At 57.2% G+C, this 57,671-nt stretch carries 46 protein-coding genes (2 of these 46 running past the window's edge); 27 read left to right on the top strand and 19 right to left on the bottom strand.

The genetic code is table 11. The features are described from left to right. From H6F46_RS08565 to H6F46_RS08545, 5 genes are all read left to right on the top strand, one after another. Window positions 1–1,097, top strand: the final stretch of a protein-coding gene (locus H6F46_RS08565) for a CHAT domain-containing protein (RefSeq protein ID WP_190354414.1). The gene continues 3,268 nt to the left of window position 1, outside the view; the window shows 1,097 of its 4,365 coding nt (coding positions 3,269–4,365); its start codon lies beyond the left edge, outside the window; it ends in the stop codon at window positions 1,095–1,097. Window positions 1,098–1,106: 9 nt separating this feature from the next. Next, window positions 1,107–1,292 carry a hypothetical protein gene (locus tag H6F46_RS08560; RefSeq protein WP_190354416.1) on the top strand — a complete coding sequence of 62 codons (186 nt, stop codon included), beginning with the start codon at window positions 1,107–1,109 and terminating at the stop codon, window positions 1,290–1,292. Between the two features lie 148 nt (window positions 1,293–1,440). Continuing rightward, a complete protein-coding gene (locus H6F46_RS08555; RefSeq protein WP_190354418.1) occupies window positions 1,441–2,235 on the top strand; it encodes a cyanoexosortase B system-associated protein in 795 nt (264 codons plus the stop codon). Window positions 2,236–2,360: 125 nt separating this feature from the next. Next, complete coding sequence (locus H6F46_RS08550) at window positions 2,361–3,809, top strand: polysaccharide biosynthesis/export family protein (protein WP_190354420.1); 1,449 nt, start codon at window positions 2,361–2,363, stop codon at window positions 3,807–3,809. A gap of 253 nt (window positions 3,810–4,062) precedes the next feature. Next, window positions 4,063–7,041, top strand: coding sequence for a C2 family cysteine protease (locus H6F46_RS08545; RefSeq protein WP_190354422.1), 2,979 nt, complete (start codon window positions 4,063–4,065; stop codon window positions 7,039–7,041). 178 nt (window positions 7,042–7,219) lie between these two features. On the opposite strand, the gene tpiA is transcribed toward H6F46_RS08545, so the two are convergent. Next, entirely contained in the window at window positions 7,220–7,945 is a 726-nt protein-coding gene (tpiA, locus tag H6F46_RS08540) for a triose-phosphate isomerase (protein WP_190354424.1), read from the bottom strand. Window positions 7,946–8,035: 90 nt separating this feature from the next. Beyond that, window positions 8,036–9,115 carry a M23 family metallopeptidase gene (locus H6F46_RS08535; protein WP_190354426.1) on the bottom strand — a complete coding sequence of 360 codons (1,080 nt, stop codon included), beginning with the start codon at window positions 9,113–9,115 and terminating at the stop codon, window positions 8,036–8,038. Between the two features lie 80 nt (window positions 9,116–9,195). Here H6F46_RS08535 and H6F46_RS08530 point away from each other — a divergent pair, with 80 nt between their 5' ends. Both H6F46_RS08530 and H6F46_RS08525 read left to right on the top strand, forming a co-directional pair. Beyond that, complete coding sequence (locus H6F46_RS08530) at window positions 9,196–10,032, top strand: hypothetical protein (protein WP_190354428.1); 837 nt, start codon at window positions 9,196–9,198, stop codon at window positions 10,030–10,032. Then, window positions 9,989–10,651 (top strand): alpha/beta hydrolase, encoded by a 663-nt coding sequence (locus H6F46_RS08525; RefSeq protein ID WP_190354430.1) that lies wholly within the window; start codon window positions 9,989–9,991, stop codon window positions 10,649–10,651. Before H6F46_RS08530 ends, H6F46_RS08525 begins: the two co-directional genes overlap by 44 nt. A 40-nt stretch (window positions 10,652–10,691) precedes the next feature. Here the strand turns inward: H6F46_RS08525 and H6F46_RS08520 are convergent, their stop codons facing one another. Continuing rightward, on the bottom strand, window positions 10,692–11,066 hold the full coding sequence (locus H6F46_RS08520; protein ID WP_199291464.1) for a hypothetical protein: 375 nt from the start codon (window positions 11,064–11,066) through the stop codon (window positions 10,692–10,694). 411 nt (window positions 11,067–11,477) lie between these two features. Continuing rightward, a complete protein-coding gene (locus tag H6F46_RS19810; RefSeq protein ID WP_190354434.1) occupies window positions 11,478–12,314 on the bottom strand; it encodes a (2Fe-2S) ferredoxin domain-containing protein in 837 nt (278 codons plus the stop codon). 280 nt (window positions 12,315–12,594) lie between these two features. Between H6F46_RS19810 and H6F46_RS08510 the strand changes: the two genes are divergently transcribed. After that, window positions 12,595–13,656 (top strand): dipeptide epimerase, encoded by a 1,062-nt coding sequence (locus H6F46_RS08510; RefSeq protein ID WP_190354435.1) that lies wholly within the window; start codon window positions 12,595–12,597, stop codon window positions 13,654–13,656. Window positions 13,657–13,708: 52 nt separating this feature from the next. On the opposite strand, the gene H6F46_RS08505 is transcribed toward H6F46_RS08510, so the two are convergent. Next, window positions 13,709–14,263, bottom strand: coding sequence for a DUF2854 domain-containing protein (locus tag H6F46_RS08505; RefSeq protein ID WP_099532297.1), 555 nt, complete (start codon window positions 14,261–14,263; stop codon window positions 13,709–13,711). Between the two features lie 171 nt (window positions 14,264–14,434). On the opposite strand from H6F46_RS08505, the gene H6F46_RS08500 reads away from it, so the two are divergent. After that, window positions 14,435–14,623 (top strand): hypothetical protein, encoded by a 189-nt coding sequence (locus H6F46_RS08500; protein WP_099532295.1) that lies wholly within the window; start codon window positions 14,435–14,437, stop codon window positions 14,621–14,623. A 236-nt stretch (window positions 14,624–14,859) separates the two neighbouring features. Here H6F46_RS08500 and H6F46_RS08495 read toward each other — a convergent pair whose 3' ends face one another. Next, window positions 14,860–15,948 (bottom strand): NAD(P)/FAD-dependent oxidoreductase, encoded by a 1,089-nt coding sequence (locus H6F46_RS08495; RefSeq protein WP_190354437.1) that lies wholly within the window; start codon window positions 15,946–15,948, stop codon window positions 14,860–14,862. Window positions 15,949–16,373: 425 nt separating this feature from the next. On the opposite strand from H6F46_RS08495, the gene H6F46_RS08490 reads away from it, so the two are divergent. Beyond that, on the top strand, window positions 16,374–17,222 hold the full coding sequence (locus H6F46_RS08490) for a hypothetical protein (RefSeq protein ID WP_190354439.1): 849 nt from the start codon (window positions 16,374–16,376) through the stop codon (window positions 17,220–17,222). 16 nt (window positions 17,223–17,238) lie between these two features. Continuing rightward, entirely contained in the window at window positions 17,239–18,561 is a 1,323-nt protein-coding gene (locus H6F46_RS08485; protein ID WP_190354441.1) for an O-antigen ligase, read from the top strand. A 79-nt stretch (window positions 18,562–18,640) separates the two neighbouring features. On the opposite strand, the gene H6F46_RS08480 is transcribed toward H6F46_RS08485, so the two are convergent. Both H6F46_RS08480 and H6F46_RS08475 read right to left on the bottom strand, forming a co-directional pair. Beyond that, the gene (locus H6F46_RS08480) at window positions 18,641–20,764 is read right to left on the bottom strand and encodes a TIGR00300 family protein (protein ID WP_190354443.1); all 2,124 of its coding nucleotides are present in this window, start codon (window positions 20,762–20,764) and stop codon (window positions 18,641–18,643) included. A gap of 214 nt (window positions 20,765–20,978) precedes the next feature. Continuing rightward, the gene (locus H6F46_RS08475; RefSeq protein WP_190354445.1) at window positions 20,979–22,073 is read right to left on the bottom strand and encodes a DUF3153 domain-containing protein; all 1,095 of its coding nucleotides are present in this window, start codon (window positions 22,071–22,073) and stop codon (window positions 20,979–20,981) included. Between the two features lie 426 nt (window positions 22,074–22,499). On the opposite strand from H6F46_RS08475, the gene H6F46_RS08470 reads away from it, so the two are divergent. Both H6F46_RS08470 and H6F46_RS08465 read left to right on the top strand, forming a co-directional pair. Then, complete coding sequence (locus tag H6F46_RS08470; RefSeq protein ID WP_099532289.1) at window positions 22,500–23,510, top strand: carbohydrate kinase; 1,011 nt, start codon at window positions 22,500–22,502, stop codon at window positions 23,508–23,510. Between the two features lie 168 nt (window positions 23,511–23,678). Continuing rightward, on the top strand, window positions 23,679–23,831 hold the full coding sequence (locus tag H6F46_RS08465) for a chlorophyll a/b-binding protein (RefSeq protein WP_099532288.1): 153 nt from the start codon (window positions 23,679–23,681) through the stop codon (window positions 23,829–23,831). A 240-nt stretch (window positions 23,832–24,071) separates the two neighbouring features. On the opposite strand, the gene H6F46_RS08460 is transcribed toward H6F46_RS08465, so the two are convergent. Together H6F46_RS08460 and H6F46_RS08455 are read right to left on the bottom strand one after the other, a co-directional pair. Further along, the gene (locus H6F46_RS08460) at window positions 24,072–25,613 is read right to left on the bottom strand and encodes a glycosyltransferase family 61 protein (RefSeq protein ID WP_190354446.1); all 1,542 of its coding nucleotides are present in this window, start codon (window positions 25,611–25,613) and stop codon (window positions 24,072–24,074) included. A gap of 221 nt (window positions 25,614–25,834) precedes the next feature. Continuing rightward, window positions 25,835–26,515, bottom strand: coding sequence for a CsgG/HfaB family protein (locus H6F46_RS08455; protein ID WP_158234356.1), 681 nt, complete (start codon window positions 26,513–26,515; stop codon window positions 25,835–25,837). A gap of 459 nt (window positions 26,516–26,974) precedes the next feature. On the opposite strand from H6F46_RS08455, the gene H6F46_RS08450 reads away from it, so the two are divergent. Then, on the top strand, window positions 26,975–28,939 hold the full coding sequence (locus tag H6F46_RS08450) for a diguanylate cyclase domain-containing protein (RefSeq protein ID WP_370567112.1): 1,965 nt from the start codon (window positions 26,975–26,977) through the stop codon (window positions 28,937–28,939). Window positions 28,940–28,943: 4 nt separating this feature from the next. Here H6F46_RS08450 and H6F46_RS08445 read toward each other — a convergent pair whose 3' ends face one another. The 3 genes from H6F46_RS08445 to leuC all read right to left on the bottom strand — a co-directional run bounded on the left by H6F46_RS08445 (window position 28,944) and on the right by leuC (window position 35,203). Further along, a complete protein-coding gene (locus tag H6F46_RS08445; RefSeq protein WP_190354449.1) occupies window positions 28,944–32,510 on the bottom strand; it encodes an exodeoxyribonuclease V subunit beta in 3,567 nt (1,188 codons plus the stop codon). Between the two features lie 352 nt (window positions 32,511–32,862). Next, a complete protein-coding gene (locus H6F46_RS08440) occupies window positions 32,863–33,666 on the bottom strand; it encodes a DUF561 domain-containing protein (protein WP_190354451.1) in 804 nt (267 codons plus the stop codon). Between the two features lie 127 nt (window positions 33,667–33,793). Then, window positions 33,794–35,203: a 3-isopropylmalate dehydratase large subunit gene (leuC, locus tag H6F46_RS08435; protein WP_190354453.1), complete on the bottom strand. Its 1,410-nt coding sequence runs from the start codon at window positions 35,201–35,203 to the stop codon at window positions 33,794–33,796. A 314-nt stretch (window positions 35,204–35,517) separates the two neighbouring features. On the opposite strand from leuC, the gene H6F46_RS08430 reads away from it, so the two are divergent. Both H6F46_RS08430 and H6F46_RS08425 read left to right on the top strand, forming a co-directional pair. Beyond that, entirely contained in the window at window positions 35,518–36,423 is a 906-nt protein-coding gene (locus H6F46_RS08430) for a DNA adenine methylase (protein ID WP_190354455.1), read from the top strand. A gap of 51 nt (window positions 36,424–36,474) precedes the next feature. After that, window positions 36,475–38,037 carry a GTP-binding protein gene (locus tag H6F46_RS08425; protein ID WP_242027853.1) on the top strand — a complete coding sequence of 521 codons (1,563 nt, stop codon included), beginning with the start codon at window positions 36,475–36,477 and terminating at the stop codon, window positions 38,035–38,037. A 47-nt stretch (window positions 38,038–38,084) separates the two neighbouring features. Here H6F46_RS08425 and H6F46_RS08420 read toward each other — a convergent pair whose 3' ends face one another. Then, the gene (locus H6F46_RS08420; RefSeq protein ID WP_347278297.1) at window positions 38,085–39,272 is read right to left on the bottom strand and encodes a 2Fe-2S iron-sulfur cluster-binding protein; all 1,188 of its coding nucleotides are present in this window, start codon (window positions 39,270–39,272) and stop codon (window positions 38,085–38,087) included. 139 nt (window positions 39,273–39,411) lie between these two features. On the opposite strand from H6F46_RS08420, the gene H6F46_RS08415 reads away from it, so the two are divergent. Together H6F46_RS08415 and H6F46_RS08410 are read left to right on the top strand one after the other, a co-directional pair. Beyond that, window positions 39,412–39,750: a hypothetical protein gene (locus H6F46_RS08415; RefSeq protein ID WP_190354457.1), complete on the top strand. Its 339-nt coding sequence runs from the start codon at window positions 39,412–39,414 to the stop codon at window positions 39,748–39,750. Between the two features lie 507 nt (window positions 39,751–40,257). Continuing rightward, window positions 40,258–40,650: an AbrB family transcriptional regulator gene (locus H6F46_RS08410; protein WP_099534465.1), complete on the top strand. Its 393-nt coding sequence runs from the start codon at window positions 40,258–40,260 to the stop codon at window positions 40,648–40,650. A 283-nt stretch (window positions 40,651–40,933) separates the two neighbouring features. Here H6F46_RS08410 and H6F46_RS08405 read toward each other — a convergent pair whose 3' ends face one another. Together H6F46_RS08405 and H6F46_RS08400 are read right to left on the bottom strand one after the other, a co-directional pair. Continuing rightward, on the bottom strand, window positions 40,934–41,923 hold the full coding sequence (locus H6F46_RS08405; protein ID WP_190354458.1) for a M48 family metallopeptidase: 990 nt from the start codon (window positions 41,921–41,923) through the stop codon (window positions 40,934–40,936). A gap of 77 nt (window positions 41,924–42,000) precedes the next feature. Beyond that, window positions 42,001–42,768 (bottom strand): ABC transporter permease, encoded by a 768-nt coding sequence (locus tag H6F46_RS08400; RefSeq protein WP_190354535.1) that lies wholly within the window; start codon window positions 42,766–42,768, stop codon window positions 42,001–42,003. A 355-nt stretch (window positions 42,769–43,123) separates the two neighbouring features. Between H6F46_RS08400 and H6F46_RS08395 the strand changes: the two genes are divergently transcribed. The 4 genes from H6F46_RS08395 (at window position 43,124) to H6F46_RS08380 (ending at window position 48,287) form a co-directional block, all read left to right on the top strand. Next, window positions 43,124–43,705, top strand: coding sequence for an ATP-binding protein (locus H6F46_RS08395; RefSeq protein WP_190354459.1), 582 nt, complete (start codon window positions 43,124–43,126; stop codon window positions 43,703–43,705). 432 nt (window positions 43,706–44,137) lie between these two features. Continuing rightward, window positions 44,138–44,479, top strand: coding sequence for an STAS domain-containing protein (locus H6F46_RS08390; RefSeq protein WP_099534461.1), 342 nt, complete (start codon window positions 44,138–44,140; stop codon window positions 44,477–44,479). Between the two features lie 342 nt (window positions 44,480–44,821). Further along, window positions 44,822–45,904, top strand: coding sequence for a diguanylate cyclase (locus H6F46_RS08385; protein WP_190354460.1), 1,083 nt, complete (start codon window positions 44,822–44,824; stop codon window positions 45,902–45,904). 331 nt (window positions 45,905–46,235) lie between these two features. Beyond that, the gene (locus H6F46_RS08380; protein ID WP_190354461.1) at window positions 46,236–48,287 is read left to right on the top strand and encodes a PP2C family protein-serine/threonine phosphatase; all 2,052 of its coding nucleotides are present in this window, start codon (window positions 46,236–46,238) and stop codon (window positions 48,285–48,287) included. 24 nt (window positions 48,288–48,311) lie between these two features. On the opposite strand, the gene H6F46_RS08375 is transcribed toward H6F46_RS08380, so the two are convergent. Beyond that, window positions 48,312–49,622, bottom strand: coding sequence for an NAD(P)/FAD-dependent oxidoreductase (locus H6F46_RS08375; protein WP_242027852.1), 1,311 nt, complete (start codon window positions 49,620–49,622; stop codon window positions 48,312–48,314). A 757-nt stretch (window positions 49,623–50,379) separates the two neighbouring features. On the opposite strand from H6F46_RS08375, the gene pyk reads away from it, so the two are divergent. The 3 genes from pyk to H6F46_RS08360 all read left to right on the top strand — a co-directional run bounded on the left by pyk (window position 50,380) and on the right by H6F46_RS08360 (window position 54,310). Further along, window positions 50,380–51,807: a pyruvate kinase gene (gene pyk / locus H6F46_RS08370; RefSeq protein WP_099534458.1), complete on the top strand. Its 1,428-nt coding sequence runs from the start codon at window positions 50,380–50,382 to the stop codon at window positions 51,805–51,807. Between the two features lie 280 nt (window positions 51,808–52,087). Then, window positions 52,088–53,824, top strand: coding sequence for a CTP synthase (locus H6F46_RS08365; protein WP_099534457.1), 1,737 nt, complete (start codon window positions 52,088–52,090; stop codon window positions 53,822–53,824). Between the two features lie 45 nt (window positions 53,825–53,869). Then, window positions 53,870–54,310: a hypothetical protein gene (locus H6F46_RS08360; RefSeq protein ID WP_099534456.1), complete on the top strand. Its 441-nt coding sequence runs from the start codon at window positions 53,870–53,872 to the stop codon at window positions 54,308–54,310. 136 nt (window positions 54,311–54,446) lie between these two features. On the opposite strand, the gene H6F46_RS08355 is transcribed toward H6F46_RS08360, so the two are convergent. Then, window positions 54,447–55,796: a CHAT domain-containing protein gene (locus H6F46_RS08355; protein ID WP_199291462.1), complete on the bottom strand. Its 1,350-nt coding sequence runs from the start codon at window positions 55,794–55,796 to the stop codon at window positions 54,447–54,449. 59 nt (window positions 55,797–55,855) lie between these two features. Further along, window positions 55,856–56,743, bottom strand: coding sequence for an ABC transporter permease (locus H6F46_RS08350; protein ID WP_099534455.1), 888 nt, complete (start codon window positions 56,741–56,743; stop codon window positions 55,856–55,858). Window positions 56,744–56,854: 111 nt separating this feature from the next. Here H6F46_RS08350 and H6F46_RS08345 point away from each other — a divergent pair, with 111 nt between their 5' ends. Together H6F46_RS08345 and H6F46_RS08340 are read left to right on the top strand one after the other, a co-directional pair. After that, the gene (locus tag H6F46_RS08345) at window positions 56,855–57,460 is read left to right on the top strand and encodes a shikimate kinase (protein ID WP_190354462.1); all 606 of its coding nucleotides are present in this window, start codon (window positions 56,855–56,857) and stop codon (window positions 57,458–57,460) included. A 96-nt stretch (window positions 57,461–57,556) separates the two neighbouring features. After that, window positions 57,557–57,671 carry the beginning of a metallophosphoesterase gene (locus H6F46_RS08340; protein WP_190354463.1) on the top strand. Its footprint extends 977 nt past the window's final position, so the window shows 115 of its 1,092 coding nt (coding positions 1–115); the start codon lies at window positions 57,557–57,559; its stop codon lies off the right edge, out of view.

Genomic DNA, 57,671 nt, shown 5'->3' with positions numbered 1-57,671 from the left:
TGCGCCGTTTAGAGTCAAAAACGGGACTGAAACCGGCGATTTTGTATACCTTCGCTCGCCCTGAGCAGTTGGATGTGATTTTGGTGATTCCCGACGCGCCACCGATCTATCGCGTGGTGCGCGAGGCCCCGCGCGATCGGGTTTTGAAGGCGGTGATTGATTTGCGAGCCGCCATCACCACCCCCGTTGCCCGCATCAGCAACACCTACCGCCCCCCGGCCGAACAGCTTTATCGCTGGATTGTGGGGCCCGTGGCTGAAGATTTGGTGCGCCATCAGGTGGACACGATCGCCTTTTCGATGGATCGCGGAATGCGATCGCTGCCCGTGTCCGTGTTGCACGATGGCCAGCAGTTTTTGATTGAGAAATACAGCGTTGGGTTAATTCCCAGCATCAACCTGACCGATACGCAGTTTGAACCTATTCGATCGGCCCCGGTGCTCAGTTTTGGGGCCTCGGAGTTCACGGATTTGCCGCCGTTGCCCGCCGTGCCGGTGGAACTGGCCACGATCCAACGGCTGATTCCCCGGGATAAAACCTTTCTGAATGAAGAGTTCAACTTAGAAAACCTGAAACGTCAGCGGCGATCGAACCCGTTCCCGATTTTGCATTTGGCCACCCACGCGGATTTTCGACCCGGCTCTCCCCAAGATTCCTTTGTGCGGTTATGGGATCGACGGTTAGCCGTCAGTGATTTGCGCTACTTGGGTTTGGGCAGTCCGCCCGTGGAATTGTTGGTGCTGAGCGCTTGTCGCACGGCGATCGGGGATGAGTCGGCGGAGTTGGGATTTGCGGGCTTTGCGGTGGATGCGGGGGTGAAATCCGTGGTGGCTAGCCTCTGGTATGTGAGTGATGAGGGAACCTTGGGGCTGATGGCGGGGTTCTATGATGCCCTGCGATCGGCTCCCATCAAAGCGGAAGCCCTGCGCCGGGCCCAAGTTGCCATGTTGCGGGGGCAAACCCGGGCCGAAGATGGGCGCTTGGTGTTTCCCGGTGGCGTTGTCGATTTGCCGCCGGAGTCGAGCAAGTTAGCGACTTTTTCCCTAGCTCACCCCTACTATTGGGCCAGCTTCACCACGATTGGCAGTCCTTGGTAATTTGCGGCCGTGTCATCGATTTCAAATCGATCCCGAATCGATCGACCCGTCTGGCGATCGATTCCCCGGGCGATCGCGTTGCCCTTGGCGGCCACCAGTCCCAGCCCGCTATCCTGGCGAGAGGATTGGCCTGCGGATCAGCTAATCATGGTGCATCTGTTGCCATTTTGGTTCCTGTTTTGGTTAGTGCTTTAGTTGGTGTTTTAATTTCTGATTTTGATTTGATCTTGATTTGGTCTTTTGATTTGATTCTGGCTTGGTTTTGATTGGGTCTTGATTTGATTCTGGTTTGGTTTTGATTTTTGCTCTTGAGCCTGTCCTTGCCCGCCGCTGCTGTTCTCCCATGACCGACTCTTCCACTTCGGACTCGCAACCCGCCCCCGCTCAAAATTTCTGGGGCCGCCACCGCTCAAAACTGCTGGCCCTGGGCCTGTTGGGGGCGATCGCCCTGGGATCCTTGCCGGGTTATGTGGCGGGTGGGGCCTGGCGCTGGCAACGAGCCGGCAACCCCAGCCAACTGAAAACCCTGCGGCAATTACCCAAACAGGGTTTAGCCATCCCCGGTTGGCAAACCCAACAGATCAGCCAGCGCAGTTTGGGCGGTGAACAGTGGCTTTGGCAGCCGATCGAGCGAGTGCGGCCCCCAGGCCCGGGCGCAACTCCCAACGCCGCAGCCCAACGCGATCGCGCCGTGTTGTTGCTGATGCCCATGAAGCGTGGGCGCGATCGGCCCCAAGTGGAATGGACCGCCCTCGACTCCGGCAACTGGCTGGGCGACGGCCTGCAAACAGACTCAGAACAGACCTTGACCCTGGCCCCGGCGGGCCTGCCGCCCTTTCGGGCCCGGCTGGTGCGGCTTTGGACCAGTCAGCACCAAACCTATTTCCTGCTGTCCTGGTATGCCTGGCCCCAAGGGGGTGACCCGGCCCCCAGCCAATGGTTTTGGCGTGATCAACTGGCCCAATGGCAACAGGGCCACACCCCTTGGGTAGCGGTCAGTTTGCTGTTGCCTACGGATAAGCCCTTGGATGAGTGGGATCAGAACTATCAAGCCCGCTTAACCGACCTGGCGCAACAGGTGCAGCAAGTTCTGCTGATGGGGCCGCTGAAACCCGTCCCCCCCAAGGTCGATCGCTAGCGCCGATCGCGAATTGCTGCATGGCTCAATCGGGATGGCATTGCTGCCCTTTGCCCCTGATTGAATTCTGCTGACTGGATACTTTGGATGCCGCTGATTCTGCCGTTGCTGCCCTTTTCTGTCCTATGGCCCGTTCCTCCCTGCCCGCCTTGACCTTGGCCCTCAGCCGTTGTTTACCGATCGTCCTGCTCAGTAGTCAGGCGATCGCCGTCTTGGCCCAAACGCCTCGCCAGGGAGCGAATGGCTCAGGTTTAGATCAACCCGTTAATCAGCCCGTTAATCAGCCCGATCGCGATTCCGATCCGTCCGCCGCCGCATCCACCGCTGAAGTCGTGTTTCCGGACATTCCCCGATCGGGCCCCGATCGCCCCCAACTCCAACCCATCCAAGCGGCCCCCCAGCCCAACCGGCCGCCAGCCACCCCAACAACCCCAGCCCAACCGGCCCCCGGCCCGGACCCGGCTCAACCCTCCGGCCCCAACGCCGCCCCAGTGCCACTTTTGCAACCGGGGCAACTGGGACAACCAGGACAACCCATTCCCGACTGGCCCGAATCCCTCACCGCACCACCCCCGGAATGGCGGGTCTATCGCCTCTCGTCCTATGACACGATCGCCATTCAGGTGCAAGGCTTCCCCGAACTCAACACCTCCACCATCGTTAATGTTCAGGGGCAAATTTCCGTCCCCCTACTGGGAATCGTCAATGCGGAAGGGCTAACCACCGCCGAACTGCAAAAGTTTCTACAGCAGGGTTACGAACGCTATCTCGTTAACCCGATCGTCACCGTCGGCGTGCTCACCCCCGTGAATCCTGACATTGTGGTCACTGGCGAAGTGGTCAAACCCGGGTTCTATCGAGTCAGCCCCTTTGATACGGTTGTGACCGCCCTAGTGGCCTCCGGCGGAGCCACCGACTGGGCTGATTTACGGGCTATCAAAGTTCGCCGCCAACTGCCCGACGGCTCCACGATCGAGAAAAACGTGAACCTACTCTCCCTGCTCGTGGAAGGGGCCCCGGAACCACGGATTTATCTGCAAGATGGCGATGCGATCGTGGTGCCTCGGCGCGAATCCGGCATTGATCCGGGCTATGACGCAGACCTGATGGCCCGCAGCAACGTAGCCCGCGCCGCCATTCGGATTCGGATGGTGAACTATGCCGGTCGCGGTGGCCTGGTCACCCTCACCCTGCCCAACGGCAGCACCTTCATTGATGCGCTCAATGGCGTGTCATTGGATACCGCCCGGCTCCGGCGAATTGCCCTCATTCGTTTTGATCCAGAACAGGGCAAACCGGTTACCCGAATTCTGGATGGCAAAGCTGCGTTTATGGGCGATCCAGCCAATAATCCTCCCCTGCGCGATAACGACGTGGTAGTTGTGAATCGCAACCTCATCGCTCGCGTTACCTATGCCTTGAACACCGTGACCCAGCCGTTCCGAGATGTCTTGGGTTTCCTGCTCTTTTTCCAACAATTGGATGAGGCGGCCACGTCCTTGTTTGGCCCCGGTGGCACGTTTGGAGGACCAGCAGAGACGCAAGAAGAAGGCAGCAGTAGCAATAATAATTAGCCAACAATTAGATGGAGATGAAGTGGCGGTGAGGCAATGGATACTTGAGAAAATAGGCAATTATTAGGCGTAACACTGCCGTAACACTCTTGTAACACTAAACCCATTCCAGATTATGGGCTGTTAGCATGAGCGGCTAAATCTGGCACGGAAAAGTTAGTGATGTTTTGCACGATCGACTGGAATGATCGTTGCAGCAGCTAAAGTCACTGACTTAATCTCTCCAGTACTCTTTTGGGACTTAGCGTAATTTATGAATAGCGATCTTTTTGGGTCGATCGATGCAACGCAACGATCGATCGAAACGCTTAGTGGAAATCAGGGTGCAATTGTTACCAATGGCACATTGGCAGATACCCTAACGTTCTTGGGTGTCAATCAGGTTGGGAGCTTTTTGGGCAGCATTTCTAGCGATCTGTTCGTGAACTCCACAACCTTGCCCTCGGAGGGAGGCAGTGCGACCCTTCCAGAGGGCGTAGATCCCCTGACAGGCGAAGCGAGCGATCGAATCAGGCGAGACAACAAGCGCTACGAAGAGCTGTTGGCGGCCGCCCTGGCTCGGTTCGGCTACAAGAGCATTCAACCGCAGCCGATCGTGGAGGTGCCCACCACCAGCCTTGACCCCTTGACGGGAACGCGCACCTTGTCCGGTCGCATTAGCGATGACCAACCGATCGTCAGCTATGAGCTGGGCATTCGTGAAACCTCAACCCTATCGGCCACGTTGAATGGCCTGAGTGCCGATTCAGATCTGTCCCTGTGGCAAGACTTAAACAAAAACCGCCTGTTTGAACCAGAAGAAGAATTGATCTTCTCGGAAAACGAAGGCACTGCGGCTGAATCCCTGACGCTGAATCTGTTTCCCGGTCAGTATTTCCTGGACGTGTATCAGTTTGAGGGGAACACAAACTTTAATTTGGCTCTCCAGCAAAAAGCGGTAGCAACTCCGGCTAGTGCGATCGGGCTATCCCTAGGCAGCGCCACCAACGCAGGAACTCTCAGTGGCACTGACACCCGCACAGGAACCCTGAGTCCTGGAAAGAGTGACTTGTACCGCTTCTCGCTGGATCGCAACCGCGACTTTGGCCTATTCCTTTACCAAAACAGTGCGCCAGCCACCCTAGAACTGTTCCGCGACCTGAACAATAACGGTCGTCTGGACGGGGGCGAAATGCTGGAATCGACGATCGCCACGCCTGGACAGACTGGTGAAATCTACTTCCCACAACAGTTTGCGGGCACTTACTTTGCTCGTGTCACCTCAGCAGCCAACACCACCTATAGCCTAGATTTGGAAGCCCTGGGCAGCGGTTCCACGGGGAATGAAACGATTGAAACGGTTGCGCCAGGCCAAACTATTAGTGGCGCTCTGACCAACACCAGCGCCTTGAACCCGACCAGAGCAGGCGGTGCGCGATCTCAAGACTTCTTCTTGACGGATGTGGTTGGCAATCAAAAAGTTGACATCACCGTTGCCGGTCGCAATGGTTTTGATCCGGCAGTCCAAATCATTGATGAAACGACCGGCCAGGTGGTTGCCGAAAATGACAACGGTAGCCCCACCACCAAGAATGCGGGTCTGAGTTTCACCGCCAAACCCGATACGGACTACACCCTACGGGTCACCAGCTTTGTCACGGGTGTCAGCGCCGTGGGTGATTTCAGCGTCAGCGTCACCGGCTCCAGCACCCTGGCTGGCAGTTTGGGTTTGGGGCAAAGTCTCAGCGGTTCCCTGTCCGGTAGTTCTCTGAAGGCCGAAGGGTTCTATCGGTCTGATTACAACCTGACCGGTGTGACAGCGGGGCAGGCGGTGCAACTGAACCTCTCCTCCACGGCTCTGGATCCTTACCTAGAGGTGGTGGATGCCGCTTCGGGATTAGTGGTTGCCGACAATGACGACATCAGTTTCCCGAATAATGTGAATTCCCAGCTTACGTTCACGCCGGAAGCGGGACGCAATTATCTGGTGCGCGTCAGCAGCTCGATCGAAGAACAAGTGGGAGCCTTCACGGTCACGGCCGCTCCCGGCAGCAACACGGTACAGCGGGCCCGCCCGAGCTTGAGCACGTATCTCGGGGCCCTCAAGAGTGACGGTGTGCGGACGGAAGTACAAACCCACGCCAATGACGAATTGCTCGATCGCGCTGACTATTTGGCGATTTACCAAGTGATGAGTGCCGATGGGCAAATTGATGCCAGTGAATCGGCTGACCTGGAAACCCTCTCTCGTTCCACAGATGCCTTCGATGTGCCCGCCCCGGTTCTTTACCTGGCCGGCAAAGTTGCAGGCGAAGTGGCCGCCGAGGGAATCAGCGCCAGTAGTTTCAACGACGATGTGGTGGGCAACTGGTTCTTAGGACAAGTGCGTCCAACACCAACTTGGTCAGATACGTTCTCATCAGCAACCAACCCTTCAACCACAAACTTCACCTATCAGCCTGTGCAAGGAACGCTCTACGGCACGAGGGGACAACCGATCATTGGCGATTTGGCCCAGGAGCCATTCGGCAATTGCTATTACATCGCTGCCTTGGGATCAACATTCCGTCGCCAACCTTTGGGCCCCTCGTCTGAAGAGAATCCCTTCCGGGGTTCCGGTACATCGCAGACCATTTTGGATGCGATTACCAATAATGGCGACCAAACCTATACGGTGCGATTCTTCAATTCGCAAACCGGACGGGCAGAGTATGTAACGGTTGACCAAACTTTCATCACCAATGAAGGCAAGATTGCGGGTTCAACCCGCACCCAAAACCCTGAGGATCCCAACAATATCCTCTGGCCCGTGGTGATGGAGCGTGCCTATGCCCAGTGGTTGGGTAGTTACGACAAGATGGGCAATGGTGGCTCAGAAGCCAAAGCCCAAGGCGAGGTGTTGGGTGGCAAACCAACGAGCTACACCAACAAGCCTGAGGAGAATGACAATCCCGGTTATACCTTTGAAATCATTCGGGACGCTCTGGCGGGTGGGCTAACCGTGACCGCTTCCACACCGAAGAAGGTGTCATTGCTCTATGGCAGCCATGCCTACACGGTGACTGATGCTTTTGAGGAAGGTGGGCAGCGCTACGTGGTGGTCTTCAATCCCCACGGACAGGATAACGGCGGAACTGCTGGGGTGAGTGGGGATGGTGATGGCAATAAGCTGACCCCACCCCGCAAGGATGGATTTATCCGCCTGACCTATGAGGAGTTCTTGAGCGAAGCGGAGGATGTGGCGACGCGCTAATAATCACGTGCTAGCAATCACGCGCTAGCAATCACGCGCTAAAAGTCATGCGCGAGAAATCATAACGAAGGCGGGCGATCGAGCTGGAATATCCGCTCGATCGCCCGCCTATTGGTTAGCAATGGTTGAGAAAAGCAAGGCAAAACAGTGGAACAGATCGTGGCAATAATGATGGCAATTATTGATAGTTCACAATCCGAGCAAAGCCGATCGGGTCAAGGCTAGCGCCACCAACCAACACACCGTTAATTTCCGGTTGGGCCATGATTTCATCAATCAACTCGGGCTTGACAGAACCGCCGTATTGAATCGGCAAGTCTTCACCATTGAGTTGATCGCGAATCCAGCCAATCACTCGGTTGGCTTCTTTGGATTCGCAGGTGTCCCCGGTACCGATCGCCCAAATGGGTTCGTAGGCAATCACCAGATTGCTGAGGTTCACGCCCACCAACCCCGCCTTCAATTGTTGGGCAATGTGGGTTTGGGTTTCGCCTGCGTCGCGCTGTTGTTTGGTTTCGCCCACACACAAAATCGGGGTTAAGCCGGCCGCTTGGGCCGCCTTCAATCGGCGGTTGACGGTTTCGTCGGTTTCACCAAAATATTGCCGCCGTTCGCTGTGGCCCACCACCACGTAGCGAACACCCAGTTCGGTCAGCATTTCAGCCGAAATTTCGCCGGTATAGGCTCCGTTGGCTTCCCAGTGGACGTTTTGCGCGCCGATGCGAATGCGGCTGCCGTGAAGAGCATTGGACAGCACGCTGAGATCCGTGAAGGGAACGCACAGCACAATTTCGCGATCGTCCGGGGTTTCGGCGATTTGCTCAACGAAGGGCTTCAAAAACTCCAGGGTTTCGGCCTGGGTTTTATACATTTTCCAGTTGCCTGCAATGACGGTCTTAGCCAAGGTTCGGGGTTGCCTATTGCGCTAGAAATTTCCTCCTAGAACCTTATCGGGTCGGGCGATCGCGGTCAATTCAGAAGCGAAGGCCAACCGTCATCGATTGCTGGAACCGTTACGGGGCGGACTGGGGCGCGGGCTGGGTCGGTTGCCAGTGGGGGCGGTGGGGCTGGGCGGGGTCGATCGCGCCGGTTCCATGCGTTGCAGGTAAGGGCCAGGATTTTGCGCCACCCAGCCCACGGAGGAGTTGTAGCGAACTTCAAACCACAGGCCACGGCTGCGACCGTTGGTGGGGCGGCTGGGAATCGTACCCAGGCGAGTGCCCGCGTTAACCCGTTGCCCGCGCTGGACGGAGGTGGCTCCCAGGTTGGCATAGCGGGTTTGGCGGCCGCCCTGGTGATTGATCACCACCAGTTGTCCTGGATAGCCAGAGTTGGGGCCCACAAAGGCAACGGTTCCGGGCCCAACGGCCAAGACAACGGCGCTGGGTCGGGCTTCAAGGGTGATGTAACTGTTAAAGACGGCGGCTCCGGCGGGCCCCACTTGCCAACCAAAGTCCGTCAGGGGGCGGCTAATTTCCGACAGGGGGTAGCGCAGCAGGTCGTTGTCGGGGTCACTGGCGCTGGGGGGCGCGCCGACTCCAGGGTCGATCGGGGACCAAAGCACGCCGGGCACAAAGACCGATCGCCCCGGTTGGGTCTGGCAACCATTGACCGTAAACAGAGAGTCGGCCCGAACGCGGTATTGCTGGGCGATCGACTGCCAATTGTCGCCCGGTTGGGTTTCCACCCGAATTCCGTTAATGGGAGCAATCAAAATTTCCGTGCCGGGTTTGGGCAGTTGGCCGCCCCGCAGGTTGGGATTCAGGGCCAGCAGGGTGCTGGGCAGCAGGTTATAGCGACTGGCGAGGCTTTCGACGGTTTCTCCGGCGGCCAACCGATGGCGAACCAGTCGATCAAGCACCGCCGGGCCACAGGGGTTGCTGTTTGGCTCGGGGGTGGGGGGTTCGGCGGCTTGGGCATTGGCATGGGTAACGGGCATCAGGACGGGCCCCAAGGCGATCGCCCCCCAAAGCAACCAGCGCCAAGGGCCCGATCGCTCACCCGTTTCCTGGTTCCGGGTCTGGCCCAGCCCACCACCGACCAACGCAAATATCTCAGATACAATGAGGCCCATCTCGCCACCCAATGCCCAAAGCGGATACATCTTCCACGGTACGCATTCCACCATACGCATTCCAACAGGCTTCAGCAGCAATGACGGTGCAATCCGGCCCTGATGCTTCCGGCTTTCCCTCGGCGGATGAAGCTCGTGAAGAAGGTTTTGATCATTACCGCGATGATTACGATGCCGATTCCCGCGACGTGCCATTGTGGCCCACGCGCCGGATGCCCCGTTCCCCCGCCAGCCGATCGCCCCAAGACTTCACATCGGTGCTGCGGGAAATAGACCCCAGCGCCGGACAACCCGACCTCGCACCACAGCCCGACCTAATCGATTGCGTTGAGTTTTTGCGGAGTTTGCACCGCCCGATCGATCCGGCCGTGGCCGCCTTACCCCCCCTAGACACCGCGCCTTCGGAGCGCCAGGCGATCGAGTGGGAATACAAAATTGTGCGCGCCAAGCGCCCCCTCTTTGCCAATCCTGTCACCTTTGCCCAACTTTGTCGCGAAGAAGCCCTGGCCGGTTGGATTTTGTTGGAAAAGTTTGATGATCGCCGGGTGCGATTTCGCCGGCCGCTGCACTTGCGCGACGAACTGGATCGATCGGCTCTGCCCTTTGACCCCTATCGCACCCAATACCAAGGGCCCGGCTTCCACAATTGGGGTTGGGGAATTGCCGCCCTGCTCGCGGCGGTCACCATTCCGGCCTATGCGGGCTATGCCTGGGTTTCGGTGCAACTGTTGGGACCTTGGCGCGATGATTTGCCCCGTCCGGCCCAGCGGGTGGCTCCGGCTCCACCCCTGAATCCTCCCGCCGAGTCGGTTCATGAATTGCCCGCGTTCCCCAACTCTTCCCGCGACCCTTCTTCATCCAACTCCAATTCCAGTGCCGACCTTTCTTTCCGATCGCCCCTGTCCCGATCGACCTGAGCAAGCCGCTCGCCTTGATTCCATTCATCACACCCTGCTACCCGATCGCGCCCTGGCCCGTTGGATGACCGGTTCGATCGCCGGCCTCGCGATCGCCTGGGGAGCCGGAACTGGCCCCGCGATCGCGGCGGAAACCATCACCCTTCGCTACGGCCCTTTGGGAGGAGCCTTGCCGGTCACCGATTTGGCGACTTGGGCCGATCGGGGAGAACTCTCGGATGATTTGGAAACCTATTTGATCCTGAGCCAGCAACGACCCGATCGAGTGCGCCAAATTTTGACCCAGCGGGTGACCATGCCCCCTGCGCTGCTCGATCGGGCCCTGGCCAGTTCCCAGGGAGCAATCCTGTTGGAGCAGTTGAGCCAAGTGTTGCAAGGGCCCAAGCGCACCGACAACAATCAAAATCTCCGCCGGGCCCTGATGGCCGCAGCGGAGAATGACGGTCAAATTTCCCTGTTGGAGCTACTGCAAAAGTACCCGACTCAGAATGTGGATCTGCGGGTCGATCGACTGGTGAACTTAGCGGAAACTTGGCAACAATGGCGCGATCGGGGTGGTCAGTGGCTGGAGCAGCTCAATCAATGGGGAGACCGACTGCGATCGCGCCTGTTGTTTTGAGAGGGTATCACCCTGGCGACCATGCCCAGGTCTTGCAACCCTAGCGATACAGCAGTCGATTCAGAATGCTGCGACCATTGGGCGAAAACACTTCCACCCGAATTGTGTCCGGATCCGACGGTTGCCAGCTCACCCGATAGCGATGACCGCTATTGTTCCAGGTGTAGGTGCGGCGGCTGGCATTGCCACCCACGGAAGCCCCGCTCAAAAACAATGAATCCCCGCTATTTTCATTGCGGCCGTAGTAGGTGAGCGCGTTGCCTTGGTAAGCAATGCGCACGGTCCATTCCCCATCGGAAAATGTGCCGGTGGGCAAGCTTTGGGCCAAAACCACCGACGGGGCGATCGCGCTTTCAATCACTGGAACTGCCAAACCGAGTCCAATGGCCAAGGAGATCGCCGGCAGAGACATCATCGACTGCTTCATAAGTTGGAAAACATTGGGAAACGGATCCAAAACGGCTGAGGAGCTGAGAAAAACAATCGGCAGAGATGTTACACACCCCCGCCGAGAAGATCCAACTCGATTTTTATCTACCGCTTCTGAACCCCAGAATATCGGTGGAATCCTGAGATGGAAAGGAGTTGTGACCGATCGCTCGCAATTTTTAACAGACTGTAGAACTTTGCATTGGTTAGTTACCAAAACGCGAGTTCTCTGGGCCATGCCTCCGTTTCTCCAGGCCGCGCGACGCAAACATCAGGGTTTCAGAAAGAAGACGACAGACCCTAGGGCCTGTCGTTTGTTCCTGGAATCCAGCGGAAATGGTTAATTTTCGATGCCCTAATCGTCGTCACAAGGGGCTGAGGGATTGGAGAACAAACCCTAAGACAGTTGCCCGAAGTGGGTTTCAATCAGCTCGGGGATCCGATCGGGCGAGATCCGGGTGTGACGGGTTTTGTCCGGAAGGGTCACCACCGCCGGGCCGCGACTACATTCCTTGAGACAGCCCGTGGTTTGTACCTTGACCCGATCGCTCAGTCCCCGATCGGCCAACGCCTGGTTAATGGCCCGGCAAACGCCATCGCTGCCCCGCTTCCGACAACTGGACTTTTGACAAATCAGGATTCTGCCGACGGGGCGGTTGGAAGGGCCCGTGGTGGCGCGATCGGTTGAGCGATCGCTTGCGTGATCGGTTGGGCGCGCCGATGACCGATCGGGTGAAGGGGACTGTGCAGGCGGCGTGAAGGGGGCCCGGTGGGGCATGGGAGCCGCAGCGGGGCGGGTGGGGGGCGCTGCCGGTTGCCGAGTCCAGGGCAAATTGCCCGAACGATTGAAGGGCGATCGCCCTGCCGGTTCCATGGGTTGCACCGAAGATCCCGTGAGGGCCTTGGCCTTAAACTTCACCCACCCTTTGTAGGGATGACATTTGGCCGTGCCCGCCAGGGAAACCCAACTGCCCACGTGCAAGGTGTGGCCCAGGCGCGATCGCAACGGCTTGGCCAACTTGATCTGTTCAATGCGTCCGTCGGTTTCGAGTTGAAGCGCCTTGCAGCGGCCGGCCTTATCGGTGTGGGTGGCACAAATGCGACCGCTCAGTTGGAAAAATTGTCGTTTTTTAAAGGGATAAAAGACCGATTGCAGCCCAAGCCGAGGGGGCGTGGCGGGGTTGAAAGGATTATGCGCGTTATGCAAGGGGCGATCGAACGAAAACGGCTTCACGAAGTCCTCCAACTATCCAGAAAGATTTGCAATAAGGGAGGCTAAACAAAGGGGGTACGTCGATCGCCACCCCCGCTTCAGCCCATCAGGCTTGATTTATTGAGAAAACTATTCAATTAGAGTTTAGTGGATCTTGGCACACTTGCATCAAGGCGATTGAAAGAGTTTGCAGGAGGTTGCCTGCGCACAGTTGGATGGGTTAACGGCGAATTAACGTTTGATTAATGGGGCGATCGGTTATGGATTGCCCTTTAGCCACTCATTCCCCTCCTCTCTCGCAATGCAAATTTGCGTCGAACGTTTCACGGTCACCAAGCGATCACCCCTCACCATCAGTCGCGGCATCAACCACGGCAACACTAATCTCTGGCTGCGGATCTTTGCAGAGGGCTACGAAGGGTGGGGCGAGGCTTCCCCGGTGGTGCATGGGGCCCACGCCCAAACCACTGAGGCCTTGGCCAAGGCTCTGGAGTCGATCGGGCCGCAACTGGCCGGCTGCCACCCGCTCGATCGCCAGCAAATTGCTGATCGGGTGCGCTCGTTGCCCTCGGCGGCGCGGGCGGCGATCGATCTAGCCCTGTGGGATTGGGCGGGCAAGCGATCGGGATTGCCCCTCTGGCAACTGTGGGGAGGCGATCGGGAACGGATTCCGCCCATTTCCGTAACAATCGGGATTGGCTCTCCGGCGGCGGCCCGGGAGCGGGTTCAACAGTGGCGATCGGTGATTGAAACCCCTTGGCTGAAGTTGAAGCTCGGTAGCCCCGAGGGGTTGGCGGCCGATCGGGCCCTGGTGGAAGCAGTGTTGGCAGAAGCCCCAACGGCCAAGATTTTGGTGGATGCCAATGGGGGTTGGGACTTGGCCGGGGCGATCGAGATGGCCCGCTGGTTAGCCGATCGGGGCGTGCTGTATCTGGAACAGCCCTTGCCCGTGGGCCAAGAAACCCAACTCGCGGAACTGAAGGCGCGATCACCCCTCCCGATTTTTGTGGATGAGAGCTGTTTTGATGAGCGAGATATTCCGCAGCTTGCGCCCCACATCCACGGCATCAACATCAAGCTGATGAAATCCGGCGGTCTGACGGCGGCCACAAGGCTGGTGGCCACGGCGCGGGCCTGTGGCTTGCAAGTGATGTTTGGCTGCTATTCCGACAGTGCCTTGGCCAACACCGCCGCCTTGCAGCTAGGCCCCTGGGCCGATTACTTGGACTTGGATAGTCATCTGAATTTGATGGACGATCCCTTTGTGGGCGCGGCGATTGCGCCCGGTGGTCGATTGTTGCCCCCGATCGAGCCAGGGCTAGGGGTGCAACGGCGCGATCAACCTGCCATTGAAGAGCCTTAGGCAGAGACAGCGCCCGATCGAAGCGGTTGATCGAAGCAGTCCTTTGGCAGATCTAGGCCGTCGGGGCTGGTGAAATCAACGACACAACCACGATCGAACCTTCGCCTTGGGCCACCTCCGCTCGCAAGTTGGGGCCAAAGAAGCGCTCAATCTTGTCCCGCTTGGTCTGCCAGGTTTCAAAGGGCATTTTTGGAGATTCAAACTCCAGGATCAGCCCATAGTCTCCCTGCAAGTCCACCTCTTCCACGCTGACCAGTTTGGGCCGTTCAGGATCCGTGGGAGCCAAGCCCAAACGCTCCAGCGCCAAGGAAAGATGGGCCTCTTCACCGTAGCGATAGCGGGTCACATCCTTGCGCACCTGGTTTTGGGTGGGGGTGGCCAGGCGATCGCGCAGGGCAACGACCTCCGAAGACGTGGGAGTTTTGTAGGGGGCTGGTTTCAACTCCGCAGCCTTCAGGGCCAAGCCCCCCAACAGCACCGGCACGCCGTAAAAAAAGGTGATCAGATTCAGGGTTGAGTTACCAATGACATAGGCCACTGCCGCGATCGCCGTTAAGGCTCCACCGGCATAGAGCAAAATTCGAGCAAGGGGAAGGCTGCCAAACACGATCGCGTTCCGGGTATTCATTAACTAATGTAAATTCTGAGATGGAATGGCCCATTCGTCTAGCGGACGGGACGATCCCCAACTCCGCACCGACAGGACTGGACAACCGACCCGAACCCTTTTGCCCCCAACCCTTTAGAACGCTTTCGTAAAGCTGAGGATGACTGTGCCATGGATGTGCAAGTGCTGAAAGATCAGGTGCGATCGATTGCGGCCAAACGAGATTATTTATTGTCGCTACTCGATCGAGCCGATTTGGGCCCGATTCGGATTGATGTGAACCAGGCCTTGGAAGAATTGGATGATTTGATTGCGGAATATGAGGAAGCTTTTCCCGGTGAGGCAATTCCCCAGGTCTAATTCCCCAAACCTGGGGGGCGCGATCAATCCCCAATCCCATCGGTAGCGGGGCCCTGCAGGAGGCCCGAAAAACGTAGTAGCGCGACAATACATTGGGTTAAAGTTGCGGAGCCAGTCGTGGTAACAAGGGGCTTAAGCCCCTTGCTGCTTAACGATCAGGTGACGGTAACAGCCATGTAATTTAATCCAGATGAATTAAGGCAGCTACTTTAGTAAGGTCTTAAAAGTAAGGGGCCTTAAAAACAGTGGGCCAGCAGTTCTTGGGCAGCAGATAGCCCCGATCGCATTGCCGCTTCTAGGGATTGTCCTGGCGGATGCGCTGCACACCAGTCCCCCGCCACCGCCAGGGCGCGATCGGGATCAATCCAACACCCCTCATCCAGTGGGTTTCGGGCGATCGCGTAGCGCCAACGGTGTACCTGGATCCATTCGGGCTGTTGCAAGTGCAAGCCCAGATCGGCCCCGGCGCGATCGAGCAGCGCTTGCCCCACGGCCTCCAGCGTTGGCACATCCCACAGCCGCTCGGCCACCGCAGCCGAACTTTGCAACAGCAACACCGGTTGCCCCATGGCCCAGATCCCGTCGGCCTTGCTGTCTTCGCGGGCTAACCAGCGCCAATCGGTGGGAATTTGGGCCCGAATTCCCTGCCAAGTTTCCCCATTGGGCAACTGCAATTCCCGATCGGGGCCATAGGCGGCCGTGACGCTGAAGCAGGGATCGAAGGTCACTTGGCGGGCCCGCTTGGCCCAGTCGGGAGCCACCGACTCCAGCAAGTCCGCCGCCTGGGGAGCCGGAATGGCCAGCACGATCGCCCCAGCAGTCCAAAATTCCTGCTGTTGCTCCGGTTCGATCGCCGCCGGAAAATCACACTGAATTGTCCAAGGTTCTCCCGGTTTTTCTGGAGCCGTCAGGGCAATGGCCCGGTGGCCACGGGCGATCGTTAGCCCCGCTGCCAGTTGTTTGGCCGCAACGCTCAAACCAGCGGGCATGGCCCAGCGTTGATCCCCCGGGATGGTTTGCAAGCCCTCGGCAGTCAGGTGATGGAGCGGTTGGGGCCAAGGTTGCAGGTCGCTGGTGTTTTGCAGTTCCTGAATCCAAGCTTCCGTTAAGGGCCCCTGAGGTTCCAGGTAGGGCAGGCCTCGATCGGCCCGACTGTCCAAATGGCGACGGGTATTTAGCCGCCCACCCAAGCCCCGGGACTTTTCCAGCACCACGACCGATCGCCCGGCCGCTTGCAGTTGGCGGGCTGCCGTGAGTCCCGCCAAACCTGCGCCAATCACCGCGACAGAATGAGAGGGAGTTAAAGTCGGGGGAAGCGTTGTCATAGGGACTTGATATCGGGGCGATCGGGCCAGGAATTTTACGGAGACTTTGCGTTATTTTTGGGGCAACCCAGCAGCACGGGCTAAACGGCCAAGCCCATGGTCAGGGTTACCGGAACTTCAGACACTAAGACGAAATGCAAAGAAAATCTAAAGATTGTAGCGAGATTTAGCGCGATCTTACGTCAAGGCCATGGGCGTTTTCCCATCCCTTTGTACAATGGGGCTGACCCCAGGGCAAAGCAAATTTAGGCGTTGAGTTGCCATTCCTGCGCCCTTGTGTGACACCTTTGGGAGCGATTGGCGCTAACTCTCACCCAAGCCATAGAAACCAAGCCATAAACAGGCTATTAGCGAGCCATTCATTGGCGATTCAAACGCTATTTAAACGCTGGCAATCACGCTGGAAATGATGCGGAGTTGGGGCTGTGGACGAACTGCGAGCAGCATTGGAATTAGCAACTAATGACGAGTTGCGCGAACTGACGGAGATGCTGTTCGCGCGGAAGTTTAACCCCTTGGACTACGTTGCTACGCCCGATCCCCTGTCGGTGCAGAGCCGCGATCGGGAAGCTTGGTTAGACGCGATCGACCGCCGATTTCGCTACTTGGCCGCCGATGGGCTAACGGTGTTGCGGGGGCGGTTCCATGAGGTGACCTACCGCGATGTGTTGGTCAGGGTTTGCCAACATTTGCGATTGCCCTACGGTGAAACCTGGACGGCAACGGAGTTGGAGGCGGAAATTTTTCTGCATTTGCTCGATCGAGCCTGGAAGCGATTGCCCAAGCGCCAACGGGCTGCCCTGACCAAGGACTTGCAACGGTCGATCGCCACGATTCCCGGTGTGGATGCCATTCCCGCAACCCTGCGGCGCGATCCGGTGCGGCTGCTGTTGGAAGGGGGCAGCGCGATCGCCCTGGATGCGGTGGTGCGGCCCCTGGTGTTGCGGCAAATTGCCCAGCAGTTTGTAACCCACATGGTGCGATATCAGTCGGCCCAGGTGGCGATCGCGGCTTCCGGCGGCGCGGCGGCGGCCCTGGAAACCCAAGTGGCGGCCAAGATGGCCCAACGGGGAATGATGATGACGGCCGCTCGCTATGGTGCTGCGCAAACGGTGTTGGCGGTGATGGGGCCCCTGATGTGGGGCTGGTTTTTTGCGGATTTGGGTTGGCGAACGATCGCCACCAACTACGGGCGGATTGTGCCAGCGGTGTTTGCCCTGGCCCAAATTCGGATGACACGCGGCGATGACGCGATCGCCTACGGATTTGCCTAGGGAGCGAGCCTAGGCCATGGGGAAGTTGGCCGCGCTGGGGCGGGTTTGGCTGTGGCCCACGCGCTCGATTGTGATTGACCCGGCCCTGTTGGGGCCTTGGGCGGGGCTTTGGTGGGGGCTGTTGGTTTTGCCCCTGAGTCCGGCCTTGGGAGCGGTGGCGATCGGGCTGGGGATCATTGCCACCTATTGGCAACGCTGGAATGCAATTCGGCGCGATCGGCTGGTTTGGGCCTGGGGGGCGATCGGCCTGGTGATGTTGTTGTCCTTGCCCGGTTCGCCCAACTTGGAGCGGGCGGCGTTGGGGCTGGCGAATTTCTTACCGTTTTTTTGGGCCTTTGGGGCCTTCAGCCAACTGATCACCCATCGATCGCACCTGCGGCCCTTAGCTCAGGCGATCGTGTGGGGTTGCCTGCCCGCCGTGGGGTTGGGGTTGGGGCAACTGTTTGGGGGATGGCGCGGCCCGGTGCGCATCGTGCCGGTGATTGACTGGATTTTGGCCGCGGGCGGCAATCCGCCAGGGCGACTGTCTTCGGCGTTTGAATATGCCAACGTGACCGCCAGCTACTTTGGGGTAGCGCTGGTGCTGGCCTTGGGGTTGTTGGTGATGGATCGGGAACGGCAGCGACAAGCGCAAACCCACCGATCGACCCATGCCGCCCTCGGTTGGGGGGTGACCCTGGGCAATGGATTATCAGTGCTGTTGCTGCTGGGGGCGATCGGGCTGACGGACTCTCGCAGTGGTTGGGCCCTGGCCGCGATCGACCTGTTGGCTACGGGACTATACGTTGGTTGGTTTTGGTTGTTGGCCCTGGCGGGCGGGGCGATCGCCTTGGCGCTGGGGGCGGCCTTTGGCCCGGAACCGGCCGCCGGGCCCCTGAGGGCGATCGTCCCGAAGGCCATTTGGGGCCGGCTGAATGATGCCCTTTATCCCGATCGCCCCGAAGCGACCCTGCGCCGGAGTCAGTGGGACTTTGCTTGGAATTTGGCAGCCCAACGGCCCTGGACGGGTTGGGGGCTGGGAAACTTCACAGGACTGTATCAACAGGCCACGGGCGATTGGCTGGGCCATCCCCACAACTTGGCCCTGATGTTGGCCATGGAAACGGGCTGGCCAGCGGCTTTGGGGCTGATTTGCCTCTGTGGCTGGATCATGGCCCAGTTCACCCGGGCGATCGGTCGTTGGGGCGATCGGGACTCCCAAACCCGTTTGGCCGCTTGGGGCTTGGGATTCGCCAATCTCGCCGCTTACCATCTCTTGGATGTCACCCTGTTTGATTTGCGGGTGAATCTATTGGGCTGGGTGTTGTTAGCGGGAATGCGCGGCTTGCTCAAGGCCTAGGCCTTGAGCAAGCCGTGGACTGACAGGGGCTGGGATCGGTTGCCAAAGCGGATGGCCCGAAGCCCAGCTCGCCTAACGCCTAAACTGCCAGTTCGTAGGGGCTTTCCAGCTTATCCAACTGCCGCATCAGCAGGCTCAGGAACAGACCCACATCGGTCACCACGCCCACGGACTCCAGGGAGCCGCGATCGGCCAGTTTCGTCACCACCGCCGGGTTGATGTCCACGCAAACCAGCTTCACACCTGCTGGGGTCATGTTGCCCACCCCGATCGAGTGGAGCATGGAAGACAGCATGATGATGGTGTCTGCCCCTTCCAGCAGTTGGGCGTAGGCCTGCTGGGCTTCCACCATGTCCGTCACCGTATCCGGCAAGGGGCCATCATCGCGGATTGATCCCGCCAGCACAAAGGGCACATCCTGTTTGACGCACTCATACATGATCCCGTTGGTCAACACGCCCTGTTCCACGGCCTTGGCAATGTTGCCGCAACGGCGAATGGTGTTGATCGTCTTCAGGTGGTGGCGGTGGCCGCCGCGCACGGCGATTCCTTGCTTCATGTCCACCCCCAAGGAAGTGCCCATCAAGGCCTGTTCCATGTCGTGAACGGCGATCGCGTTGCCGCCCAACAAGGCATGGACATAGCCTTCGCGAATCAACCGCGAAAGGTGCTCACCGCCGCCCGTGTGGATTACTACCGGCCCCGCAACCACAACGGTTTTGCCGCGCCGCTCCCGCACCTGGCGCAGTTCCCAAGCAATTTGTTCCACCACCAGCTCCACGCGGCGCTCGCTGGAAACGCCGGATCCCATGAAGGTAAATTCCTGGGACTCGCGGGCCGTGCGATCGCCCCGGGCTTCGGCCTTGCGCACCGTGCGGATCCCGTCAATGCCGGTCACCACATACTCACCCAACTCCAGATCCCGCAGCAGTTTGCAGCGAGCCACCGGTTGCCCTTCGTTCAGACCCGCGATCGCGATCGCCCCGTCCATGCGTTGGTTTTGCAGACGCACCCACCGGCCTTGGATCCGCACTTCCGTGGGGTAAATGGTGGTGACGTAAAAGTCATCGGGAGCCACGCCGGGCAGCTCAATGGGTTCCAACTGGGCATCCCGCTCGGCGCGATCGTCTGGAGCCACGGCCCCCAGATCGATCAACTGAGCCATCAATTCTTCCATCACCTCATGGGATGGTGCGGAAACCTTGATCCGAGCGGCGGAGGTGCTTTGGCGCTGCTCACCCAACCGGAAGTCCAACACTTGGAAGCTGCCGCCCCCTTCCACAATCAAGTCCAGGGCGCGGTTAATTAGCCCCGAGTCCAGCAAGTGCCCTTGCATTTGGATCACACGGGTTTCAACGCCGGCCACCGCATGGCGATCTTCCATCACCGGCTCATTCACCCGCAGGGTCAGGCACTTGGCCGCGCCACCCGCTTTCAGGAATTCCGTGAGGGGCGTTTCCACCACCTCAAACCCGGCCCGCGCCAGGGCGGATTTCAGGCTGTTGCTGGCCTTGTTCATGACCACCACTTGGCCCAGGTTCACGGAGTTGCAGGCAAAATTCACCGCGTCGGCTTCCTCGATCGCGATCCGCTTGGCCGCCGGAACCCGTCGCTCAATCAGTTGGTTGGAGTAGGCATCGAATGCACCGGGATAGTAGAGCAAGTAGCCGCCTTCAAGGGGACAGAAGCAGGTATCCAGGTGATAGAACCGCTCATCAACCAAGTGCAGGGACAGCACCTCAATATCCAGCCATTGGGCCAGGTAGGGATGCGAGTCCAATTCGGAGCGGAAGCCATAGCCCGCCCAGAGCCAACGCCCTTCGCGATCGAACAGGGCATCGCCGGCCCCTTCAAAGGGCAAATCTTTGGGCAGTTCGTAAACCGTGAAGCCGTTTTGCTCAAACCAGGCTTTGAAGTAGGGTTCTTCACCCTGCCGTTCCTTGTGATAGAAGCGACTGAGAACGGCCTTGTCTCCCAGCACCAGGCCGGCGTTGGCGGTGAACACCATGTCGGGCCAACCTTTGGCCGGTTCCACCAAATCGACGATCGCCCGAGCCTTGAGCACTTTGTAGAGTTTTTGCCACTGCTCCACTGCCCGATCGCGCGAGGACTTGTGGACATTGCCCTCCATCCAGGGATTAATCACATAATCCACGTCGTAGTGGTCAGGCGAGCACATCAGAATGCGAAGCTGGGCGGTCATAACAGTGTCAGGTTGTGTGTAGGCCGAGGTTGAGCAAACAAGCCGTGGTCTAAACCCCGATCCAAGCTTGAATCAGGGAGTGATTGGGGCGCGGGTTCTGTGGAGGTTATTCTAAAAAATGCCCCCGTTCCGCAAGGTTCACAGGCGACAGTTTTCAGAGTCATTTTCAGGGCCGAGGCTGGGGCGATCGGGTGCCGATGGGCACGGAAACGGCTCAGTGGGCAGGGGTGGAATCGGTTGGGTTGGGGGTTTCGGCGGGTTCCGTCTCTGGGGGAGAACTGATCGGGATCGGTCGCCAACGCCACCACCCGATCGCCCCCAACAACCCAATCATCAGGCCGCCAATGCCCACCCAACTGGGAACCCAAAACACCGCTTCGATCGTGGTGACCGTGCCCGGTTCCAAAGTCCAAACCCAGCGGCCCTGTTGCCGTTGGGGGCTGGGGCGGTTGGGCTGGATCGGGTTCGGTTGTCCTGCTTGGGGGTTCAAGTCGGGTTCCGGGTGAGGCCGTTGGATAGTGCTTTGGCCCCAATGGGGCACGCGCAAGCCAAATTGCCAACGCAAGAGCCGGCTCGTGTCCACCAGGGCCAACTGCTCGCCGCCCAGGGCCGCCAGCGATCGCAAGTCCACCTCGTAGCGAAGTTGGTTTCGGACGGCGACCAACCAATTTTGCTGTTGCAATTGGAACTGGCTGGGAAAGGCCAAGGGATCGAGCAAAGCCGGATCCGGCAACGAATCCCCATTCACCTTTGGCGTTTGATCGGCCAGCCGATCGCCCCCCCTGGCAATGGATCTCGTTTGGGCGGCGGTGGTCTGGTGGTCGGAGCGATCGCCCGACTTCGCCGCTTCTCGATCGACGATTCCCAGGGTTTGGCTGAATGTCTGAAAGGTGGATTGTAAATCTTGCCCGTTCTGGAAGGGAATGGCGATCGTCAGGGTTCGATCGCTTTGCTCCAACACTTGACCCCCGATCGTCCTGGCTTGGGCGGCCCAGCGATCGAGCCAAGCCTTGGCCGTGGCCTCGCCCCACACCTGCCACCCTTCACTCAGCCGCACCCTTTGCACCAATGCGCCATGGTTGGCATCCGGAAACCGCACCTCCGTATCCAAATCCACACAACCACCCAGCAGCACCAGCCAAACCACCAACAACAACACCCGCAACGGGCGCAACCCCCACGCCCCCCTCGATCGCCCTCGACGTTGCCCAATGTTTGACCGCCTCCCGGTTTCCGTTAGCCCAGCGGGGCGAGGATGAACGGTGGGGGCTGGGGTTGAGAGCGGCGATCGCTGCGGCATGATCCTCATGAAGGCCTGGGCAAGGGTTAATCAACTGTTTTTAAATCAACTGCTTTTAACAGAGGGATGCACTCGTTAACAGAGATTCATTTTTTGTCACAAGCAGCCTAGAAGTGGCTTGTTATGCTGGATTCAGAGGACAGACCCCATTGAACTGGGCTAAAAACCCTCGGTCTTCGGAAGACCCTGCCGATTGCCGATGGGAGTGGCAACATCCGCTGAATTGAATTGGCTGAATTGAATTGGCTGAATTGAAATCAAATTTGCTGAATTTTGCTGAATTGCCTTCGTGACTGGCGGGAGCACCATGGGACGGTGATCTACGGCTGAATAACCACGAGTAACCGTCTAAGCAATCAACCGTCCAATAACTAGTCCAAATAACTAGATAGATCGGCCAAGGCCGATCGAATCCAGCTTAACCGAGGAGAGATCATGACGACTGCGCGCGTCTCCTCCCCGCAAGTCCTTTGCGTGGGTGAATTGCTTTGGGACTGTCTGGCTGATCAACCCGGCCGATCAATCGAAGCGGTGGAGTCTTGGACAACCTACCCCGGTGGTGCGCCGGCCAATGTGGCTTGTGCCCTCAGCCGGTTGGGGGTGTCGGCTGGGTTTGTGGGCTGTGTGGGCAGTGAGCAGTCGGCCGATCGCCTGCTGGGGGAACTGCAAAGTTTGGGGGTGAATTTGGAGGGGGTGCAACGTCATCCCACGGCCCCCACCCGTGAAGTTTGCGTCTTGCGGGACGATCGGGGCGATCGACAGTTTGCCGCCTTTCGCAGCGGTGGATACATTGGCCACGACACCCGAGAATTTGCTGATACTCGGCTGCAAGCTTCCTTGCTGTTGGCGCGGCAGTTCCAAGCGGCCGATTGCTTGGTGTTGGGCACTTTGGCCTTGGCCTATCCCGACAGCAGCGCCGCCATCCGCCGGGCCTTGGACTTGGCCGATGAGCACTATCTCAAAATTGTGTTGGATGTGAACTGGCGATCGGTCTTTTGGCCCGACCCAGGTATTGCACCGGGATCGATCATGCCGTTGCTGGAGCGGGTGGATTTTCTGAAGTTGGCGCGGGAGGAGGCCGATTGGCTGTTCCATACCCACGATCCCATGGCGATCGCGGACAAGCTGGATCACCTAGAAGCCGTGCTGGTCACGGACGGGGAGCGCGGTTGTCATTACTGGATCAGTGGCCATGGGGGAGTGATGCCCGCTTTCAATGTGCCAGTGGTGGACACCACCGGGGCGGGCGATGCCTTCACGGCAGGGTTTGTGACGCAACTGTTGGAACGGGGGCTGGCGGCCATGGCCGATCCGGCCGTTGCCCGATCGGTCGTGGCCTTTGCCAGCGCGGCCGGGGCCCTGACCACCACCAACCCGGGGGCGATCGATGCCTTGCCTCTGCGATCGGCCATTGAGGATCTCTTGCGATCGCAGGGGCAACCATGAACACCACCATGAGCACCGCGATTGTCAGGGCGGATTAACGGGGCTGATCCATGGAACTAATCAACCGCTAAAGAATGCCAACTCCCGCCGATTTGGCAAGCCCTTGAGAAACAAAGTTGCACGATCAACAAGTATTTGTTACATTATTTTACAAATAGGAGTTGGTCGATGAAAACCAACAGTCGCACAGCCCATCCGTGGGGCTTCACCGCCACCGCCGAAGTCTGGAATGGCCGCTTGGCAATGCTTGGCATCCTCGCGGCCATGATCACAGAATTGCTTTCCCGACAAGGGGTCATGCACTTTTGGGGACTGCGCTAGCGGCAGCACGAAGGCAGATAGCGACTGTCGTGATTCGGATACCAGTCTCTCTAGTCTCTAAGGTCTCTAAAGTCAGGTGAGTGGGAGTTTTAAACGGCTCCCATTTTTTTATGGATATTTTTCGGATGGGTCTTTTGGATTAGTTTTGCTCAAATTTGACCTGTGTTGATGAATTTTGGGTGGGTGTTTTTGATGAATATTGCGGCGCTCCTCCTGAGTATTAGCCTGAAAATTGCGGTGCTAAACCCGCAGGCCTCGCAAACAACGGGCTAGTACGGCACGCACTTCAGCCGATCGCACCCAAAGCACTGGGCTGGTGTTGCCTGGGGGTGCGGGTTCCGCAGGGATTGATCGCCCTTGCAGTCCTGCCAGTTGCGCCAAGGGTTGATAGGTACGGGAGCCAACTTCCAGAATGATCGTGTCCGGCGGGCAAAGGGGCAACAGTGCCAGGGCCGGATGACTGGGGGAGACGATCGCCTCGGCCGTTTGAAAGATCCCGATTAAATCTGCCAACGAGCAGGCGGCTGGATCCAGCAAGCTGAACCCCCAACGGGCCAAGTCTTGGGCCACGGCGGGGCCGTTTAACCAAGGGCGATCGCGCCCATCACTGGCCGAAAGTACCCAACGACGGCAGTTGGTCGCAGTTTGCCGAAACCCAACCAGGGTCGATCGATCCGAGTCTGCTCCCAAGGCCCGTAGAGCGGCCACCCCATAGCTGGAAGGGCCGTTGAAGCGGCGCGGCACAATGAGACTGTCGGCTTGGATTTGCAGGTGTTGATCGAGTTCCAGCAGTCGATCGGGGGGAATGCCCAGGCGATCGAGGGTTTCCCGCTGCCAAGGATGGGCCAAGCGATCGACCACAATCGCTGCGAAGGGTTCCCAAAAGGCTCCCCCCTCTGATTCCAAGCTTTGCAAAACCTGCAGCCGGGGCAACAGTTCCTGAAACCAACGGTCGATCGCATCCCCCGCGCCGCTGGCCACCACCGCCACCCGGCCCGCCACTTGCACAGTTGGCATCGGTCTGGGCGGTTGCATTTGCAGCCAACGGGGCAAGGCCCCGTCGGATAGCTCCAAAATTAGCCGTTGCTGGGCATCAAACACCCCCACCATGCCCCGCCAATGCCAGAGGGAACCGTTGTCCACCTGGGCCGCAAAGGGGCGATCGTCTAAGGGAGTCGCGGTTTCCAGGCGAGTGAGCTGCTCTTGATGGCCCAATCGATCGGCCAGGGCCCAAAGCCAATGGTCGGCCAGTCGTCCCCGCCAGCTATCGATGAGCTGAAAGGGAGAATGGGCTAAGCGATCGAGCTGGGCTAACCAACGGCGAGCTTCCGGGCGATCGGGATCCGCCAACCAGGCCCGCAATGCCAAATCTTCCGCTATGGCTAGTTCTCCTTGGGCCGCCTGGGCCTGGCTGGCCGTGAGCAGCAGGAGCCCGGCGGTGGGCCATTGGGGCAACAGGGGTTCCAAAGCGGCCCAGGCCGCAGCGGGCCGATCGCGCCGTAGCTCCACCCGTGCCAATGCCAAGGCCGCTAACCCATCTCCCGGGTAGGCTGCCAAGGCTTGACCATAGGCGATCGCCGCGCCGTCCCAATCGCCCGATCGCGCCAAGTCATGGCCCCAAGTCAGTTGCCAGGGAGTGGCAAGCGGCGCGAGGGCCGTAACAGGTTCCTGCACCGGGACAGGAGCCGGTGGGGCAGATTCGGGCGGCGGAGCAGGGGGCGAGACCGGCGGCAGGCGAGAAGCAAACCCCGATCGGCGCGATCGAAACGACGATTTCGCCATGGATTAAGAGGATGTCTGAAAAGCATCTAGTCGTGGGGGCAAGGGGCTTAAGCCCCTTGTCTTCGTCGATCGCTGAGACCCGCAAGGTGGCAGTTTTGGCTTTTCAGGCCCCCTAAGAGTCGTGGGCTAAGAGCTATGGAACAGGGCGATCGGTTTGGATCCTGAGTCAGGAGCATCGGTCAGCACCAGCACAAGAGATTCGCCCAATTCGCCCAAGCCGCTTAAAACTTCGCTTGAATATCCGTTGCCAGTTTACCAACGGCCTCTTCAACCGCCTTGCTTAACAGGGCATTGCCATCGGCGCTGCTGCTGCTGCCACCAACACCAAACACCGAGCCGCCACCGCTGCGGGAACTGGCCTCCGCTTCCCCCCGCGCCGTGCCCAAAATATCACCCGTGGCCGTGTCCACAATGCGGGCCGACAACTTCACCCGGGCGATCGTCTCTTCCGAGTTGCCCCCAATGCCAAAAGCGCCCCCGCTGGCCCGCCGACTTTCCACCGTGAACTGCGTGACCGTGCCAATGATCACCGCATCCACCCCATTGGCCTTGCCAATTTCCACCGCCCGCGCCGTGCTCACTTCTCCGTCCGTGCGCGCCACTTGGCTGCGATCGGCCACGCGATATTTACCCCCTTCCACCAGCGCATTGGTCACCAACTCGCTCACCCCCGTGCCCGCAGCGCCGCCCCGGTAGCTCGACCAATAGCCCGTGTCGCCCGTGTTGCCGTAATAAAAATCCAGCACCACAATGCGCTTCTTTTGGGTTTGCTTGTCTGTCTGGGCGGCAGTCGCACTGTGGGCCGTGGCCACCGGCAACGCCACCGCCGGCAGTGCGACCCCCGTTGTCAGCAGGGTGACAACCAATGTTTTCGCAAAACCCAGTCCAATCGTTGATTTCATAAAAATGTCCTTGTCGCTCGATCGAGGACTCCCGTGAACAATCCATCGGCATTCGGCCAACATTTCGTTAATTCGTTAACCAGAATGCAGCGTTGGATGCTGTGTAAACGCAACGCCTATCTTAGGCTGGTGATCTTGGGATCGACAATGGGTAAAAATAGGTGAAATCCTGAAGGCTTGTCATTTCTTTAGTGTTTTTCCCAAAGTGGGTCAACGCTAAGCGATCGCGCATTTTCAAGGCCCTGAAGATTGTGTTCATTAGATCAGATTTTTGAATCAAATTCATGGAGAGATCTATTTGATCAAAAAAACAATCTTCTTGTTAGACTTTATGGATTTATGATCATGAATCCATAGAACAAAAGTTGTAAACTTAAAACATTGCAAGTCTGTTATATGCATTGGCATGTATATAAACATCAAGAGACCCATGAAACGATGAGAAAATTTTGGCAGCGAATTCTCAACGAGATTGATTCTGATCGTCAGCATCTCTCTGGACAAGACTCCCTGAAGATTATTGGTTCTAACCTGGCGATCGCCGTTGTTTACTCCCTCTTGGCAACCGTTAGCTTAGAATTCATCTCTTTGCCGGGTAAGGTTGCTTCGGTTTGGCTACCTTCAGGATTTACCTTCGCTATTTTTTACTATTACCGATTCAAGGCTCTGCCTGGCATCATTTGTGGATCGATGTTTGGCTTGGTTCCATTATTTTTTGATTGGCAATTTTCTTTCGCTAGCTTTGTTCTTTTTAACTTAGTTTGCACCCTGGCTAACTGCTTTCAGCCCTTGATCAGCACATGGATTTTTCAGAAGAAAGCCACGCTCGATCGCGCCTCTGGTCGAGTGCAGTCCGCATCCTTTTTCGTCATTGCAGCGGCCGCCGGACCCTTCGTGTCTGCCACCATGGGCATCACCATTTCCTATTGGATTGGCACGATTACTTGGAAAGACTATGGAGTTTGTTGGTTGTCCTGGTGGCTAGCAAGCACGTTGGCTCACTTAATCTTTACTCCTCCCATTTTGCTTCTCAAGGAATTGGGGTGGCGACAGATTTTTGCGGGGTTGCACCGAGCAATGCGCTGGACTTTTGAAAGCAGTGCCATTGTGGTTTTCACCGCAGCCATTGTTTGGATTGATTTTTTTTATGGCTATCCTTTGGCTTACGTTCTCTTTGCAATTTTGATTTGGAGTGTTTTTCGCTTAGGAGAACTGATTTCAGCATTGGGAGTGGCGATCATTTCCTTGGCAGCAATTATCGCCACTTCCCAAGGAACAGGATCCTTCTCCGATCGCACGCCCAATGAATCAATTATTTTGCTGCAATCATTTATCGGAATTCTTTCGATTACGGGGCTAATTTTGTCAGCAACGGTTCAAGAGCGCCAAGCGATTCGGTCAGATTTGGTGCAAATGCTGGAAACGTTGGAAATTAGGATTGAAGAGCGCACCGCTGACTTACGGTTGAGCGAGGCGCAACTGGATGCGTTTTTTTCGGCAGCGCCTTGGGGCATGGGAATTATTGATCATCACTATCGCTATGTGCGGGTGAATCAGGTATTGGCGAAGATTAATGGCTTACCGGAGTCGGGGCATTTGGGGCGCTTGATTTGGGATGTGGTTCCTGGGTTGCGATCGAGTTTGGAGCCACTGTTTCAAGCAGTTTTCACCACGGGTGATTCGATTTTGAATCAGGAAATTAATGCCCAGATTTCTGCTCAATCTCGAATTGATAACACTTGGCTAGTGTCCTATTTTCCGATTTTTGATATGGATCATCAGCCCTATCGTGTTGGTTTTTTGGTGATGGATATTACCGATCGCAAGCGATTAGAATTACAATTGGCTCACCAAGCTCGCATCGATGGACTAACGCAAATTGCCAATCGTCGGCATTTTGATGAAGTGCTGCAATCGGAGTGGAATCGATGTTTGCGATCGACCCAACCCCTCTCTTTAATGCTCTGTGATGCGGATTATTTTAAAAAATATAATGATACCTATGGCCACTTAATGGGCGATCAATGCTTGGTGGCGATCGCTCAAGTTCTTCGGGAACATGCCCGCCGAAGTAGTGATTTGGCGGCACGCTACGGGGGCGAAGAATTTGCAATTTTGCTACCCAACACGACCCTAGCGGAAGCGGTGCAATTAGCACATCAAATTCGCGGCCAAATTCATCAGTTGGCGATTCCCCACAGGGGTTCCCAGGTGAGTAGCCACGTGACTTTAAGCATTGGGATCATGAGCCATATTCCCCAGTCGGGAGATGAAGTTTCTGATCTGATTGCTGGGGCCGATCGCTCCCTATACGAAGCCAAACAGCAGGGGCGCGATCGAATTGTGGCGCTGCCCTATGAGGCAATCCGGCAACCGTCTTCCTTGGCGGGGGATATGCCGCGCGATCGCCCCAGTTCCTGGTAATGGCCTAGGTTGAAATGTCCCGTGGAGCCGCATCACAGGTGTCGTGGTAAGGGCAAAACTGACAGGCGGGGCCCGGCGTGGGGTCAAATTGTCCTGCCCGAATTCGTTGGGCAATCTCGATCGCTTGGGTTTGCAGCGGTTGCAGTTGGGGTTGAGTGAACCATTCGATCGGGCGATCGGGATGGCGCAAGTAGACCAGGGCGGCCCGATCGGCCCCCAAGGCATGGGCATAGGCCCACAGTTGCAGTCGGTGTTCGCTGGGCACGCGATCGCGATCGGTCTTGAAGTCCAAAACTCCGGCGGTTCCCACCCAGTCGGCCACCCCATTCAGCCGCAGGGTTTGGCCGTGAGGCAGCGCCAAATCAAACCCGATCGGCACTTCCTGCTGAGCTTGGGGATCGTGGCTCAGGGGAACCAAGGCGGGATCCTGCCAAAATCGATCGGCGAGGGTCAGGGCTTCGCTAACCGCTTCGAGATCCAATCCGGGATCCTGGGCCGCCAGGGTAGCGACATTTTGAATGCGCCGTTCGATCGCCCGGTGAACCAACGTGCCAATCCGGCGTGATCGGGCGGGGCCGTCACCGCTGGGGGGGCGATCATCCACAATGCGCCAAGCAAACCGCCGGGGACAGCGTGCATATTCACTGAGCGCCACCACGGGTAATTCATCCAAGCCGGAGGACACCCAACCCCAAAGGGGCTGACCGTCGCCGGGAAGTGGGCGGGGGGCAGTTGGGGGGCGATCGCCCGGCGCGGTTGGGTCTTGGGGGTTTTGGGAATTGGCTTGATTGGTTGGATTGGGCTGATCGGTTGGATCGGGCCGATCGGTTGGATCGGGTCGATCGGGAAAATCCGGCGAGTCTGCGGGGATCATCACACAGTCGATCGGCCAGCCTTGGGCCTGGGCCACCCCTTGCACCCAATCCCAAGGACGGAAGCGATCGCCTGTTTCGTCCTCGCTAGTTTCGGATTTGTCCGATTTTTCAGCCTTTTCTTCATGCCAAGGCAAATTGGCGCTCAGGAGCAACCGATCGCGGGCCCGAGTCAAGGCAACGTAGAGTAATCGGCGGGTTTCCGCCTGCTCCGCTTCCCGATCGGCCGCTGCCAGCAAGTGCCACAGGGCTGGAATTTGTGGATTTTCCTGGGGTTGGTCACGCCACTGGAACACGAATCCCCAGTCCGCGCTCATTCGCCAAGAAGTTGACTGTTGGAAATCTCGCTGGGGATTCAGATCCGGCAACACCACCACCGGCCATTCCAATCCCTTGGACGCATGGATGGTCATCAGGTCAATGGCGTTACCGGCTTCCAGGGGCGATCGGGCAAAAAGGGTTTTGAGGTCACCAGAATTCAGCCGTCGCACGGTTTCAATGCGTCGCAACCGCCGCACCACGCCAAAGGTGTCGCCCACCCCTTCCTCCAATTGGGCGATCCAGTCGGCAAAGTCGCGCCAATCCCGCAGGCGGCGGGCCCCGTCCGGTAAGTTAGCGATTGTGGCACTGTAGCCCGTGGCTCGATCGGCCCGGTGCAGCAACTGGGAGGGTAGTTCCCGCCGCCGATCGCCCCGCCAGCGCCGCAACTGCTCCACCGCCCGTTTCAGGGCCTGTTGATCGCCCGCGTCTAACTGATTGAAAGTCGCGGAATCGGTGAGCAACTCTTGCAGAGCGGCCCACCAATTCGGCGATCGGCGCGGCGCGGGGGATCCGTCAGGGGTGGCGGGTTCCGGCGCTGGAAACTGGCGACTGACCGCGAACAGGGCCCGATCGCTGACCGCAAACCAAGGACTACGCAAAATCGTAACTAGGGCCACGCTATCTTGCGGATCTGCCAAAAACCGGAGCAAAGCGGTTCCATCCTTCGCCTCACGGGTATCCAGCAAGTCGCCGGAGCAGAGATTCACCGGCAACCCCGCCGCCGTTAGGGTTTGGGCAATGATGCTCAGTTGCCGATGGGTGCGCCCCAAAATTGCAATGTCGCGAAATTCCAGCGGGCGAGGGGTTCCCAAGGCCTTGTCAAAAATCAGCAATCCCCGATCGACCCAATCGCGCAATCGTTGGCCGATCGCCTGGGCCTCGGCCACCCGCCGGATTGCAACCTTCTGCGCTTTGCTGGTGGCCGCCACCGCCAACAGGGTCACGGGGCGATCGAGGGGTGGTTCTGCCCGATCGCCCCGTAAGGGTTGGTGCAACTCGTTCAACAACGGCTCACAAAGCGCATTCCCCGCGGCCACCAAATCTCGATGGGTGCGGAAGCTCTGGGACAAACTGACCCGATCGCCCTCGGCAGACCGAGCCAGGCGATCGCACCAATCTTGAAATAGCCCCACTTCTGCCCGGCGAAATCGATAGATTGATTGCTTGCTGTCGCCAACGATCGTCACCTTTGCCCGATCGTGTTGCAGGCGATCGAGCAAGGCGCTTTGGACTGGATTTGTATCTTGAAATTCATCCACCAAAAATGCTTGCCATCGCTGACGATAGTAGGCTTGAACTTCCGGCATTTCCAACGCCTTGAGGGCATACCATTCCAGATCGCTAAAGTCCATGATCCGGGCTTGCTTTTTCGCCACTTCCAAACGAGAACGTACCCAAACATAGACTTGACGAATGGTTTTCAGTTTTTCCTCAAAGCGATCGTCAACTTCTCCTAATTTGCAAAGAATGGCTCCTTCTTTCAAGGCCTGGTTAATTTGACCTCTCACAGCCTTCATTGCTGCTTTGACGGATTCTAAAAGCTCCCCAGAATCCCAATTTTTCTTGCTGCCTCGTCCTTTATTAAAATCAATCGCCTTTGCCCAAGTGGCCCATTGATCGGAATCGCGATCTTGGGCGATCGCATCCATTAACTCCAAAATTCGCTGCCGATTGCCCTCGGCTCCGTCTCCGGGCCTCCCAGCCCATTGGGATAAAAACTGTTGTGCCGATTGCCAACTGGGAGCATTCACCAGCCGATCGAGCGCTGCTTGTCGCCAAATTTTGACCTGTGTTTCCCAATCGGTGCGATCGCGCTGCAAGGCCTGTTCCGCCGTATAGCGATCGGCTAATAATCCTTCCAAAATGGGGCGCAACGTGGAATAGGGCACAGCCGCATAATGCGATTCCGGCAGCTCATCCAACGCCAAATCTAACTGTTCCTTTTGCCAAAGACTCGTTTCCCAAGCCTCTTGAATCGTGAAGTTGGGCGCTAATTCCAAATGGTGTGCCTGTTCTCGGCAAATCTGTCCCGCCACGGCATGGAAAGTGTTCACCGCCGCCGCTTCCAAATCGGCCAATAGGTCACAGCCTGGCCAGCGATCGTAGAGTTGGGTCAGGGCTGATGGATGGCCACTGGCCAGCGCTGCGGCTTCGGTGGCCAAAAGCTGTTGTAAATCCTGCCGAATGCGCGATCGCAACTCCTCCGCCGCTTTGCGGGTGAAGGTGACCGCCACAATCTCGATCGGGGAGAAGCCAAATGCCGTCACATGGTGCAGGTAGCGTGCAGCCAGCATGTGGGTTTTGCCCGTGCCGGCCCCTGCCAACACTGCCACACTCTGGGGTGCTTCCGCGGCCCGCCGCTGATCAGGAGTGAGCATCAATGATCCCGCCGTTGCTGAATGGGTGGATGATCGCGATTGATCCTATCAAATCAGAAAAACAAGACCAAAAAAGCCACCCTTGCGAGGCGGCTTCTGTGCTCATTTTTGAGGTTTGGGAAAATCAGCCATCCGTGAGGTTACTGGCTGAGCTTAGGGCCTGTCGCCATTTCCTAGGATCAGGCGGAAACGATTGATTTTCCATATCCCAGCCGTCGTAACAAGGGGCTTAAGCCCCTTGTCCCCCACGATCTGCCAACGATGGAATCAGGGTTTCAGGCGATTTGACGACACGCCCCAGGCTAAATCCCGATCGCCCACCAAACTTGGCAGCGATCGGGACTCTGAGGCGCTAGTTCTCGGTGTCCAAAGCTGTTCCAGTGCCAGTGCCTGAGGCGGCTTGCAGGTTCTTAGTGCCCAAAGCTGTGCCAGTGCCCGACAACGACTCAACGATCGAGCGCACAGCGGCCACCATGGCGATTTCGCTGTCCAGCTTGTTAATGGCCGAACCCACGCCCACGCCCGCAGCACCCGCCGCGATCGCCAAGGGAGCCGTCACCGCCGAAATGCCCGACGCGCAAAGCACCGGCACGGACACCGCGCGGCTGATTTCGTAGGCAGCGGCCAGGGTGGGAGCCGCCTTTTCAATCAAGCCCAAGCTACCGGCGTGAACGGGTTGGCTGCTGGTGCCGCCTTCGGTTTGGATGATGTCTGCGCCAGCGGCCACCAGGGCTTCCGCCAGGGCCACTTGCTCATCCAGGGCCAAGATATGGGGAACCGTCACCGACAGCAGCACATTGGGCAGCAGGCGGCGGGTTTCTTGGGTCATGGCCAGCACTTCAGCGGCTTCAAAGCGAATGCCTTGGGCATAGAAGCTATCGAAGTTCCCGATTTCAATCAGGTCAGCGCCGGCCGCCACGCAGTCCACAAACTTGGCGGGTTCCACGGCAGACACACAGACGGGCAAGCTGGTGATCGCCTTAATCCGTTGCACCAAGGCGGGGTCGGCGGCAATGTCCACGAAGGTTGCACCGCCCAGCTCGGCTGCCTTGACGATCGCTTCGACCCGATCGCCGTCGAAATTGTTCAAACCAGCGATCGCCTTCAACGCTTGGCCGCGATCGAGGGCGGATTGCAGTTGGGACATTGCACTCATAGGTTCACCTGATTAGCGTGATTTGCAGATGTCCGCAATTGTATCAAGCACGGCCGGCGGTAGGGGCAGGTTTGAAACCTGCCCTAACCCGTAACTTCAGCGAATAAAGAACAAACCTTGCGCGTCGTTATAGCAATTCGCGCACGTCGGTGACAGAACCGGTCACGGCCGCCGCCGCCACCATCGCCGGACTCATCAGCAAGGTGCGACCGCTGGCGGAACCCTGACGGCCCTTGAAGTTGCGGTTCGAGGAAGAGGCGCTGATTTGGCTGCCCTGCAACTTGTCGGGGTTCATGGCCAAACACATGGAGCAACCGGCTTCCCGCCACTCAAACCCGGCCGCCTTGAAGATTTCGTGCAGGCCTTCCGCTTCGGCCGCTTGCTTCACCGACTCGGAACCGGGCACGACAAAGGCGGTGATCCCTTCAACCACTTGGCGACCTTGGGCCACCTTGGCGGCTTCCCGCAGGTCGCTGATCCGGCCGTTGGTGCAACTGCCGATGAAGCAGACATCCACCTTGGTTCCGGCGATCGCCTGGCCTGGGGCGAGCTGCATGTAGTCGTAGGCTTCCTTGGCGATCGAGCGATCGCCCTCGTCCAGTTCTTCCACGGTCGGAATCGTTTCCGTCACGCCGATGCCCTGACCGGGCGTGATCCCCCAAGTGACGGTCGGTTCAATGTCCGCCGCATCGAACACCACCACATCATCGTATTGGGCATCCGCATCGCTGCGAACGCTCGTCCACCAAGCCACCGCCGCATCCCAATCGGCTCCCTTGGGGGCAAACTCGCGCCCTTGCAAATAATCAAACGTGATTGGGTCGGGGTTGACGTAGCCGCAACGCGCACCGCCTTCGATGCTCATGTTGCAAACGGTCATCCGTTCTTCCATGCTCATCGCTTCAAAGGTTGTACCCGCGTATTCGTAGGCATAGCCCACGCCGCCTTTCACGCCCAGCTTGCGGATGATGTGCAGCACCACGTCCTTGGCGTAGACTCCGGGGCGCAGGTCGCCGTTCACTTCCACGCGGCGCACCTTCGGCTTGGTCATGGCCAGGGTTTGGGAAGCCAGCACGTCGCGCACTTGGCTGGTGCCGATCCCAAAGGAAATGGCCCCGAATGCGCCGTGGGTGGAGGTGTGGCTGTCGCCACAGGCGATCGTCATGCCCGGTTGGGTCAAGCCCTGTTCGGGGGCAATCACGTGGACGATGCCTTGCTTGCCGGAGCCGATGTTATAGAACCGAATGCCGAATTCTTGGCAGCTTTGCTCAAGGGCGACGATCATGTCTTCCGCCAAGGAATCGATGAAGGGGCGCTGGCGTTGTTGCAGTTGGGTGGGGACAATGTGATCAACGGTGGCCACGGTGCGTTGGGGAAACGGCACTTTGAGACCCCGCTCGCGCAACATGGCAAAGGCTTGGGGGCTGGTCACTTCGTGGATCAGGTGTAGGCCAACGAACAGTTGGGTTTGGCCCGAAGGCAATGTGGCGACGGTGTGCAAATCCCAAACTTTGTCGAAGAGGGTTCCTTGGCTCATGACGGGCGATCGCTCTGTGGTGGGTGTATCTCTCAGATTTAGGACTAGCGCGGTGATCTACTCAGACAAGGGGCTTAAGCCCCTTGCTCCGACAGTGCGGGGGTGCGTCAGTCCGATGGGGTAAACGGGTCATCGGCGGGCAACTTGCCGGGCCGATTCAGAGGTCTTATTCTATCGTGTCGCTGACGATCGCCCGTTGATTGACTTGGAGGCGATCATGGTCATGAATACAGTCACAGATATAGTCACGAATCAGACCCATCAACATTCGCAGGGGCGTATGGCCGTTGGCCCTTCAGCATTCCATGAAAACGATGACTCCTGATTCACCCGATCGCCCTGTGGTCGCCGATCAAAATCGATCGGAGCAGTTGCGTGATTGGCGATCGCCCCTGCGATATCCGGGGGGGAAACAAAAAGATCTGCCGATTTTTACGCAATATTTTCGATCGGCGAAGGAATATCGGGAGCCGTTTTTGGGGGGCGGCAGTGTGTTGCTCCATGCGATTGGGTCGCAGGTGGCGCAACAGTTTTGGGCCAATGATGCGAATCCGTTGTTGATGGATTTTTGGCAGCAGGTGCAGACCGATGCGATCGCCCTGGCCCGGTTGGTGCGATCGCTGCGAGATGATTACGACGGCGAGCGGCGCAAGTGCGATCAATGGGTGGAATTTCGCGATCGCTATCAACAAAAGTTGGCGAACTTACCGGGCGATCGGCTCCATAATGCGGCGCGATTTTTTATTTTGAATCGCAGCACCGCCAGCGGCCTCACGGAATCCGGCGGCATGACGGCGGCGGCCTATTGCGGTCGATTCACGGAGTCCAGCATTCAACGGCTGGAAAATTTGCAAGGTCGGTTGGCGGGGGTGCGCTTGACCCTCGGTGACTATCAGACGCTAATTCATGCGCCCGGTGAAGATGTGTTTATTTTTCTCGATCCGCCCTATTTTTCCGCAGAACAATCGCGGCTTTATGGGCGATCGGGCGATTTGCACAAGGGGTTTAATCATCAACAATTGGCGGCAGCCCTGCGCGATTGTCCCCACAATTGGCTGATGACGATCGATAATTGTGAAGCAATTCAGGATCTCTATCCGGCCGATTGGGCGGATTGTTTACCCTGGACAAAGCCCTACAGCATGACCAACACCCAAGGCAGGCAATCGAAGGCCGGTCAGGAATTATTAATCGCCAAAAAAGGTCTGATCCAATTCTGACGAGTGTGGTTTAGATCAATTTTTATTCTTAATGGTTATTCCCGATCGCCCATGGCTGCCATTCCGCCAAATCCTGAATTTTCTGAGTCAATGGAAGGGCCGATGGATCGACCCACCGATGTTGATGGGAGTGGCTTGGATCGCGGCGATTTTGAGGATGATGATTTTGAGGGTGATGATTTTGAGGGTGATGATTCTGAGAGTAGCAATCGCCTAGACGAGTGGGATACGGTCGATCGGGAATTGGATGCGGCGATCGAGTCCTTGGCGGATTTGGATGCGGAGTTGGCCTATCGCCAAGCCCGATCGGCCCTGCGATCACTGATGGAGCGGTTGGACTTGACCCCCCGGGAGCGATCGGGTCTGGAGCCAGATCTGGAGGGTTTGGCGCAAATGCTGGACAAGCTGGAGGATCAGCGGGTTCAAATTGCCGTGTTTGGGGCCGTCAGTCGCGGCAAGTCTTCTTTGCTTAATGCCCTGTTGGGGCGATCGGTCTTTGAAACGGGCCCCACCCACGGCGTAACCCAATCCAGCCGGAGCATTCATTGGACAGTGCCGTCCAGCTTGGGCCAAGTGGAACTGGTGGACACGCCGGGCATTGATGAAGTGAATGGGGCGGCGCGGGCGGCTCTGGCGCGGGAGGTGGGGCAAGCGTCAGATCTGATCCTGTTTGTGGTGGCCGGGGACATGACCCAAGTGGAATGCGAGGCCCTGTCTCAGTTGCGGGAAGCGGGTAAGCCGATCCTGCTGGTGTTGAACAAGATTGATCAGTTTCCCGAGGCTGATCGACAGGCCATTTACGAAAAGATTCGGGACGATCGGGTGCGGGAGCTGCTGTCGCCCGATGAGATTGTGATGGTGGCGGCGGCTCCCCTGGTGGCCCAGGTGGTGCAGCGGCCCGACGGGACGATCGCGGCGGATTTGCAACGGGGTGCGCCCCAGGTGGAAAGCCTGAAGCTGAAAATTTTGGAGGTATTGGCAAGGGAGGGCAAAGCATTGGTGGCCCTGAATTCTTTGCTTTATGCCCAAGCGGCGGGCGATCGGATCCTGTCGCGCAAGCTGGCCCTGCGGGATCGTTCTGCCGATCGCCTGATTTGGAATGGCACGATTGCCAAAGCGATCGCCGTGGCGGTGAATCCCGTGGTGGTGTTGGACTTGGTGGGGGGCGCGGCGATCGACCTGGCCACCATTTTGGCCCTCTCGCGGCTCTACGGAATTCCCATGGGTCAACGGGGCGCGATCGCCCTGATGAAAACCATCGCGATCGGGCTAGGCGGCCTCAGTGCCGGAGAATGGATCGCCCGGTTGGGCCTCAGCGCCCTCAAGGGATTTCTGGGCCTATCCACCGTCGCCACCGGCGGGATCACCACCGTGCCCTATCTGTCGATCGCCGCCACCCAAGCCGCGATCGCCGGAGTTTCTTCCTACGCGATCGGCCAAGCAACCAAAACCTACCTAGCCAACGATGCCTCCTGGGGCCCCGATGGGCCAAGGGCCGCAATCGGGCGGGTGTTAGCCACCTTGGATGAACAGTCGATCGTCAAACGCATTGAGGCGGAACTGTGGGCCAAGCTGGGCCGGCCAGCGGTTCCCGATCCCTTTGGTTCTCGGTAGGGGCGACTTTCAACCTCAACAACAGGATTCCCCGAATTCGCGATCCCCTAGGGTTCCCGATCGGGCAGGGGTGGTTGGGCCGTGCCTTGGACCGCTTCCACCGCCCGCACCGCATCAATCAGACCCCGCACTTGGTCAGTGCCCTCGGATTTTTCAAACGTGAGCGGCATTTTGCCCCGAGCCACCATCCGCCAGCCCACCGGAGCCAAACTGGCCAGCCCCCGCCAATCACGTCCCGAATTGCCAATGACCCGAATGGCAAACTGACGCTCATCAATCCACCCTCCCTCACGCACCATCTGCACCAGCGTTTGGCGGTGGCGCAAAGGTCGTTCGATCGCCTCGCCCGCCGTTGCCGCCTGCGCCAACAGCACCGACTTAATGCGCGAGATGCGATCGAGCGGGTTCACCTCCATCGGGCAAACTTCATTGCAAGCAAAACAGCGCGTGCAACCCCAAACGCCGCTGCCATCCTCACCCAACTGGCTTAAGCGTTCCGCCGTTGCCCGATCGCGCGTATCGTCCACCAACCGTTGCGCCTTCGCCAGGGCTTGGGGCCCCGCAAACTGCGGATTCACCATCACCGCGTTGCACTCCGAATAGCAAGCCCCGCAAGCGATGCAGTTGCCCGCCTGCTCCAACAAGGCCCGCTGATCCGGCGTTTGGCGCGTTTCCCGCAACGGTTGATCTGGAGGCTGATCTAGAGGTTGATCTAGAAGTTGATCCGTAGATTGATCCGTTGGACTTGCCTGGCTTGCCTGATTGACCCGATCTGTTGAGACTGGCTGATTTGGCTGGGGCGATCGCTCCTGGGCCGCCACCGTTTCCGCCGCCGCCAACTGCTCCGCCCGGCTCACCGATGGGTGAATTGATTCCAACCGGGCCCAAAACGGTTGCAAATCCACCACCAAATCTCGAATCACCGGTAAATTGCCCATCGGAGCCACGGTGATCACCGGCTCGCCATGCTCATCCGTCCCGATCGCCCGGGTCAACATTTCCGAAACATTTTCTTTACAGGCCAGGCGCGATCGGCCATTAATCTGCATGGCACAACTTCCGCAAATCGTATTTCGACAATTTTTGCGAAAGCCAAGACTGCCATCTTGCTCCCACTTGATACGATTCAGGCAATCCAGAATCGTATTTCCGGGTAAAACATTGTCCAGGCGATAGGACTGAACCCGAGGAGACGATCCGGGTTCCCGACGCATGATTTGGAAAGTGACTTGCACGGCTGGTCGATTCGGCAAATACGGCAGGGATTTGATACTAGTCTAGTCGCAAATTGCTGGGAGACCCGCTCCCCCATCACACAATCTGCAATGTTTTTTGAGGAGGGTTTGAGCACCCCGCGGCCATCGTCCGATCGCCTTGCCCCCTTCCGTAAAAATCATCCGAAAACACCCAATTTGCAGTGCTTCTTCCCTGAAGAGGATACATTTTCTATTTTTGTGGGATGCGTCCGCTCCCCTTGTCTTTGCTTTTGACCAGCCCCGCTTTAGCCTTAGCGGCAAAGGCCGTCATCCCGAACTGATCAAAGCAATCGAACCCACCCTGGGGGATAGATCAATCTATAGGGAGGCAAGAGCTTTTTTTAATCTAAAAATTTTGAGCAGTCCGATTCAAATTTCTGCCGCTTGGGGCTATAGTCTTAATGTAGTCAATCTCGATTCCGGTGTTTTTCTGGATTCTGCCCAGGAGCGCATCTAAAGCTGCCTCAAAAATTTATCTCCGTGCTTAGTCTCTAGGCGATCAATTTTTATGGGTAAATCCTAGGCTTCAGCCATGATTGGCATTGGCCGGTCTAAATTTAGGCTGCCTGTCAGAGCATGATCAACACCGGTAAAACCTGATTCCGATCGAGAGAGACATCCTCACTGACCATCCTTCGATGCAAGATTGTGCGGTTTGATCGTTTGTAGAATTACCGCTGGATTTTGCCAGATTCTGGCAAATCCCTGATTTTTGAGGGGGCCAATCCAGTCGAATCGGACAATCGATCCAGCCAAGATCGATCGGGGTTTGATCACCCTCCAATGAGTCGAAGAGTCTCTGAGGAGGTGATGTCTGAATTGGGGAAGTTCGGAACAATTGGCCTCGACTAGGGGACGCGCTAGGCTAAGTCGGCGGTGTTCTTGGGTTAAAGGGCAATTGCATCTGAGGAACCCCGCTTCAGCCGAGCTAGGCTTTTTTAACTGAACTGAATGTTTGACAGCAATGAGTGATTCCGCAACTGCTCAACAACCCACACCGCTGAAGGGTAAAGCCCTACTGCAAAAACTGAAGGAACTCTCGAATCTGCCCCGTCGCGAAAAGGCAAAGCGCTGCGGCTACTACAAAGAGACCAAAAGCGGCCAAGTCCAGGTGAACTTGGCTGAGTTTTATGATGCATTGTTGGAAGCAAAGGGCACGCGGATTGATCCGGAAAGTGCCAAGGATGGTCGGGGTCGCGAACCGACCTATCGCGTGACGGTGCATCAAAATGGCCAAATCGTGATCGGTTCGACCTATACCCAAAGCATGGGTCTGAAGCCGGGCGATGAGTTTGAGATCAAGCTGGGCTACAAGCACATTCGCCTGGTGCAAGTGGACGGCAAGGGCGAAGAATAACTTGCAAAATAGCCCCTAGCACCAATGGGGGTAGACAAGGGGCTTAAGCTCTCTGTTCTCATTCCTGAGACAAGGGGCTTAAGCCCCTTGTTTTTCTGGTTTTTTGGGGGTGCGTCTTGAAGGGACTGATCTGCTCTTACTGATCTACTCTCATTGATCTGCCCTTTCAATCTGCCCTGATTGGTTTGTGTTTTTGGGTTTGCACTTGTTGCCTTTCGGCTTGTACTTTGCGATTGGCGACTTGTGCTTACTCGCGTGGATTTTTGCGAGTTTCTAGCAACTTCTATCGCGCTGGGCGCAGGCGATCGAGTTCCCGTTGCAGGTCTTCAATTTGTTGGCGCAGGCGATCGGCTTCGGTGTTGCCGGTCGATCGCGCCGTGGTGGTTGCATTCGCCGTCACATTCACGGCCCCTTGAGCCACATCCCGTTGGTAGTCCCCGCGCCGAATGGCTTGATATTCCGCCGAAGTGGCCCAATCTTGGAGATAGCTGGCTCGCTCCACAGGGAAGGGATGGCTGCTGTACATGCCCTGGGGCAAGTTGTTGTAAAGAAAGAATTTATAAGCCTGATTCATGGCATCCGCGTCTAGGGATTGGTAGTCGCGGGCTTGCTTTTTGAATTCCGCAAGGCTCAGTTCTTGCAAATGTTTGGGACTGCCGCCGGCCACTTTCACCATGGTCATCAATACGGTGTCGAGATCATCGGTGGCAATCAGGGCGGCTCGATCGGCCGACAGTTCGGCCTTGCGCTTCCATTCATAAAACGCCATGACCAATGCGTTGCTAATCAGCATGTTGCTTAAGCCCATGGTCATTTGCCCCACCATGGAAGCCGCATACAGCGTCCAAATGGCCATTTGGGTGAGGGTGCTGTGGCCACATTTCAAATGTCCCAATTCGTGGGCCAACACCACGCGCAATTCGGCTTCATTCAGCAATTCCAGCAGGGCAGTGGTGAGCACCAAGGTGGGCTGTTCTTGACCAATGGTGAAGGCGTTGACCTGATAGCTTTGGCTGACGAACAGGGCCGGCTCCGGGAACACATCGAGGTCTCGCAGACATTCCCGCAGGAGCTGATGCAGGCTGGCGTATTGACGGGGCCCCACTTGGACGCTGTTGCCCATGTGGTAGAGATATTGGGGCCGATCGACCGCCACTTCTAGAAATTTGCGTGCCACCAAGTCAAATCCCGGCAGGCTTCGCAGGGCTTGCTCGGCTTCGCGATCGAGCGGATGACGAAAGGCTTCGCTGGAAATTCCGGGATAGCTAGGCATGGTTGGGAGCAAGGCCCCTCGGAAAGGGCCAAAACGACTGCAAGTTCAGCGTAGCGCGTTCCCCAGGATGGAGCGTCCTAAAGGCAACGATCGCGCCGTAACAGTTGTTGATAGGTCACCGCGCTCAGACCCAAGCCCCCGATCGCCACCCCGCCCAACACCCACAGATGCCAGGCAATGTCAGCGGCCGTGGCTCCCTCGCTAGCCACCCGCAACAGGGCTTCATTCATGTGGTAAATCGGGTCAAAACGGGCCAACTGTTGCAACAGGGGTGGAAACAGCCAGGCGGGCACAAAGCTGCCGCCCAAAATCAGCAGGGGCACGCCCAAGGCCGCCACCAACGCATTCACATCCTCCGTGCGCCGGGCAAATTGTCCCCCCAGCACAAAGCCCACCCCCACATAGGCCAACACACTCAGCAACCCGATCGCCCCGCCCAACCACCAGGCCCCCTGGAACTGGGCCCCCACGGCGGTGGCAATGATCCCCACAATGACCGCCTGGCCGAGGGCGATCGCCCCGTGAGCGAGGCTAATTCCCAAAAAATAAGCCATGCCACCCAGGGGCGACAGGCCCAGCCGCCGAAACGTGCCCGACTCTCGCTCGCCCACCAGGGTTGCCACCGTGCCGCCCAGACAGCTAAAAAACAGGGCCGCCCCCACCCAGGAAACCGGAGCCGCTCGCTCAAAGGCCGCCGCGATCGGCAGTTGGGCCCGCTCCGCCAAAATCAACCCATTCAACACCAACACCAGCGCCGGAAACAGCGACCAAAACACCAAACTGCGCTTGCGTCGCCACAACTCCTGCAAAATCCGCCGGGCGATCGCCAGCGCCTGCCGACCCATTAACCGAAGCGCAGTCGGAGTCACTGGAGAGAGTAAGGTTTTGGGAGATCTGATCATCTTTCTGATCATCTTAAAAATCATTCTAAAAATTCGGTGGAGCCTTTGAAGTCATGATTTTGAGTGAGCCATTGCCCTCGATCGCGCCAGGAGAAAGCCCTGCAATCATGCATCGGGGCTGAATCCAAGCCCGCCCGAACCAGCCAGCAAAACTATGATGGTGCGAATGTTTTGGTAGTTTAGGGTATGACTTGGAGTTTCCAAAACATTCCAAAACATTGTTGATGCTGAATTCAGCCCTCTACTCTCGGAAAATTTTGCCTTATCCTGTTCTTAGCTTGGTCAATGCATAAGCGTGATGAATGTAACCTTAGGCGAGTTTTACGATTCCCTACCTGATACCCAAGAATACCTAACCTTGGGGTTTTCACCGAGTGCGCAAGCTCGCAAAATTCGTTGGCGCAACTATGGACTATCAGCCGATTTTTTGGGCGACTATTTCGCCACCTTTTTTCCGGGCAACAATGAGGACGCGGCCGATAGCTCCAGCACTCAAGAAAATGTTAAAGCCTGTATTAGCTATGTCGCCAATGAACTCATTGAGAATGCGATTAAGTTCAGTGATGAACGGGTGAACAGCCCAGTCACCATTTCTCTCTATCTCTATGAGTCCAGCATCTTGCTTCTGGTTTGCAACAGCACAACGGCCGATCGCGCCATCCGGTTTCAGAAGCACATTCATGATATTTTGACGACTGATCTTGACCTACTTTATGCTCAACGACTAGAGCAAATGGGGCGTGAAGAGTCCAATGAATCTTGCCTGGGGCTGATTTCAATCATGGCAGATTACGGAGTGAAAATGGGGTGGCGGTTTACACCGTCTACTAATGATGACAACTCCGTTGCGATCAGCGTGATGGCCCGACTCACAGTGTAGTGATTGACTATTAAAATGTCGATCGCCCTGGAACTGAGCAAAGAGACCAAGATATTGTCAAACTCTTGCCAGCATTTCGGTGATGGGGGGATCCCGAAACCTTGCATGGCCCAGAGCAAGTTCATGTAAGGATAGTTAAGGCTCGATCGCATGGTGAAACTGCACCAACTGCGATGGCTCATTCGCGTGACTGACTGGATCGGGCGACTGGATCTAGCTAACGGGATCTACCAACGGGATCTACCAACGGGATCTGAAGATGCGGCCACACTGGTCAGCATCACCACAGGATCACGATTCGATCGCGCCTTCTCCATGGTTCGCCCCCAGCCCTGCCGCCTTACATCATGGCCCTATCTTTCTGTTAATACTTCTTAGTTCCTGGTTTTCTCCAATGCCCCAGTCCTCCGCAATTTCCCACCACTCATTCGTATGGAACTAAAACAACCGGACTACAGCATTCAGTATGACCCCGCCACGGCAACGATTCTCTGCCGTGGTTCCCTGCGTCTGGACGGCCTTGAGGCTTACCGTCCTGTGCTCGATATTTTGGAAGCGGCGGCGGAAGAGTCCGAGAAAATCATTGTTGACCTCCAGGAACTCGAATTCCTCAATAGCTCCGGTATCAGTATGCTGTCTATGTTTGTAGTTCGGTTGCGACAGCGGGGGACAGCAAAGTTAACTTTTAAAGGATCCGCTAATATTGTTTGGCAAACGCGATCGCTCAAAAATCTCCAGCGCCTCATGCCCAGCATTGAACTAGTGCTAACTTAGCGATCATGAGCTTGGAGATAGTTTCGTGGGTCATGACCGGATGGCTTGCTCAGAAGGGATGGCTCAGAATGGCTCACTCAGAAGGGATCGCTCGGAGTAGATCGCTCAACGTCGATCGACCCTGAGTCATCACCACTGAGTCATCATCATGACAAGCCATCATTCGGTGGGTAATCCTGCGGTGAGCAATCCTATGGCATCGATCACGCAGCATGGGTTCCCTGAATTGCCCTTGATCCTTCCAGGTCTGTGCAACGCTCGGTTCAACATTCATCGGTTCAATCACTAGGCTGTGGCGTTGATGTTGATCGCTCCCTCGGCTCTACCCTCTACAAGCGGTCTATGCCGCGTCTGTTTGGAGATACTGTGCGCGATCCCCAGTCGCTGCCCGATCCGGCGGCATCGTCTGATCCACAAGCGTTGATTGAAGAAAACAAACGCCTTCGCCAGCAGGTGGCTGCTTTAGAGCAAAGCAACCGCGATCTCCAGATCGCCCTTGAAACCACCGCCATCCATGGTGACTGTATTGAAAACGAACTACAGTCCACCCTGTCGCTGTACCGTCGCCAACAGCAGCGATTGCAGACGATTTTGAAGCAAGTGGCCCAACAGAAGCGAGATCTGGAGTGGGTTTTGCAAACCACGATCGAGCATAGCAGCGTGATTGAAAACGAGCTGTTGAGCGCCAATGAGCGGTTGACCATCGAGGCCCATCAACACCGGAACGCGGAACAAAAACTGCAATCGCTGTTAGGAACCATTACCCGGGAACGGGAAGACCTGGAGCATGTGCTGCGGCTGATTATTGAGCATGGGGATGCCATGATCGAGCAGCTCTATGTGCAAGCCACGGAAGCGGGAGCCAAGGCCACGATGGATGCCTTGACGCGCGTGGCCAACCGGCGGCGGTTTGATGAATATTTGGAGCAACAATGGCAAACGCGAGGCAGCCGGTCTGAGCCGTTGGCCTTGGTGATGGTGGATGTGGACTCCTTCAAGGCCTACAACGATTTGCTGGGCCATGTGGCGGGGGATGTCTGTTTGCAGCAGGTGGCGATGGCGATCGCCCAAGTGGCTCGATCGACCTCGGATTTGGTGGCTCGCTATGGGGGCGAAGAATTTGCGGTCTTGTTGCCCCGCGCCACCTTGCAGCAGGCGGAATTGGTGGGAACCCGAATTCGCCAGGCCGTGTTGGGGTTAAGCCTGCCCCATCCCCGATCGGCCGTTAACCCTTGTGTGACGGTGAGCGTTGGGGTGGCGGCCATCTCGCCCTCCTTGACCACCTCGCCCACCCTGTTGGTGTCCCGGGCCGATCGGGCCCTATATGCCGCCAAACAACAGGGACGCAATCGGGTGGTGGTGGCTGACGAACTCAGCAACGAAACGATCGCCCTTCGATCGGCCATTGAAATGCGAATTCATTAGGATTGGCACTGAATTAGCGCTGAATTAGCACTGAATTAACGCTAAATGAGAAAGATCTTGAATTGGGCCCAGAATTAGGCTGAAAATCAAGCCATCAATTAAGTTTTGGATCAGGGTTTGGATCAGGTTTTGAAACAGACTTTGAAGCAAATTTGGCACTGAGATTCAAATTGGGCCTTGAACCGGGCTGTTTCTGAATTGAGTTCTTTCCCAAATGGGATCAGCTTTACATCGTTTTGACCCGACATTGGGCGCAACCAATGACATGGCCTAGGATTGAAACGACGAACAAACGGTTTAAGTGACAAAATTTTTTAAGTAACATTTACGTATGAATTTACAAAGACGCTTGCTATTCATGATGGCGGGAGTTGCAGTGGTGGCCGTCTTGCCCACCATTGCCATTTTTCACTGGAACACCCATCACGAATTGATTCGGCGCTCCGAAACAGACGGCGTGCGCCTGGCCAACACCCTCAGCCGTGCCCTGTCGGTGTTGCGGGATGTGCCCGCCACCGTGGAAAACAAATTGGGCCAGCAAATGGCCGCCACCGCCACCGCCTTAGCTCAGTTAGTGGATTTGAGCCAAAAACGCGGCGAACCAACTGCCCAACTCCAACAACGAATTAACAAGATTCTGGCCGATTCGATCATTGATGAAGTTTGGATTTCGGATGCGGATGGATGTGCCCGCTTGCGACCGCCTGGGGAGGCGGTTTTTTGTTTTAATCCCGATCCGAAAAAACAACCCCAAGCCCATGTGTTTTGGCCCCTGTTGACGGGCAAGGCCAAGATGGTGATCCAAGAGCCTCGGCGGCGGGAAATTGACGATCGCGTCTTTCAATACGTGGGGGTTCCGGGGATTGATCAGCGCCGCATTGTGCAAGTGGGGAACCATGTGGCCTTTTTGGAATCCCTGCGCCAGGCCCTGGGTCTCGATCGCCTGATTGAAGAGTTGCTGCGGGAACCGGACGTGCTGGGCATTTGGGTCATTGACTTGCAGGGCAAGGTGATTGCGGGTCAAGCTCGCCCGGAAAGCGGCCTCGGGAAGCAATTGGCCGAGCAGCAATTGTCTCTCTTGCGCAATAGCCTCAACACTCAGGCCACGGCCCGCGTGGTGAATGGCAATCTGCTGCATGTGATTGTGCCGTTGCGCGATCAGTCACAAGCCCTGCAAGGATCCGCCCTGGTCACCCTCTCGCTGAAGTCCCTGCAAGAGGCGTTGGCCACCCAAACCCGATTGCTCCTGATGGTGTCCAGCATGGTGCTGTTGCTGGTGGTGGTGGTGTCCTATTGGATGGCGGGTCGGTTGGTGGAGCCGATTGTGGCCCTGAATCGGGCTTCCCAGGCGATCGCCCGTGGCCATTGGGATCAACCCTTGCCCACCGATCGGGAAGACGAAATCGGCGCATTGGCCACCTCCTTTGCGCGGATGGTCACCCAACTGCAAGTGCATCTGGAAACCCTGGAACAGCGCGTCACTGAGCGAACCTATGACCTAGCGCGGGCTAATCAGGAAATTGTGACCCTCAACCAGCAGCTCACGGACGAAAATCGCCGGATGGGGGCGGAATTGTCCGTGGTGCGTCGCTTGCACCAAATGATTCTGCCCAAGGAAGAAGACTTGCTGAACACGGCGGATTTGGAAATTGCCGCCTACATGGAACCGGCCGATGAGGTGGGCGGCGATTACTACGACGTGCTGCACCGGGATGGCCGGGTGGAAATCAGCATTGGCGATGTGACGGGCCATGGCCTGGAAAGCGGCATGGTGATGCTGATGGTGCAGGCGGCGGTGCGCACCTTGCAAGCGGTGGGCGAAATTGATCAGGTGAAAACGATCAACACCCTCAATCGCTTGGTGTATGACAACACCAGGCGGATGCGATCGTACCGAAACATGACCCTTTCCCTGTTGGTTTATGAACGGGGGTCACTGCGCCTCAGCGGTCAGCATGAGGAGGCGATCGTGGTGCGGGCGGATGGGTCGATCGATCGGGTCGATACCTTAGATTTGGGCTTTCCCCTCGGGATTGAAGCGGATGTCAGCAGTTTCATTGCCGAAGCGGAGGTCTATCTCAATCCCGGCGATTTGGTGGTGCTCTACACGGACGGCCTGACCGAGGCGGCCGACCACAGCAACCAGCTCTATGGGGCCGATCGCCTCTGTCGGTTGTTGCGAACTGAGCACCATCGCACCCCCCAGGAAATTTGTAAGTTGGTGGTGGATGATGTGTATCGCCACATTGGTGAGGCCAAGATTTTTGATGACATCACCCTGATTGTGATTAAGCGACAGCAGGAGCCGGCCGATCGCCCGATCGAGTCTGCCACGGCGATCGACTGGCCCAATGTTTGTAGCTTGCCGTCCTTGTCGGCTTAGGTCGCAAAATTCACGACTTCAGCCCTAGTTCACCCCCAAAGGCGCGGCGGCAACTCCCTGGGCGATCGCTTGGCCCGCAATCCAACCCGTAGACCAGGCACTTTGGAAATTGAACCCGCCCGTGATGCCGTCAATGTCCAAAATTTCACCGGCAAAGTGCAACCCCGGGCAAGAGCGACTTTCCAAGGTTTTGAAGTCCACAGATTTCAAATCAATCCCGCCACAGGTCACAAACTCTTCCTTGAAGACTGCCTTGCCGGTGATTTTGAATTCTCCCTGCACCAACTCGCGCACCAACGCCTCGATCGGCCCCTTCGGTAAATCGGCCCAGCGAAAATCCGCCGTCACCCCCACCGCTTCCACCAATTTTTGCCAAAGCCGTTTCGGCAACTCCGGCGGCCCAGCGGTGGACACGGCCTTGCGTGGGTTCTGTTGCTTCAGGGTTCGCAGTCGATCGCGTGCCTCCTCTGCCGAAGCCGTGCCCAGCCAGTTCACCCGCAACAGGGCCCGATAGTGAGCCTCGTGGAGCGATCGCGCCGCCCAGGCCGACAACCGCAACACCGCCGGCCCACTCAGGCCCCAATGGGTAATCAGCACCGGGCCGATTTGCTCCGAGTCCGGTGGCTTTTTGCCTTTGCCACCCCGATCGGCCTCCGGCAAAACCAGCCGCACCTGGGCCCGCTCCACGGCCAACCCCGCCAGCGTGTCTAGCCGGGGATCGGGAATGGCCAGGGTGAACAACGAGGGAACCGGTGACACAATCGGATGGCCCAACCCCGCCGCCCAGCGGTAGGCCGTCGGCTGGCTGCCCGTGGCCAGCAACACCCGATCGGCCGTCAAAATTTCCCCCGATCGCAACTGAACTTGGAATTGTCCCGCCTCGTGGGTGATGTTGCTGACCGCCGCCCGCGATCGCAGCCGCACGCCCGCTCTTTCCGCCGCTCGCATCAAGCAATCGGCAATGGTGCTCGATCGATCCGTAATTGGAAACATCCGCCCATCCGGCTCGGTTTTCAGCAGCACCCCCTCCCCCACAAACCAAGTCACTGTATCGCGGGGTTGAAACCGGCTAAACACCCCCCGCAAAGCCTTGGCTCCGCGTGGGTAATGTTGCACCAACTGGGATGGCTCAAAGCAAGCGTGGGTCACATTGCAGCGGCCGCCCCCAGAAATCAGCACCTTGCTCAGAAATTGGGGCCCCGCCTCCAAAACGGTCACATCCAGGTCAGCATTCGCCCGCGCACAGGCGATCGCCCCAAAAAAGCCCGCGGCCCCGCCGCCCACCACCACCACTCGCCCCGATCGGTTCATGTTCGGGCGATCGTCCAAACTCATCCCCTAACCTCCCGTCACGATCGGCCAAAAATGGGCCCCAATCCGAAACAGACTCAAGCCAATAAAACTCAGCAGCGCCACAAAAATGACCACATTCGCAATTTCCGATAGTTTATTCATGATGATTAGTTCAATAGGCGGTCGGTCAATGACCTGATTAAGATAGCATTACAAAAATCACACAATACCCGAATTAGCGTAAAAATTTAGAATCAGCGTAAAAAATCAAAAAACCTGAGTTGAAAACTCTAATTTTAAATTAACCAGTTATTATTAAACAGTTATTTATTTCAAAAGATTAATCATTACATTAATATAGCCGCTGCCTAAAGAAAATTAGTATGCCATATAGTAAACACTATGAAGCAGTTAGTCGGTGACCATTGCCCACCCTACAGACGAATCATTGAATAAGTTAATTGAATTTATGATCAATTCTGCGAGTTTGGTATTGCAGAGCACAGTAGGCAAATCTTCCTAATTTCTTTATTGACAGTTCTCGGTATTTAAAACCAAGATCGGATTATCGGTGATCCAATTTTTAGGGATCCACGATCAATTCCCACGGCGCGATTTGCTATCCACAAGCAACATTAACGTTCAATTTCATTATTCAACATTAATGTTGCTAAAGGTGCTGAAGTTGCCGCTGTTCTGATCTGAATTATTGGGTCTGAATGATCAGGGATATTGCGTTGGGGTGAATCTCTTCAGGTTCCGCATTTGATGCCGGTATTGTCAGTTAGGCAAGAATGATATGAAACCGTTAACCCATCGCACCAAAATTGTGGCCACGATCGGGCCGGCCAGCGATTCTCCAGAAATGATCCGCAAAATGCTTTTGGCGGGTATGAATGTGGCGCGGCTGAATTTTTCCCATGGTCACTATGATGATCATGCGGAGCGAATTTGGCGACTGCGGCAAGCTTCCGAAGAACTGGATTTGCCCCTGATGTTGCTGCAAGATTTGCAAGGGCCAAAAATCCGCGTGGGTGATTTACCACCCGAAGGAATTCCCCTCATAGAAGGGGAAATCTTAACCCTCGTCCCGATCGCAGAATATCAAAATCAACCCAACACCGTCGGCATTGACTATCCGCACTTGGCCGCCGAAGCGGAACCCGGCACACAAGTGTTGCTGGATGACGGGCTGTTGGAGTTATCTGTGCAACAGATTGATGGTCACGCGGTTCATTGCCAGGTCATTGAAGGTGGCATTCTCAAAAGTCGCAAAGGGGTGAATTTTCCCAGCCTAGATTTGCAGTTACCTTCCATTACCGACAAAGATAAACGGGATTTGGAATTTGGGATTGCCCAGGGGGTTGATCTGATTTCTTTGAGCTTTGTGCGCAAGCCGGAAGATGTGCAGGTGTTGAAGGCATTGTTGGCGGCTAAGGGTGCGGAAATTCCGGTGTTGGCCAAGTTGGAAAAACCGCAGGCGATCGCCAATTTGCAGGCCATTATTGATGAATGTGATGCGGTGATGGTGGCGCGGGGGGACTTGGGAGTGGAAATGCGCCCGGAGAAAGTGCCCTTGATTCAAAAACAGATCATTCGCCTCTGTAATCAAAGGGGAATTCCGGTGATTACGGCAACCCAAATGTTGGACAGCATGATCCATAATCCACGCCCCACGCGGGCGGAGGCCAGTGATGTGGCGAATGCGATTATGGATGGTACGGATGCGGTGATGTTGTCCGGTGAGTCGGCGGTGGGCAGCTACCCGATCGAGTCTGTCAAAATGTTGGCGCGGATTGCCACGGAGGTGGAACCCTCGATTCAATTTGTGAACTATCCACCCAACCAAAATGAGGATACGGATGCCATCAGTGAAGCCCTGCACGCGATCGATGAAACGATCGATTTGCAATGCATTGTGGCATTCACCGAAACGGGATACACCGCCCAACTGGCATCGGCGGAGCGCCCCAAAACAACCATCATTGCTTACACCCCCGACCCCAAGGTTTATCACCGTTTGAGTTTAAGTTGGGGAGTCAGGCCCATTTTGCTGAAGGGATTTAATGGGGAAACGTTGGCCTCTGCGTTGGCGCTGGTGGAGCAAGATTTGCTGGCTCGTCAATATGCAGCGCCGGGGGATAAGGTTTTGGTGATGGGCGGTGTTCCCTTTGGCAAGGCTGGGAGTACCAATTTCCTGAAAATTCACACGATCGCCGCCGATTAGCAAGGGAGACTGAGCATTTTGAGCGCCTGGGGTCAGGAGCGATCGCCCTAAAATCCCAGCGATCGCGCCAAGGCCCTATGGCAGAATTGAGGGCGTTCAACCCGGGCGTTCAACCCGGCTGTTCAAACCCGACGGGTTTCATCTGACAATCTGCTGACGATCTTCTGACGATCTGTTGAGATGATCGATTGATCTGTCAGTTAATCATCTGTCAGTTCATCGGCAACCCGATCGCCCCTCACGCGCACCGACGCTACAAGCACCAAAATTTTTGCCAGCCATGACCAAATTCATCTTCGTAACCGGTGGTGTCGTTTCCAGCATTGGCAAAGGAATCGTCGCCGCCAGTCTCGGTCGGCTGCTCAAGTCTCGGAATTATTCGGTTTCCATTCTCAAGCTCGACCCCTACATCAACGTTGACCCCGGCACGATGAGTCCGTTCCAACACGGCGAAGTTTTCGTGACCGGCGACGGAGCCGAAACCGACCTAGACTTGGGCCACTATGAGCGCTTCACCGATACGGACATGTCGCGCCTCAACAGTGTCACCACCGGCCAAATCTATCAATCGGTGCTGAACAAGGAGCGGCGCGGCGACTACAACGGCGGCACGGTGCAGGTGATTCCCCACATCACGGGGGAAATTCGCGATCGCATCCATCGGGTGGCCCGCAACACCAACTCCGATGTGGTGATTTCGGAAATTGGCGGAACGGTAGGGGATATTGAGTCGCTGCCCTACCTGGAGGCGGTGCGCCAGTTCCGCAAGGATGCGGGGCGCAACAATGTGCTCTATGTCCATGTGACGCTGATTCCCTGGATTCCGGCGGCGGGCGAAACAAAAACCAAGCCCACGCAGCACTCGGTGAAGGAGTTGCGATCGATCGGGATTCAGCCCGACATCATTGTTTGTCGATGTTCTCAGCCCTTGCCGGCCAACCAACGGGCCAAGCTGTCGGAATTTTGCGACGTGCCCGAAAGTTGCGTGATTCCCGCCATGGACAAGCCCAGCATCTATGATGTGCCCCTGAGCTTGGAAGAAGAAGGCCTCGCCCACCAAGTCCTCGATCTGTTGGGGATGGAGCCTCGCCAGCCGGATCTGAGCCGTTGGCGGAATTTGGTCGATCGCCTGCATAACCCCGTGCGCACCGTGACCGTGGCGATCGTCGGTAAATACGTCAGCCTCAGCGATGCCTACCTGTCTGTGGTGGAAGCCTTGCGCCACAGCGCGATCGACACCCACAGCGAACTCAACATCCGTTGGGTCAGCTCCGAAGACTTGGAAAACGGGGGGCCCGAAAAATACCTCAGCGATGTGGACGGCATCGTGGTGCCCGGTGGGTTTGGGATTCGGGGCATTGACGGCAAAATCGCCGCCATCCGCTACGCCCGAGAAAACCATATTCCGTTCCTGGGCCTCTGTTTGGGAATGCAATGTTCCATGATTGAGTGGGCCCGCAATGTGGCCGGTCTGCCGGGGGCCAACAGCGCGGAATTTGATCCCCAATGCGAAAATCCCGTGATTGGGCTGTTGCCGGAACAGGAAGACGTGGTGGACTTGGGCGGCACGATGCGCCTGGGGCTGTATCCCTGCCAAGTGCAACCCGACAGTTTGGCCCACCGGCTCTATGGCAAGGAGGTGGTTTATGAGCGCCACCGCCACCGCTATGAGTTCAACAATTCCTATCGATCGCAGGTGATCGAAACCGGCTACCGCATCAGTGGCACATCGCTGGATGGTCGGCTGGCGGAAATTGTGGAGTTGCCGAGTCACCCGTTCTTTTTGGCCACGCAGTTTCACCCGGAATTTTTGTCACGGCCCAACCGTCCCCATCCCCTGTTTTTGGGGTTTGTGCAAGCGGCGATCGCCCGACAAGCGCCCAGCAGCCCAGCCCCGATCGCCCCGCCGGAACCGGCTTTGGCATCCCTAGAGGCGGTAAATTCCGTGGAGGATCCGGCAGAAGATCCCCTGTCCACTTTTGCAAGTAATGCAGAGGCAGAACTGGCGAACTTGTAGAGTCTTGTAGAGTAAGGTTGATGTCGTTCGGGCGATCGCGCGGCTGTGGCACATTGGATTCAGTTTTCCTACGAACGCAACGAATATCTCGTGAATTTGGCGAGTATTCGGTTTTTTGCGCGTGACAGCAGCCAGCGCATCTCGTTTTGGCTGCCGGACTCTGCCATGCCCGTTGTTTTGGTTCCCCAGGATCATCCAACGGCCTACCGGCAGGTGATGGAATTTATCGATCGCCTGCCGGATGCCAACGCCGACTGTTACTGGGTGAATTTGGTTTACGATCGACGGCAATACACCATCAATCTGAAAACCATTCGGGCCTTCTCCCGATCGGCTAACGGGCGGCTGGTGTTTTGGTTGCCGGACAATGGCCAAGACATGGTGTTGCATCCGGAACTCAACGCCGAAGCCTATCACCTAGTGAACGACTACATCACTAAATGCATCACGGGCCCCGGAGCGATCGACCCCCTAATGGGTAATTGACCCCCCGATGGGCGATCGATATCAACACAAGCCTCAATCGTCATGGGGGTAAGGGGCTTAAACCTGCGTGGGGCAAGGGGCTTAAGCCCCTTGTCTGTGTCGATCTGGGGGCGTACAGGGGTGTGATTGCCAGACGCTACCAAGGATTGCCAATGACGGTGAACGCTGCCCAGTAGTAGGGGTGCGATAGCAGTTCCTGGCCGGTGGCAGCAATATCCGGCGGCAGGAACACCGTGCCACCCCGGGCCCCGGAGCCGCGTAGCTCATTGCCCTCAATTCGCACCTGGCCGCGCAGGAGCGCCAATTGGGCTTGGCGCAGGGCTTCCGACTTGGTGGGGGCCTGGCGCAATTGGCGATAAAACTCGTTCATCAGGGCTAGGGTTCCCCGATCGCTCACATACCAAAGACTGGCGATCGAGGCCTTGACTCCGGACGCGATCGCCATGCCTGCAAAGCCCAACTCCGCCTCCCGATCGCCCACAGCGGTTCGACAAGCACTAAGCACCAACAATTCCACCGGCTTGCTGATCCAGTCGATCGCCTGGATTTGCGCCAAGCTCAATCGCTCTTGCCAAAACTGAATAAACGACGCTTCGGGGCGACCGGCTTTGAATTCCGCATGGGTCGCCAAATGTACGATGCCATAGTCGCTGCGTTGGCGTTCCCGTTGCAGCGCACCCAAGGTGAACTGGTTGTTCAAGAAATAACGACCGGGCCACAGACCGGGCCGATCGCCATTGCCGACGATCGCTTCTAGCTCGATCGGCACACCGGGCAAGGGACTGAGGTTGGTGGTGTCTTCAAATTGCGAAGCGCCCATGGCCAGCACCCGCGATCGCTGGAGGTTGCCCGCTTGAGGATCAAAGAGGCTGAAGCCGGGAATTCGAGCGATCGCGTATTTTTCAATCAAAAAGCGCTGGCCATCGTGCAGGGCTGCCAAGGGAGCCGATCGCAACCCCTCGCCGGGGCAAAAAATCAGCAGCTCAATCCCTTCCGCCTGGAGTTGTGACTCGATCGGGGCAATCAACCAATTGTGCAAGCGTCGGGCATAGGGTAAATAGCTGACCCCGTTCCGCTGCACCGGGTTGGTGATGGCAACGGTCAGCAGCTTCACCGCTTCGTTGACGGTTGCTTGGGACGCGCCGGGAATGATTTCAATTCTGGGTTCGCTGCGGCCGGTGACCAACACCAATTCCACATCATTGTCCCGGGGCATCATGTACAGCAGCGCCGATCGCTGACCGGTGCGCCGTTCCATTTCCCGCAACTGTTCCGAGACAATCGCTGCCGAAATGCGTCGGGCGGGTAAGTCGCGGTTGAATTGGCGTTCGTATTCTCCCTCCCACAACGCTTCGATTTTGTTGACCACGTTGGCGGGGGTGACGGGTTCGCTGGGCTGGCTGGCCCAACCCGGCGGCGCGATCGTGCTGCCCACCATTACGGCTGCCAGGCTCGCCGTCAACTGTCGAATCATGCGATCGCCCATGGGTAGTGAAAACGCTGTTCCTATTCAAACAAGGCAACAGGGCGATCGTCAGGGCAACCTCAAGACGATCGCTGTTGCGGGTCGATCGCATCCCGCAGCCCATCCCCGATGAAATTGGCGCTTAAAACCGTCATAAAAATCGCCAGCCCCGGAAAAATCGCCATATGCGGCGCGGTTTCCAAAAAATTCTGGGCATCGTAGAGCATTCGCCCCCAAGTGGGCACATCGGGCGGAAAGCCCAGCCCCAAAAAATTCAGGGTCGATTCCGTCAAAATGGCCGTGCCCACCGCCAAGGAAGCCGCAACAATGGCCGGGCCGATCGCGTTGGGCAAAATATGCCGCCAAATTAACCAGCCCGATCGGGCCCCCAAGGCATAGGCCGCCAACACGAAATTGCGTTCTCGCAGGGTCAGGAAATTAGCCCGAATTAACCGCGCCACGCTCATCCAGTTCAGCCCGCCGATCGCCCCAATCACCAGCAGAAAAATCCCCAATTCTGGCCCCGCGATCGCCCGCAACGGTTCCCGAAAGAGATAAATCAGCAGCAACAACAGGGGCAACTGAGGCAAGGCCAAAAACAAATCCGTGAGCCGCATCAACAGCCCATCCACCCAGCCGCCATAGAACCCCGCCACCGCCCCGATCGTTGTGCCCAAGGTGACCGCCACCAGCATTGAAGCAATGCCCACCGTGAGGGACACCCGCCCACCGGACAGCACCCGCGCCAACAAATCCTGCCCCCGATCGTTCGTGCCCAACCAATGGGCCAGGCTGGGGCCTTGGTAGGCGCGGCCATAGTCCAAGTCCGTGGGCGAAAGGGGATAGAGCCACGGGCCCACCAGGGCCGCCAGCCCGATCGCCCCCAGGCAAATTAGCCCAAACAGGGCCAACCGATCGCGACAAAATCGCCGCCAAGCCGCCCCCCACAGACTTTCCGAGTGATTCATTGACCTGGTTTGTAATTTTGTCTAATTTTGTCTAATTTTGTCTAGTTCTGTCCTGCCCTATCGTGTTCTATAGCAACCGCACGATAGACCGCACCATTTTTGCCTTATCCCATGACTGACTTTTCCGAGCCACCCAATCCCCAACATCTCGCCACCTTGATTCGTGGCACCAGTCTGTATTTAGTCGGGCTAATGGGGTCAGGAAAAAGCAGCACCGGCCGCCAGTTAGCTGCCGCCCTGGATTATCGCTTTTTTGACACAGATCAGTTGATTGAGCAGGCTGCTGGCCAGTCGATCGCCCAAATTTTTGCCACCGAAGGCGAGGCGGCCTTTCGCCAACTGGAAACCCAAGTGTTGTCGCAACTGTCCGCCTATAAGCGATTGGTGGTGGCCACCGGAGGCGGCATTGTCACCCAACAGGAAAATTGGGGTTATTTGCGCCATGGATTGGTGATTTGGTTGGATCCCACCCTGGAGACGATCGTGAACCGCTTGCAGGCGGATCCGGCCGAAATTGCCCAGCGGCCCCTGTTGCAGTCGCCCGACCCGGTGGCGGCCTTGGCGGAGTTGCGCGATCGCCGATCGGCCCAATATGCCCAAGCGGACTTGCAAGTGGCGATCGGGCCGGAACAGTCCCCCGCCCAGGTGGTGGATCAAATTCTGGTGGGTATTCGCGGAGTCTTGCGGCCGGAGGTGACTGGCTCCACCGAAAATTAATCAAGCCAGTTAATCAATCAAGCCAATCAATCAAGCTAGTTAATCAATCAAGCTAGTCAATCAATCACGGTTGATTACCCCCCAGAGGCCGCCATTGTGACCCAATCCCGTCGCCAGTTTGTTCAAAATCTATTGGCCGGTGGTTTGCTGGCCACGGGGGCGGCAACCTGGCTGCAACGGGCCGATCGCACCTGGGCCCAAAGTCCTCCCA

Source organism: Limnothrix sp. FACHB-1083, from assembly GCF_014696485.1.
Taxonomy (GTDB): Bacteria; Cyanobacteriota; Cyanobacteriia; order CACIAM-69d; family CACIAM-69d; genus CACIAM-69d.
This window is presented reverse-complemented; position numbering and strand designations above follow the sequence as displayed.

Bases quoted from the DNA above. Each gene is read 5' to 3' on its own strand.
- H6F46_RS08380 (WP_190354461.1), top strand. From the start codon at position 46,236: ATGAATTTACAAAGACGCTTGCTATTCATGATGGCGGGAGTTGCAGTG.
- H6F46_RS08345 (WP_190354462.1), top strand. From the start codon at position 56,855: ATGACTGACTTTTCCGAGCCACCCAATCCCCAACATCTCGCCACCTTG.
- H6F46_RS08465 (WP_099532288.1), top strand. From the start codon at position 23,679: ATGAAAACCAACAGTCGCACAGCCCATCCGTGGGGCTTCACCGCCACC.
- pyk (WP_099534458.1), top strand. From the start codon at position 50,380: ATGAAACCGTTAACCCATCGCACCAAAATTGTGGCCACGATCGGGCCG.
- H6F46_RS08395 (WP_190354459.1), top strand. From the start codon at position 43,124: ATGAATGTAACCTTAGGCGAGTTTTACGATTCCCTACCTGATACCCAA.
- H6F46_RS08520 (WP_199291464.1), bottom strand. From the start codon at position 11,066: ATGATGTCTCTGCCGGCGATCTCCTTGGCCATTGGACTCGGTTTGGCA.
- H6F46_RS08485 (WP_190354441.1), top strand. From the start codon at position 17,239: ATGGGGAAGTTGGCCGCGCTGGGGCGGGTTTGGCTGTGGCCCACGCGC.
- H6F46_RS08350 (WP_099534455.1), bottom strand. From the start codon at position 56,743: ATGAATCACTCGGAAAGTCTGTGGGGGGCGGCTTGGCGGCGATTTTGT.
- H6F46_RS08550 (WP_190354420.1), top strand. From the start codon at position 2,361: ATGGCCCGTTCCTCCCTGCCCGCCTTGACCTTGGCCCTCAGCCGTTGT.
- H6F46_RS08390 (WP_099534461.1), top strand. From the start codon at position 44,138: ATGGAACTAAAACAACCGGACTACAGCATTCAGTATGACCCCGCCACG.
- H6F46_RS08535 (WP_190354426.1), bottom strand. From the start codon at position 9,115: ATGGGCCTCATTGTATCTGAGATATTTGCGTTGGTCGGTGGTGGGCTG.
- H6F46_RS08510 (WP_190354435.1), top strand. From the start codon at position 12,595: ATGCAAATTTGCGTCGAACGTTTCACGGTCACCAAGCGATCACCCCTC.
- H6F46_RS08460 (WP_190354446.1), bottom strand. From the start codon at position 25,613: ATGGCGAAATCGTCGTTTCGATCGCGCCGATCGGGGTTTGCTTCTCGC.
- H6F46_RS08355 (WP_199291462.1), bottom strand. From the start codon at position 55,796: ATGGGCGATCGCATGATTCGACAGTTGACGGCGAGCCTGGCAGCCGTA.
- H6F46_RS08530 (WP_190354428.1), top strand. From the start codon at position 9,196: ATGACGGTGCAATCCGGCCCTGATGCTTCCGGCTTTCCCTCGGCGGAT.
- H6F46_RS08455 (WP_158234356.1), bottom strand. From the start codon at position 26,515: ATGAAATCAACGATTGGACTGGGTTTTGCGAAAACATTGGTTGTCACC.
- H6F46_RS08430 (WP_190354455.1), top strand. From the start codon at position 35,518: ATGACTCCTGATTCACCCGATCGCCCTGTGGTCGCCGATCAAAATCGA.
- H6F46_RS08375 (WP_242027852.1), bottom strand. From the start codon at position 49,622: ATGAGTTTGGACGATCGCCCGAACATGAACCGATCGGGGCGAGTGGTG.
- H6F46_RS08410 (WP_099534465.1), top strand. From the start codon at position 40,258: ATGAGTGATTCCGCAACTGCTCAACAACCCACACCGCTGAAGGGTAAA.
- H6F46_RS08470 (WP_099532289.1), top strand. From the start codon at position 22,500: ATGACGACTGCGCGCGTCTCCTCCCCGCAAGTCCTTTGCGTGGGTGAA.
- H6F46_RS08500 (WP_099532295.1), top strand. From the start codon at position 14,435: ATGGATGTGCAAGTGCTGAAAGATCAGGTGCGATCGATTGCGGCCAAA.
- H6F46_RS08400 (WP_190354535.1), bottom strand. From the start codon at position 42,768: ATGGGTCGGCAGGCGCTGGCGATCGCCCGGCGGATTTTGCAGGAGTTG.
- H6F46_RS08445 (WP_190354449.1), bottom strand. From the start codon at position 32,510: ATGCTCACTCCTGATCAGCGGCGGGCCGCGGAAGCACCCCAGAGTGTG.
- H6F46_RS08425 (WP_242027853.1), top strand. From the start codon at position 36,475: ATGGCTGCCATTCCGCCAAATCCTGAATTTTCTGAGTCAATGGAAGGG.
- H6F46_RS08365 (WP_099534457.1), top strand. From the start codon at position 52,088: ATGACCAAATTCATCTTCGTAACCGGTGGTGTCGTTTCCAGCATTGGC.
- H6F46_RS08385 (WP_190354460.1), top strand. From the start codon at position 44,822: ATGCCGCGTCTGTTTGGAGATACTGTGCGCGATCCCCAGTCGCTGCCC.
- H6F46_RS08405 (WP_190354458.1), bottom strand. From the start codon at position 41,923: ATGCCTAGCTATCCCGGAATTTCCAGCGAAGCCTTTCGTCATCCGCTC.
- H6F46_RS08495 (WP_190354437.1), bottom strand. From the start codon at position 15,948: ATGACAACGCTTCCCCCGACTTTAACTCCCTCTCATTCTGTCGCGGTG.
- H6F46_RS08440 (WP_190354451.1), bottom strand. From the start codon at position 33,666: ATGAGTGCAATGTCCCAACTGCAATCCGCCCTCGATCGCGGCCAAGCG.
- H6F46_RS08475 (WP_190354445.1), bottom strand. From the start codon at position 22,073: ATGAGGATCATGCCGCAGCGATCGCCGCTCTCAACCCCAGCCCCCACC.
- leuC (WP_190354453.1), bottom strand. From the start codon at position 35,203: ATGAGCCAAGGAACCCTCTTCGACAAAGTTTGGGATTTGCACACCGTC.
- H6F46_RS08545 (WP_190354422.1), top strand. From the start codon at position 4,063: ATGAATAGCGATCTTTTTGGGTCGATCGATGCAACGCAACGATCGATC.
- H6F46_RS08480 (WP_190354443.1), bottom strand. From the start codon at position 20,764: ATGACCGCCCAGCTTCGCATTCTGATGTGCTCGCCTGACCACTACGAC.
- H6F46_RS08555 (WP_190354418.1), top strand. From the start codon at position 1,441: ATGACCGACTCTTCCACTTCGGACTCGCAACCCGCCCCCGCTCAAAAT.